Annotated in this window: 51 protein-coding genes (2 of these 51 running past the window's edge); 15 read left to right on the top strand and 36 right to left on the bottom strand. The window is 72.1% G+C overall.

Features of this window, described 5'->3' with window-relative positions:
• Both ACIP5O_RS17095 and ACIP5O_RS17090 read right to left on the bottom strand, forming a co-directional pair.
• Positions 1-515, bottom strand: the 5' portion of a protein-coding gene (locus tag ACIP5O_RS17095) for a TetR/AcrR family transcriptional regulator (protein ID WP_401293941.1). Its footprint begins 103 nt before the window's first position; 515 of the gene's 618 nt are visible here — the first part of the coding sequence; it begins with the start codon at positions 513-515; its stop codon lies beyond the left edge, outside the window.
• Positions 515-835: a DMT family transporter gene (locus ACIP5O_RS17090; protein ID WP_401293938.1), complete on the bottom strand. Its 321-nt coding sequence runs from the start codon at positions 833-835 to the stop codon at positions 515-517. Before ACIP5O_RS17090 ends, ACIP5O_RS17095 begins: the two co-directional genes overlap by 1 nt.
• 105 nt (positions 836-940) lie before the next feature.
• Here ACIP5O_RS17090 and ACIP5O_RS17085 point away from each other — a divergent pair, with 105 nt between their 5' ends.
• The gene (locus ACIP5O_RS17085) at positions 941-1,990 is read left to right on the top strand and encodes an oxidoreductase (RefSeq protein WP_401293936.1); all 1,050 of its coding nucleotides are present in this window, start codon (positions 941-943) and stop codon (positions 1,988-1,990) included.
• Between the two features lie 28 nt (positions 1,991-2,018).
• Here the strand turns inward: ACIP5O_RS17085 and ACIP5O_RS17080 are convergent, their stop codons facing one another.
• Genes ACIP5O_RS17080 through ACIP5O_RS17040 form a run of 9 tightly spaced genes read right to left on the bottom strand, consistent with a single transcriptional unit; the run spans position 2,019 to position 8,986 of the window.
• Entirely contained in the window at positions 2,019-2,384 is a 366-nt protein-coding gene (locus tag ACIP5O_RS17080; protein ID WP_401293934.1) for a VOC family protein, read from the bottom strand.
• A gap of 50 nt (positions 2,385-2,434) precedes the next feature.
• Positions 2,435-2,773 (bottom strand): metal-sulfur cluster assembly factor, encoded by a 339-nt coding sequence (locus ACIP5O_RS17075; protein ID WP_055644196.1) that lies wholly within the window; start codon positions 2,771-2,773, stop codon positions 2,435-2,437.
• Positions 2,770-3,243: a Fe-S cluster assembly sulfur transfer protein SufU gene (gene sufU / locus ACIP5O_RS17070; RefSeq protein WP_356546401.1), complete on the bottom strand. Its 474-nt coding sequence runs from the start codon at positions 3,241-3,243 to the stop codon at positions 2,770-2,772. The genes ACIP5O_RS17075 and sufU overlap by 4 nt, the downstream gene beginning before the upstream one ends.
• 9 nt (positions 3,244-3,252) lie before the next feature.
• Positions 3,253-4,521, bottom strand: coding sequence for a cysteine desulfurase (locus tag ACIP5O_RS17065; protein WP_388659541.1), 1,269 nt, complete (start codon positions 4,519-4,521; stop codon positions 3,253-3,255).
• Entirely contained in the window at positions 4,518-5,282 is a 765-nt protein-coding gene (sufC, locus tag ACIP5O_RS17060) for a Fe-S cluster assembly ATPase SufC (protein ID WP_017238623.1), read from the bottom strand. The genes ACIP5O_RS17065 and sufC overlap by 4 nt, the downstream gene beginning before the upstream one ends.
• A 7-nt stretch (positions 5,283-5,289) precedes the next feature.
• The gene (locus tag ACIP5O_RS17055) at positions 5,290-5,607 is read right to left on the bottom strand and encodes a bifunctional 3-phenylpropionate/cinnamic acid dioxygenase ferredoxin subunit (protein ID WP_401293929.1); all 318 of its coding nucleotides are present in this window, start codon (positions 5,605-5,607) and stop codon (positions 5,290-5,292) included.
• Positions 5,607-6,788, bottom strand: coding sequence for a Fe-S cluster assembly protein SufD (gene sufD / locus ACIP5O_RS17050; RefSeq protein ID WP_401293927.1), 1,182 nt, complete (start codon positions 6,786-6,788; stop codon positions 5,607-5,609). Before sufD ends, ACIP5O_RS17055 begins: the two co-directional genes overlap by 1 nt.
• Before the next feature lie 60 nt (positions 6,789-6,848).
• The gene (sufB, locus tag ACIP5O_RS17045) at positions 6,849-8,264 is read right to left on the bottom strand and encodes a Fe-S cluster assembly protein SufB (RefSeq protein ID WP_401293924.1); all 1,416 of its coding nucleotides are present in this window, start codon (positions 8,262-8,264) and stop codon (positions 6,849-6,851) included.
• Positions 8,261-8,986, bottom strand: coding sequence for a helix-turn-helix transcriptional regulator (locus ACIP5O_RS17040; RefSeq protein WP_401293922.1), 726 nt, complete (start codon positions 8,984-8,986; stop codon positions 8,261-8,263). Before ACIP5O_RS17040 ends, sufB begins: the two co-directional genes overlap by 4 nt.
• A 180-nt stretch (positions 8,987-9,166) precedes the next feature.
• Between ACIP5O_RS17040 and ACIP5O_RS17035 the strand changes: the two genes are divergently transcribed.
• The 3 genes from ACIP5O_RS17035 to ACIP5O_RS17025 all read left to right on the top strand — a co-directional run bounded on the left by ACIP5O_RS17035 (position 9,167) and on the right by ACIP5O_RS17025 (position 12,038).
• Complete coding sequence (locus ACIP5O_RS17035; protein ID WP_401293919.1) at positions 9,167-10,105, top strand: ABC transporter ATP-binding protein; 939 nt, start codon at positions 9,167-9,169, stop codon at positions 10,103-10,105.
• A gap of 88 nt (positions 10,106-10,193) precedes the next feature.
• A complete protein-coding gene (locus ACIP5O_RS17030) occupies positions 10,194-10,988 on the top strand; it encodes an ABC transporter permease (RefSeq protein ID WP_401293916.1) in 795 nt (264 codons plus the stop codon).
• Between the two features lie 81 nt (positions 10,989-11,069).
• The gene (locus ACIP5O_RS17025; RefSeq protein ID WP_356546564.1) at positions 11,070-12,038 is read left to right on the top strand and encodes a COX15/CtaA family protein; all 969 of its coding nucleotides are present in this window, start codon (positions 11,070-11,072) and stop codon (positions 12,036-12,038) included.
• Positions 12,039-12,154: 116 nt separating this feature from the next.
• Here ACIP5O_RS17025 and ACIP5O_RS17020 read toward each other — a convergent pair whose 3' ends face one another.
• Positions 12,155-12,499 carry a hypothetical protein gene (locus ACIP5O_RS17020; RefSeq protein WP_401293913.1) on the bottom strand — a complete coding sequence of 115 codons (345 nt, stop codon included), beginning with the start codon at positions 12,497-12,499 and terminating at the stop codon, positions 12,155-12,157.
• Positions 12,500-12,597: 98 nt separating this feature from the next.
• Entirely contained in the window at positions 12,598-13,545 is a 948-nt protein-coding gene (locus ACIP5O_RS17015) for a heme o synthase (RefSeq protein WP_401293910.1), read from the bottom strand.
• Positions 13,546-13,858: 313 nt separating this feature from the next.
• Between ACIP5O_RS17015 and tkt the strand changes: the two genes are divergently transcribed.
• The 5 genes from tkt to pgl are packed head-to-tail and all read left to right on the top strand — an operon-like array spanning position 13,859 to position 20,509.
• Positions 13,859-15,946 carry a transketolase gene (gene tkt, locus ACIP5O_RS17010; protein WP_401293907.1) on the top strand — a complete coding sequence of 696 codons (2,088 nt, stop codon included), beginning with the start codon at positions 13,859-13,861 and terminating at the stop codon, positions 15,944-15,946.
• A 36-nt stretch (positions 15,947-15,982) separates the two neighbouring features.
• Positions 15,983-17,101, top strand: coding sequence for a transaldolase (gene tal, locus ACIP5O_RS17005; RefSeq protein ID WP_401293904.1), 1,119 nt, complete (start codon positions 15,983-15,985; stop codon positions 17,099-17,101).
• A 5-nt stretch (positions 17,102-17,106) separates the two neighbouring features.
• Complete coding sequence (gene zwf, locus ACIP5O_RS17000; RefSeq protein ID WP_356546379.1) at positions 17,107-18,639, top strand: glucose-6-phosphate dehydrogenase; 1,533 nt, start codon at positions 17,107-17,109, stop codon at positions 18,637-18,639.
• Positions 18,636-19,730, top strand: a complete 1,095-nt coding sequence (gene opcA, locus ACIP5O_RS16995; protein ID WP_401293900.1) for a glucose-6-phosphate dehydrogenase assembly protein OpcA — start codon at positions 18,636-18,638, stop codon at positions 19,728-19,730. The genes zwf and opcA overlap by 4 nt, the downstream gene beginning before the upstream one ends.
• Positions 19,727-20,509, top strand: a complete 783-nt coding sequence (gene pgl, locus ACIP5O_RS16990; protein WP_401293897.1) for a 6-phosphogluconolactonase — start codon at positions 19,727-19,729, stop codon at positions 20,507-20,509. The genes opcA and pgl overlap by 4 nt, the downstream gene beginning before the upstream one ends.
• 34 nt (positions 20,510-20,543) lie before the next feature.
• Here pgl and ACIP5O_RS16985 read toward each other — a convergent pair whose 3' ends face one another.
• From ACIP5O_RS16985 to ACIP5O_RS16915, 15 genes are all read right to left on the bottom strand, one after another.
• Positions 20,544-22,118 (bottom strand): PH domain-containing protein, encoded by a 1,575-nt coding sequence (locus ACIP5O_RS16985; RefSeq protein ID WP_401294180.1) that lies wholly within the window; start codon positions 22,116-22,118, stop codon positions 20,544-20,546.
• Positions 22,119-22,144: 26 nt separating this feature from the next.
• Positions 22,145-22,645, bottom strand: a complete 501-nt coding sequence (locus ACIP5O_RS16980) for a PH domain-containing protein (protein ID WP_401293894.1) — start codon at positions 22,643-22,645, stop codon at positions 22,145-22,147.
• 4 nt (positions 22,646-22,649) lie between these two features.
• Positions 22,650-24,311, bottom strand: a complete 1,662-nt coding sequence (gene pgi / locus ACIP5O_RS16975) for a glucose-6-phosphate isomerase (RefSeq protein WP_401293892.1) — start codon at positions 24,309-24,311, stop codon at positions 22,650-22,652.
• Positions 24,312-24,501: 190 nt separating this feature from the next.
• Positions 24,502-24,837 (bottom strand): RNA polymerase-binding protein RbpA, encoded by a 336-nt coding sequence (locus ACIP5O_RS16970; protein WP_003957010.1) that lies wholly within the window; start codon positions 24,835-24,837, stop codon positions 24,502-24,504.
• A 77-nt stretch (positions 24,838-24,914) separates the two neighbouring features.
• Positions 24,915-25,145 (bottom strand): preprotein translocase subunit SecG, encoded by a 231-nt coding sequence (gene secG, locus ACIP5O_RS16965; protein WP_030205174.1) that lies wholly within the window; start codon positions 25,143-25,145, stop codon positions 24,915-24,917.
• Positions 25,146-25,242: 97 nt separating this feature from the next.
• On the bottom strand, positions 25,243-26,019 hold the full coding sequence (gene tpiA, locus ACIP5O_RS16960) for a triose-phosphate isomerase (RefSeq protein WP_365540825.1): 777 nt from the start codon (positions 26,017-26,019) through the stop codon (positions 25,243-25,245).
• Between the two features lie 7 nt (positions 26,020-26,026).
• Entirely contained in the window at positions 26,027-27,238 is a 1,212-nt protein-coding gene (locus tag ACIP5O_RS16955; RefSeq protein WP_401293888.1) for a phosphoglycerate kinase, read from the bottom strand.
• A 106-nt stretch (positions 27,239-27,344) separates the two neighbouring features.
• Positions 27,345-28,355 (bottom strand): type I glyceraldehyde-3-phosphate dehydrogenase, encoded by a 1,011-nt coding sequence (gap, locus tag ACIP5O_RS16950; protein WP_356546368.1) that lies wholly within the window; start codon positions 28,353-28,355, stop codon positions 27,345-27,347.
• 268 nt (positions 28,356-28,623) lie between these two features.
• A complete protein-coding gene (locus ACIP5O_RS16945; RefSeq protein WP_401293885.1) occupies positions 28,624-31,572 on the bottom strand; it encodes a M14 family zinc carboxypeptidase in 2,949 nt (982 codons plus the stop codon).
• Positions 31,573-31,827: 255 nt separating this feature from the next.
• Positions 31,828-32,817, bottom strand: coding sequence for a DNA-binding protein WhiA (gene whiA, locus ACIP5O_RS16940; protein ID WP_030205188.1), 990 nt, complete (start codon positions 32,815-32,817; stop codon positions 31,828-31,830).
• Entirely contained in the window at positions 32,808-33,833 is a 1,026-nt protein-coding gene (gene yvcK / locus ACIP5O_RS16935; protein ID WP_401293883.1) for a uridine diphosphate-N-acetylglucosamine-binding protein YvcK, read from the bottom strand. The genes whiA and yvcK overlap by 10 nt, the downstream gene beginning before the upstream one ends.
• Complete coding sequence (rapZ, locus tag ACIP5O_RS16930; protein WP_401293880.1) at positions 33,830-34,750, bottom strand: RNase adapter RapZ; 921 nt, start codon at positions 34,748-34,750, stop codon at positions 33,830-33,832. Before rapZ ends, yvcK begins: the two co-directional genes overlap by 4 nt.
• The gene (gene uvrC / locus ACIP5O_RS16925) at positions 34,747-36,852 is read right to left on the bottom strand and encodes an excinuclease ABC subunit UvrC (RefSeq protein ID WP_401293877.1); all 2,106 of its coding nucleotides are present in this window, start codon (positions 36,850-36,852) and stop codon (positions 34,747-34,749) included. Before uvrC ends, rapZ begins: the two co-directional genes overlap by 4 nt.
• A 305-nt stretch (positions 36,853-37,157) precedes the next feature.
• Entirely contained in the window at positions 37,158-38,093 is a 936-nt protein-coding gene (locus tag ACIP5O_RS16920; RefSeq protein ID WP_401293875.1) for a hypothetical protein, read from the bottom strand.
• Complete coding sequence (locus ACIP5O_RS16915; protein WP_401293872.1) at positions 38,090-38,692, bottom strand: papain-like cysteine protease family protein; 603 nt, start codon at positions 38,690-38,692, stop codon at positions 38,090-38,092. The genes ACIP5O_RS16920 and ACIP5O_RS16915 overlap by 4 nt, the downstream gene beginning before the upstream one ends.
• 226 nt (positions 38,693-38,918) lie before the next feature.
• Between ACIP5O_RS16915 and ACIP5O_RS16910 the strand changes: the two genes are divergently transcribed.
• A complete protein-coding gene (locus tag ACIP5O_RS16910) occupies positions 38,919-39,848 on the top strand; it encodes a hypothetical protein (RefSeq protein WP_356546355.1) in 930 nt (309 codons plus the stop codon).
• A 30-nt stretch (positions 39,849-39,878) separates the two neighbouring features.
• Here the strand turns inward: ACIP5O_RS16910 and ACIP5O_RS16905 are convergent, their stop codons facing one another.
• Positions 39,879-40,322 (bottom strand): Rieske (2Fe-2S) protein, encoded by a 444-nt coding sequence (locus ACIP5O_RS16905; RefSeq protein ID WP_401293869.1) that lies wholly within the window; start codon positions 40,320-40,322, stop codon positions 39,879-39,881.
• A 254-nt stretch (positions 40,323-40,576) separates the two neighbouring features.
• Positions 40,577-43,606 (bottom strand): excinuclease ABC subunit UvrA, encoded by a 3,030-nt coding sequence (gene uvrA / locus ACIP5O_RS16900; RefSeq protein WP_401293867.1) that lies wholly within the window; start codon positions 43,604-43,606, stop codon positions 40,577-40,579.
• 165 nt (positions 43,607-43,771) lie between these two features.
• Between uvrA and ACIP5O_RS16895 the strand changes: the two genes are divergently transcribed.
• The 3 genes from ACIP5O_RS16895 to ACIP5O_RS16885 all read left to right on the top strand — a co-directional run bounded on the left by ACIP5O_RS16895 (position 43,772) and on the right by ACIP5O_RS16885 (position 46,552).
• The gene (locus ACIP5O_RS16895) at positions 43,772-44,470 is read left to right on the top strand and encodes a maleylpyruvate isomerase family mycothiol-dependent enzyme (protein WP_401293864.1); all 699 of its coding nucleotides are present in this window, start codon (positions 43,772-43,774) and stop codon (positions 44,468-44,470) included.
• Positions 44,471-44,479: 9 nt separating this feature from the next.
• Positions 44,480-45,136, top strand: coding sequence for an MBL fold metallo-hydrolase (locus ACIP5O_RS16890; RefSeq protein ID WP_401293861.1), 657 nt, complete (start codon positions 44,480-44,482; stop codon positions 45,134-45,136).
• Between the two features lie 132 nt (positions 45,137-45,268).
• Positions 45,269-46,552, top strand: a complete 1,284-nt coding sequence (locus ACIP5O_RS16885; protein WP_401294177.1) for an MFS transporter — start codon at positions 45,269-45,271, stop codon at positions 46,550-46,552.
• A gap of 69 nt (positions 46,553-46,621) precedes the next feature.
• On the opposite strand, the gene ACIP5O_RS16880 is transcribed toward ACIP5O_RS16885, so the two are convergent.
• The 5 genes from ACIP5O_RS16880 to ACIP5O_RS16860 all read right to left on the bottom strand — a co-directional run bounded on the left by ACIP5O_RS16880 (position 46,622) and on the right by ACIP5O_RS16860 (position 53,913).
• Positions 46,622-47,629 (bottom strand): TerC/Alx family metal homeostasis membrane protein, encoded by a 1,008-nt coding sequence (locus ACIP5O_RS16880; protein ID WP_401293859.1) that lies wholly within the window; start codon positions 47,627-47,629, stop codon positions 46,622-46,624.
• A gap of 233 nt (positions 47,630-47,862) precedes the next feature.
• Positions 47,863-49,902, bottom strand: a complete 2,040-nt coding sequence (locus ACIP5O_RS16875; protein WP_401293856.1) for a TerD family protein — start codon at positions 49,900-49,902, stop codon at positions 47,863-47,865.
• A 164-nt stretch (positions 49,903-50,066) separates the two neighbouring features.
• Entirely contained in the window at positions 50,067-50,645 is a 579-nt protein-coding gene (locus ACIP5O_RS16870; RefSeq protein ID WP_121833958.1) for a TerD family protein, read from the bottom strand.
• 140 nt (positions 50,646-50,785) lie between these two features.
• The gene (gene uvrB, locus ACIP5O_RS16865; RefSeq protein ID WP_356546341.1) at positions 50,786-52,924 is read right to left on the bottom strand and encodes an excinuclease ABC subunit UvrB; all 2,139 of its coding nucleotides are present in this window, start codon (positions 52,922-52,924) and stop codon (positions 50,786-50,788) included.
• Positions 52,925-52,995: 71 nt separating this feature from the next.
• Positions 52,996-53,913 carry an MHYT domain-containing protein gene (locus ACIP5O_RS16860; protein WP_401293852.1) on the bottom strand — a complete coding sequence of 306 codons (918 nt, stop codon included), beginning with the start codon at positions 53,911-53,913 and terminating at the stop codon, positions 52,996-52,998.
• A gap of 240 nt (positions 53,914-54,153) precedes the next feature.
• On the opposite strand from ACIP5O_RS16860, the gene ACIP5O_RS16855 reads away from it, so the two are divergent.
• Positions 54,154-54,744 (top strand): methylated-DNA--[protein]-cysteine S-methyltransferase, encoded by a 591-nt coding sequence (locus ACIP5O_RS16855; protein WP_401293849.1) that lies wholly within the window; start codon positions 54,154-54,156, stop codon positions 54,742-54,744.
• Between the two features lie 129 nt (positions 54,745-54,873).
• Positions 54,874-56,139, top strand: coding sequence for an MFS transporter (locus tag ACIP5O_RS16850; RefSeq protein WP_401294175.1), 1,266 nt, complete (start codon positions 54,874-54,876; stop codon positions 56,137-56,139).
• 114 nt (positions 56,140-56,253) lie between these two features.
• Here ACIP5O_RS16850 and ACIP5O_RS16845 read toward each other — a convergent pair whose 3' ends face one another.
• Positions 56,254-56,260, bottom strand: partial view of a cupin domain-containing protein gene (locus ACIP5O_RS16845; RefSeq protein ID WP_125656381.1) — the 3' portion only. It continues 350 nt past the right edge of the window; 7 of the gene's 357 nt are visible here — the last part of the coding sequence; its start codon lies off the right edge, out of view; it ends in the stop codon at positions 56,254-56,256.

The raw sequence follows: 56,260 nt of genomic DNA, 5'->3' as shown, positions 1-56,260 counted from the left end.
CGCGCGTACTCCTCGTCGTACTCCCCGCCGGTGAGCAGGACCTGGAGGCAGACGCCGTCCATGAGGGCGACCAGGGCGCGGGCGGTGACGGGGTCGGTGCGGCGGGCCAGGACGGCGGTGGCGGCCCCGGTCCACTCGGCGGCGACCGGGCGCAGGGCGGGGCGGCGCAGGGCGGCGAGGTAGAGCTCGTACTCCAGCTCCACGCCGGTGCGTTCGCCGCCCAGCCACTCCCCCAGGAGGCGGGCGAGCACGGCGGCGAGGTCGGCGTCCGGCCCCAGGAGGGCGGACCGCTCGCGGAGTTGGCGCCCGAAGTTCTCGTTGGCCTTGCGGAGCGCGGCGACGAGGAGTTCGTCGAGGGAGGCGAAGTGGTAAGTGGTGGAGCCGAGCGGCACGTCCGCCTCGGCGGCCACCGTGCGGTGGCTCAGCCCGGCGATGCCGGACCGTCCGACGACCCGGAGGGCCGCGTCCACGATCCGCTCGCGGCGCCCGGGGTCGTGGCGGCGGGGCCGGGCCATCAGTGGGCGCCGCCGAGGTTGAGGACGGCGACCCCGGCGACGATGAGGAGGATCCCGGCGACCTTGGCGAGGCTGAGGGTCTCGCCGAGGAAGAGGACGCCGATGGTGGCGACGGCGGCGGTGCCGACGCCGGACCAGATGGCGTACGCGGTGCCGACCTGGAGGGTCTTGAGCGCCTGTGCCAGGAGCGCGAAGGCGATCAGATAGCCGGCTCCGGTGACGAGCGAGGGCCAGAGCCTGCTGAAGCCGTCGCTGTACTTCATCGAGGTGGTGGCGAGGATCTCCGCCGCGATGGCGCCCGCCAGCAGTCCGTAACCCATGCGTACGAGCGTACCCATGGATGCGTACGGGCGTACACACCTCTTCGCGCAGGTGCGCGCTTTTTTCGTACGGGTGTGCGCCACCCGACCGATACGGTGTCGCCCATGACCTATCCCACGGGGCCCCACGGCTACGGCCACTTCCCTCCGCCTCCGCCTCCGGCGCCGCAGCCCGGCGTGATACCCCTGCGGCCGCTCGGCTTCGGCGAGATCCTGACGGCCGCGTTCGCCACCTTCGGACGCCACTGGAAGCAGCTCGTCGGCGTCGCGGCCGTCGCCTACGGGCTCGGCCTCCTGCTGGTCGCGGCGGCGTTCGGCGTCGGTTACCTGGCCGTCGCGGACCACGTGTCCGGCGTGTTCGACCTGCCGGAGGGCGTGGACCCCTCGTGGGACGACGGCCTTCCGCTGCTGATCGCGTTCGGCTGCGTCTGGCTGGTCGCGATGGTCGTCATGCTGGTCGCGACCGCCGTGGTGTCGGCGGCGGTGCCCGTGGTCCTCCAGGAGGCGGTCCTGGGCGGCCGCCCCGCCTTCGGGACCGTGTGGGGGCGCGCGTGGGCGCGGATGCCCGCGGTCCTCGGCACGGTCCTCCTGACCGCGCTGACCATGCTGGTGCCCGTCCTGCTCTTCGTCGGCCTGTCCGTCGGCCTGATCGTCGCGGTGGTCGCCAACGACTCCGGCCCGGCCGTGACCCTGCTGCTCTTCCCCGTCGTCCTGCTGGTCGCCCCGCTCGCCACCTGGCTCTGGGTGAAGTTCGCCTTCGCCCCGACGGTCGCGGTGATGGAGCGCCAGGGCGCCCTGGCGTCCCTGCGGCGGTCCTGGCACCTGGTGACCGACGCGTGGTGGCGGACCTTCGGCGGCCTGCTGGTGGCCGCCGTGATCACGGGTGTCATCAGCTCGGTGTTCCAGCAGCTGCTCGGCGCGGTGGCGAGCGTGCCCCTGGCCGGTGGCCCGACGCCGGAGACGCCCGGGGAGCTCCTCTCCCTGGTCGGGCCGATCGTGGTCGTCGTGATCGTCGGATCGCTGATCGCCCAGGTGTTCTCCGCGCTCTTCCCGCCGCTGGTGTCCGGGCTGCTCTACGTCGACCGGCGGATCCGCCGGGAGAACCTGGCGCCGGTGCTCGCCCGGGCCGCGGAGGCGCGGTCGTACGGCTCCTGACGGGCCGGCAGGAGCCGGTCCCCGCCGCTCAGTCCGTGAGCGACCGCTTCGGCCGCAGCACGCAGAACTCGTTCCCCTCGGGGTCCGCGAGGGTGGCCCAGGTCGCGTCCGCGCCCTGGCCGACGTCGATCCGGGTCGCCCCGAGGGCGAGGATCCGCTCCACCTCGGCCTCCTGGTCGTCGGGCGCGAGGTCGACGTGCAGCCGGTTCTTGACCGTCTTGGACTCGGGCACGGGTAGGAAGCACATCCCGGGCAGGGCGTGCTCGTCGGCCCCGATCACGATCTCGTGCTCGTCCTCGTAGAGGATCTTCCAGTCCAGGACCGAGGCCCAGAAGCGGGCCTGTGCGGGCAGGTCGTGGGCGTCGACGGCGAGGTGGTACATGCGAACGGCCATGCTCCCCAGTCTGTCAGGGGAGCACGGCCGTTCGTGCGAAGCGGGACCGCTCAGACGTTGAAGCCGAGCGCGCGGAGCTGCTCGCGCCCGTCGTCCGTGATCTTGTCCGGACCCCACGGCGGCATCCAGACCCAGTTGATCTTCAGTTCGCTGACGATGCCGTCCGTGGCGGACTTCGCCTGGTCCTCGATCACGTCGGTCAGCGGGCAGGCCGCCGACGTCAGGGTCATGTCCAGCGTCGCGACGTTGGAGTCGTCGATGTGGATGCCGTAGATCAGGCCCAGGTTGACGACGTCGATGCCCAGCTCGGGGTCGACGACGTCGTACAGCGCCTCGCGGACTTCTTCCTCGGAGGCCGGCTTCATGGTGGCCCCGGCGTTCTCGGTCATGCCGACTTCCTCTCGGACTTCTGGTCGTCGTCCCCCAGTGCCTGGGCGGTCGCGTCCTTCCACGCCATCCAGCTCAGCAGGGCGCACTTCACGCGGGCGGGGTACTTGGAGACCCCGGCGAACGCGACCGCGTCCTCCAGGACCTCCTCCATCGCCTCGTCCGGCTCGATCCGGCCCTTGGACTGCATCAGCTCCAGGAAGGTGTCCTGGATCCTCCGCGCCTCGGCCAGCTCCTTGCCGACGAGCAGCTCGTTGAGGACGGAGGCCGAGGCCTGGCTGATGGAGCAGCCCTGTCCCTCGTACGACACGTCCTCGACGCGCGAGCCGTCGTACTTCACGCGGAGCGTGATCTCGTCGCCGCACGTCGGGTTGACGTGGTGCACCTCGGCGTCGCCGTCCCGCAGACCGCGCCCGTGCGGGTGCTTGTAGTGGTCCAGGATGACGTCCTGGTACATCGAATCCAGCTTCACGAGCGTCCCCTAGCCGAAGAAGTTCCGTACGTGCTCCAGTCCCTCGACCAGGGCGTCGACCTCGGCCGGAGTGGAGTACAGATAGAACGACGCCCGCGTGGTCGCGGGAATTCCGTAGCGGAGGCAGACCGGCCGCGCGCAGTGGTGGCCGACCCGGACCGCGATGCCCTGCTCGTCGAGGACCTGGCCCACGTCGTGCGGGTGGATGTCGCCGAGCGTGAAGGAGATCGCCGCGCCGCGGTCCTCGGCCGTGGTGGGGCCGATGATCCGCAGGTCCGGGACCTCCTGGAGGCGCCGGACGGCGTACTCGGTGATCGCGTGCTCGTGGCGCTGGATGTTCTCCATGCCGATCGCCGAGAGGTAGTCCACGGCCGCGCCGAGGCCGACGGCCTGCGCGATCGGGGGCGTGCCCGCCTCGAACTTGTGCGGGGCCGGCGCGTACGTCGAGGAGTGCATCGAGACGGTCTCGATCATCTCGCCGCCGCCGAGGAAGGGCGGCAGGTCCTCCAGGAGCTCCTGCCGTCCCCACAGCACGCCGATACCGGTCGGGCCGCACATCTTGTGGCCGGTGAAGGCCACGAAGTCGGCCTGGAGCGCCTGCACGTCCAGGACCATGTGCGGGGCCGCCTGGGAGGCGTCGATGCAGACGAGCGCACCGACCTCCTGGGCGCGGCGGATGATCGTCTCGACCGGGTTGAACGTGCCGAGCAGGTTCGAGACCAGGGTGAAGGAGACGATCTTCGTCTTCTCGGTGATGACTTCTTCGATGTTCGAGAGGTCGAGACGCCCGTCGTCGGTGAGGCCGAACCACTTCAGCTTCGCGCCCGTGCGCTGCGAGAGCAGCTGCCACGGCACGATGTTGGAGTGGTGCTCCATCTCCGTGATGGCGATCTCGGTCTCGTGGTCCACGCGGTAGGGCTCGTCGGCCCAGCCCAGCATGTTGGCCACGAGGTTGAGCGACTCGGAGGCGTTCTTGGTGAAGATCACCTCGTCGCGGCTCGGCGCGTTGATGAAGGCCGCGACCTTGTCACGGGCGCCCTCGTACAGCGCCGTCGCCTCCTCGGCGACCGTGTAGACGCCGCGGTGGACATTGGCGTTGTGGCGCTCGTAGTACGTGTTGAGCGCGTCGAGCACCTGCCGCGGCTTCTGCGAGGTCGCCGCGGAGTCGAGGTACACGATCTTCTTGCCGTCGTGGACCGTGCGATCCAGGAGGGGGAAGTCCTTGCGGATCGCCTCGGTGTCGAGGAGGCCGGAGAGCCCCTGATGGGCAGAAGTCACGCGGACGCGCCACCCTTCACGTACTTGTCGTAGCCCTCGTTCTCCAGCTGGTCGGCGAGCTCGGCGCCGCCGGACTCGGCGATGCGGCCGTTCGCGAACACGTGCACGAAGTCGGGCTTGATGTAGCGCAGGATGCGCGTGTAGTGGGTGATCAGCAGGGTGCCGACCTCACCGGTCTCGCGGACGCGGTTGACGCCCTCGGAGACGATCCGCAGGGCGTCGACGTCGAGGCCGGAGTCGGTCTCGTCGAGGATCGCGATCTTCGGCTTGAGGAGCTCCAGCTGGAGGATCTCGTGGCGCTTCTTCTCACCGCCGGAGAACCCCTCGTTGACGTTGCGCTCGGCGAAGGCCGGGTCCATCTGGAGCTGCTCCATCGCGGACTTGACCTCCTTCACCCAGGTGCGCAGCTTGGGCGCCTCGCCGCGGACGGCGGTGGCGGAGGTGCGCAGGAAGTTGGAGACCGAGACGCCGGGGACCTCGACCGGGTACTGCATGGCCAGGAAGACGCCGGCGCGGGCGCGCTCGTCGACCGACATCTCCAGGACGTCCTCGCCGTCGAGGGTGACGGTGCCGCCGGTGACCGTGTACTTCGGGTGGCCGGCCAGCGAGTACGCCAGGGTCGACTTGCCGGAGCCGTTGGGGCCCATGACGGCGTGGGTCTCGCCCTGCTTGATGGTCAGGTCGACGCCCTTGAGGATCTCGCGGGGGCCGTTCTCCGCCTCGACGGAGACGTGCAGGTCGTGGATTTCAAGCGTAGCCATGGGTGACTCAGGACTCCTGGGTGACGGAGACGAGCACATCGTCCCCTTCGATCTTTACGGGGTATACGGGGACGGGGCGCGTCGCGGGAAGGCCGGAGGGCTTGCCGGTGCGCAGGTCGAAGCTGGAGCCGTGCAGCCAGCACTCGATGGCGCAGTCCTCGACCTCGCCCTCCGAGAGGGAGACGTTCGCGTGCGAGCAGACGTCGTTGATCGCGAACACCTCGCCCTCGGTGTGCACGACCGACACCGGCGTGCCGTCGACCTCGACCCGCCTGGGGGTGTCGGTCTCGAGCTCGCTCAGCGCGCAGACTCGGACGAAGGCCATCAGACGGAGGCCTCCAGCTCGGCCTCGATCTTGGCGATCAGGCGCTCCTGGACGTCGGGCAGACCGATCTGCTGGACCAGCTCGGCGAAGAAGCCGCGGACGACGAGGCGGCGGGCCTCGATCTCCGGGATGCCGCGGGCCATCAGGTAGAAGAGCTGCTCGTCGTCGAAGCGGCCGGTGGCCGAGGCGTGACCGGCGCCGGCGATCTCGCCGGTCTCGATCTCCAGGTTCGGCACGGAGTCGACCCGGGCGCCGTCCGTGAGGACCAGGTTCCGGTTCAGCTCGTACGTGTCGGTGCCCTCGGCGGCGGCCTGGATGAGCACGTCGCCGATCCAGACGGCGTGCGCGTCCTGGCCCTGCAGCGCGCCCTTGTAGGCCACGTTGGACTTGCAGTGCGGGGTGTTGTGGTCCACCAGGAGGCGGTGCTCCTGGTGCTGGCCCGCGTCGGTGAAGTACAGGCCGAAGAGCTCGGCCTCGCCGCCGGGGGCCGCGTACGCCACGCGCGGGTGGATGCGGACGACGTCGCCGCCGAAGGTGACGACGACCGACTTGAAGGAGGCGTCGCGGCCGACGAGCGCGTTGTGCTGGGCGACGTGGACGGCCTTCTCGTCCCAGTCCTGGACGGAGACGACGGTGAGCTTCGCGCCGTCGCCGAGGACGTAGTCCACGTTGGCGGCGAGGACGGCGTCACCGGTGTGGTCGATGACCACGACGGCCTCGGCGAAGGCGCCGAGCTCGATCACCAGGTGGCCGAAGGCGGTCCCGCCCTGCCCGTGCACGGCGATGCGGACCGGCTCGGCGAGGACGGCGTCCTTGGCGACGGTGACGACCGAGGCCTTCTCGAACGAGGAGTACGCCTGGGCGGCGACCCGGTCGACGGGCTTGCCCGCCCGGCCGAGGCGCTCGTCGTCGCGGCCGACGGTCTCGACGGTGACGCCCTCGGGGGCCTCGATGTCGACCTTGACGCCCTCGCCGGAGGCGACAGCGGTGCCGTCGTGCAGGCCGCGCAGGCGCTCCAGCGGGGTGAACCGCCACTCCTCCTCGCGGCCGTGCGGGACGGGGAAGTCCGCGACGTCGAAGGACGGGGGCGCGCTCATGCGCGTGGCGACGGTGGACTCGGCGGCCACCGCGATCGAGCCGGCGGTGGTGGAGCCCGCCGGGATGTTCTGGGCCTCAGCCATGGCTGTCGTGTTGCTCTCTTCCTGCGTACGTGGAAACGGTCGCTGCTGGTGCGGAGGGACTTAGCCGACCGCGCCTTCCATCTGCAGCTCGATCAGCCGGTTGAGCTCCAGCGCGTACTCCATCGGGAGCTCCTTGGCGATGGGCTCGACGAAGCCGCGGACGATCATCGCCATGGCCTCGAACTCGGTGAGGCCGCGGCTCATCAGGTAGAAGAGCTGGTCCTCGGAGACCTTGGAGACGGTGGCCTCGTGGCCCATGGAGACGTCGTCCTCGCGCACGTCCACGTAGGGGTACGTGTCGGAGCGGGAGATGGTGTCGACGAGCAGCGCGTCGCAGAGCACGTTGGACTTGGCGCCCGGGGCACCCTCGCCGATCTCGATGAGACCGCGGTAGGAGGTGCGGCCGCCGCCCCGCGCCACCGACTTGGAGACGATGTTGGAGGAGGTGTTCGGGGCCATGTGGACCATCTTGGCGCCGGCGTCCTGGTGCTGGCCCTCGCCCGCGAAGGCGATGGACAGGGTCTCGCCCTTGGCGTGCTCGCCCATGAGGTAGACGGCCGGGTACTTCATGGTGACCTTGGAGCCGATGTTGCCGTCGACCCACTCCATGGTGGCGCCCTCGTAGGCGACGGCGCGCTTGGTCACCAGGTTGTAGACGTTGTTCGACCAGTTCTGGATGGTCGTGTAGCGGCAGCGGCCGCCCTTCTTGACGATGATCTCGACCACGGCGCTGTGCAGCGAGTCCGAGGAGTAGATCGGGGCGGTGCAGCCCTCGACGTAGTGGACGTAGGCGTCCTCGTCGACGACGATCAGCGTCCGCTCGAACTGGCCCATGTTCTCCGTGTTGATGCGGAAGTAGGCCTGGAGCGGGATCTCGACGTGCACGCCCTTCGGCACGTAGATGAAGGAGCCGCCGGACCACACGGCCGTGTTCAGGGAGGCGAACTTGTTGTCGCCGACCGGGATGACGGTGCCGAAGTACTCCTTGAAGAGCTCCTCGTGCTCCTTCAGGGCGGTGTCGGTGTCGACGAAGACGACGCCCTGCTCCTCCAGGTCCTCGCGGATCTGGTGGTAGACGACCTCGGACTCGTACTGGGCGGCGACGCCGGCGACGAGGCGCTGCTTCTCCGCCTCGGGGATGCCGAGCTTGTCGTACGTGTTCTTGATGTCCTCGGGCAGTTCCTCCCAGGAAGCGGCCTGCTTCTCGGTGGAGCGCACGAAGTACTTGATGTTGTCGAAGTCGATGCCGGAGAGGTCGGAGCCCCAGGTCGGCATGGGCTTCTTGCCGAAGAGCCGCAGACCCTTGAGACGCAGCTTCAGCATCCACTCGGGCTCGTTCTTCTTCGCGGAGATGTCGCGGACGACGTCTTCGTTCAGACCGCGCTTGGCGGTGGCGCCGGCCGCGTCCGAGTCGGCCCAGCCGTACTCGTACCGACCCAGGCCCTCAAGCTCGGGGTGGCTGATCTCGGTGGTCATGCGGGGTTCCTCCCGGCCGTACGTGCGGATGCTGTTTCGGTGGTCTGTGGGGCGCCGTGCGGGATGAACGTGGTGCAGACGCCGTCACCATGCGCGATGGTGGCCAGACGCTGGACGTGCGTTCCCAGGAGGCGGGAGAAGAACTCCGTCTCCGCCTCGCACAGCTGGGGGTACTGCTCGGCGACGTGGGCTACCGGGCAGTGGTGCTGGCAGAGCTGCTGGCCGACCGGCGCGTTCCGCGCAGTGGCAGCGTACCCGTCCGCCGTGAGGGCGCCGGCGAGCGCCTCGGTCCGCCGCGCGGGCTCGGCCGCCTCGACGGCCTCGCGGTACGCGCTTCCCTGGCTCTCGATCCGGTCCCGGGCGAAGGCGGCGACGGCCTCCTCGCCCCCGGCGTTGCGCTCGATCCAGCGGAGCGCCTCGACGGCGAGCGAGTCGTACGACTGGTCGAAGGCGTCCCGGCCGCAGTCGGTCAGCGCGAAGACCTTGGCGGGGCGGCCGCGGCCGCGGTTGCCGTAGACGCGCTTCTCGCGGGCCTCGACGACGTTCTCCGCCACCAGCGAGTCGAGGTGGCGGCGGACGGCGGCCTGGGTGAGGCCGAGCCGCTCCGCCAGGTCGGCGACGGTCGACGGCCCGTGGTCCAGGATCGACCGCGCGACCCGGTTGCGCGTGGAGCGCTCCCGGGTAGCGAGTTCCTCCACCGGAGCCGCTCCCACGTTTTTCACAACACCATTGTTGCGTAATTAATCGGGGAGTGACAAGCGGCACCCGCCGCGCGGACGGTGCCGTGCGTCACTCAGGTAAGCCTTACCTGACCTGCGGAAACGATCATTCGTGGGATGAATTCGACCACTCTTCGGGCCCCGCGCCCGGGGGACCCCCGGGCGCTCTCTAGACTTCCCGGCATGCACGGGAAGCCCACGACCGAGTCGGTCGTCCAGGTCCGCGGCCTGGTCAAGCGGTACGGAGACAGGACCGCCGTCGACGGCCTCGACCTCGACGTACGGGCCGGCACCGTCACCGCCGTCCTCGGCCCCAACGGGGCCGGCAAGACCACCACGATCGAGACCTGCGAGGGCTACCGCAGGCCCGACGGCGGCACCGTCCGGGTCCTCGGCCTGGACCCGGTCGCCGACGCGGCCGCCCTGCGCCCCCGGATCGGCGTCATGCTCCAGTCCGGCGGCGTCTACTCCGGCGCCCGCGCCGACGAGATGCTCCGCCACATGGCGAAGCTGCACGCCCACCCGCTGGACGTGGACGCCCTGATCGAGCGGCTCGGCCTCGGCTCCTGCGGCCGTACGGGTTACCGGCGGCTCTCCGGCGGCCAGCAGCAGCGCCTCGCGCTCGCCATGGCCGTCGTCGGCCGCCCCGAGCTGGTCTTCCTCGACGAGCCCACCGCCGGCCTCGACCCGCAGGCGCGGCGCGCCACCTGGGACCTGGTCCGCGAGCTGCGCGCCGACGGGGTGACCACCGTCCTCACCACGCACTTCATGCAGGAGGCCGAGGAGCTGGCCGACGACGTCGCCATCGTCGACGCCGGCCAGATCGCCGCCCAGGGCAGCCCCGAGGAGCTGTGCCGCGGCGGCGCCGAGAACACCCTGCGCTTCACCGGCCGCCCCGGGCTCGACCTGGGCTCCCTGCTCAAGGCGCTCCCGGACGGCACGGCCGCGGCGGAGACGCTCCCCGGCACGTACCGGATCACCGGCGGCGTCGACCCGCAGCTCCTCGCGACGGTCACCAGCTGGTGCGCCCAGCACGGCGTCATGCCGGACGGCATCGCGGTCGAGCGCCACACCCTCGAAGACGTCTTTCTGGAGCTCACGGGCAAGGAGCTGAGGTCATGAAGCCGGCCACCGACGAGATCCGCCGGGGGTCCGGGGGTCGCCCCCCGGGTCAGCACGGCCCGGAGCTCACGGGCAAGGAGCTGAGGTCATGAGCACGGGAACCCGCCTCCCGAAGCCCACCGGCACCGGGACCCACTCCCCCCGGCCCGGCGCCGCCCCCGTCGGGCGGATGATCGCCGCGCAGACGGCGCTGGAGACCAGGATGCTGCTGCGCAACGGCGAGCAGCTGCTCCTGACGGTGATCATCCCCTCGCTGCTCCTGGTGCTGTTCTCCACCGTCGACGTCGTCGACACCGGAGCCGGGAAGCCCGTCGACTTCCTCGCGCCCGGCGTCCTCGCGCTCGCCGTGATGTCCACCGCCTTCACCGGCCAGGCCATCGCGACCGGCTTCGAGCGCCGGTACGGGGTGCTCAAGCGCCTGGGGGCCTCGCCGCTCCCCCGCTGGGCCCTGATGACCGCCAAGACGCTCTCCGTCCTGGTCACCGAGGTCCTCCAGGTCGTGCTCCTGACCGCGATCGCGCTCGCGCTCGGCTGGTCCCCGCACGGGAACCCGCTCTCGGTGCTGCTGCTCCTGGTCCTCGGCACGGCCGCCTTCTCCGGCCTCGGCCTGCTGATGGCCGGGACGCTGCGGGCCGAGGCCACCCTGGCCGCCGCCAACCTGGTCTTCCTGCTGCTCCTGGTGGGCGGCGGGGTGATCGTGCCCCTGGAGAAGTTCGGCGCGGCGGGCGACGTGCTCGCCCTGCTGCCGATCGCGGCCCTCTCGGACGGCCTGCGGGACGTCCTCCAGGGCGGGGCGTCGATGCCGTGGGGCGACGCGCTGGTCCTCGCGGTGTGGGCGGTCCTGGGCCTCGGGGCGGCGGCGAAGTTCTTCCGCTGGGAGTGAGCCTCCCCGGGGAGTAACCGTAAGGTTCCGTTCGGCCACATACGCCCCCCTCGTGAAAGCGCGCACAAGCGCCGTCCTACGATAGGGCCCGTGCTGACCCCCCTCGCCCTCATCGCCCGGCGCTGGACCCCGTCCCCCAGGACGCTCCGGCGCGCCGCGCTCTCCGCCGTCGTGATGAGCGTGCTCATCATCGTCACGGGCGGCGCGGTCCGGCTGACCGGCTCCGGTCTCGGCTGCGACACCTGGCCCAAGTGCACGGACGACAGCCTCTTCGCCACGCCCGAGCAGGGCCTCCACGGCGCCATCGAGTTCGGCAACCGGATGCTGACGTACGTCCTGTCGGCGGCCGTCGGCTGGGCCATCATCGCCGTGCGCTCGGTCAAGCCGCGCCGGCGCGGCCTCACCCGGCTCGCCTGGGTCCAGTTCTGGATCGTGATGAGCAACGCCGTCCTCGGCGGCATCACGGTCTGGATGGGCCTCAACCCGTGGACGGTCGCCGGCCACTTCCTCGCCGCGAACGCGCTGCTCACGGTCGCCGTCGTCACCTGGCACCGGACCGGCGAGGGCGACACCGCCCCCCGCCCGCGCGTGCCGCGCCCGGTCCGCAGGCTGTCCTGGGCGATCACGGTCACCGCGGGCCTGCTGATCGCGCTCGGCACCACCGTGACCGGCGCCGGCAAGCACGCCGGCGACAGCAGCGACGTCCCGCGCATGCCCTGGGACTGGACGAACGCCGCGCACGCGCACGCGATCGCCGCCTGGATCGTCTGCGCGCTCGCGGTCGCGATGTGGCTGGTCCTGCGCGCGGTGGACGCCCCGGACGACACCCGGGCCCGCGCCCGCGACCTGCTGATCGTGCTCCTCGCGCAGGGCGGGATCGGCTACGTCCAGTACTTCACCGGGGTCCCCGAGCTCCTGGTCGCCGCCCACATGCTCGGCTCCTCGCTGATGTGGATCGCGGTCCTGCGGCTCGCCCTGAGCATGCGCGAGCGCCCGCTGAGCACGCCGGCGATCCCGGCCCAGGCCGACCCGGAGCTCGCCAAGGCCTGACGGCCCCGCCCGCTCCCGTACGCCTTCCGCCGCCTTCCACGCGCACAGAAGGGCCCACCGGTTCCCGCGAGCCGGTGGGCCCTTTCGTACGCGCGCGTACCCGCGCGTCCGCCGCTTCAGCGGTCGGAGGGGCCGCCGATCTGGATGCCCGCCATCCGGGTCCACTCGTACGGACCGGTGACGACCTTCGCGGCGAACTCGCCGTCGAACTCCTCGTGGAGCGTCAGCCCGGCCTTCTCGGCCGCCTGCTCCGCGGCCGCGTACGTCGGGGCGACCAGGTCGCCCCAGAGGCCGTCCGCGCCGACGAGGACGATCCGGGTGCCCGCCCGGCCGATGTGCTCCAGGTGGCCCTCGGAGCCGCCGTGCTCCTTGGAGAAGGCCTGGATCTGCCGGGCGAGCCGGGCGACCCTGCGCTCGTCCTTCTTCGTGCCTGCCGTCGTGTCTGCCGTCGTGTCTGCCATGGCAAGGATGCTACCGACGGGTAGATCGAACGGCGACGGCCGGGCCGCGTGGCGTTTCCCACGCGGCCCGGCCGTCGGCCGAGCGGTTCTGCCGGAGGTCAGCGGAGGAAGGGGTCCACCGCGACCGCCACGAAGAGCAGCGAGACGTAGGTGATGGACCAGTGGAAGAGGCGCATCTCCTTGAGCTTGGCGCCCGTCGCGCCGTCCTTGGCCCGGTTCAGCAGCCCGTGCGCCTCCCAGAGCCACCAGCCGCCGGTGAGCAGCGCCACGGCGGTGTAGAACCAGCCCGTGTAGCCCAGCGGGGTGAGCAGCAGCGAGACGACGACCATGACCCAGCTGTAGGCCACGATCTGCTTGGCGACGACCTTGTTGGAGGCGATCACCGGGAGCATGGGGACGCCCACGCGCGCGTAGTCCTCCTTGACCTTCATCGACAGCGGCCAGTAGTGCGGCGGCGTCCAGAAGAAGATGACCAGGAAGAGGATGACGGCGGCCCAGGACATCGAGTTCGTGACCGAGGACCAGCCGATGAGCACGGGCATGCAGCCCGCGATGCCGCCCCAGACGATGTTCTGCGCGGTCCGCCGCTTGAGGATCATCGTGTAGACGACCACGTAGAAGAGGAGCGCGCCGAGCGAGAGCCCGGCGGAGAGCCAGTTGACCAGCAGGCCGAACCAGAGGGTGGAGACCACCGCGAGGGTGAGGCCGAAGACCAGGCCCTCGCGCGGCGAGACCATGCCGGTGACCAGCGGACGCTGGGACGTGCGGTCCATCAGGGCGTCGATGTCGCGGTCGATGTACATGTTGAGCGCGTTCGCGCCGCCCGCCGACAGGTAGCCGCCGAAGCAGGTGGCGAGCACCAGCCAGAGGTTCGGCACGCCCTGCTCGGCGAGGAACATCACCGGGACGGTCGTGATGAGCAGAAGCTCGATGATCCGCGGCTTGGTCAGCGCCACGAATGCCTTGACGCGGGCCCCGAACGGCCGATGGCCCCCCGGGCTGGGAGTCAAGACGACCCCTGCGGGTCGGGACTCGACGGCCGTCACGCACACCCCTGACAGAGAAATCCCAGCAAGCTCCCCGGACGAGAGCGGGGTGAAGCTTGCGCGTACCACGCCACTCTAGACGTTGCCCAGACGCCGGTCTTCGCGGGGGTGGGGTCGTGTTGAAGGGGTACGTCCCCAGGGGTGGACCGTGCTCGGGAGGCGAAGTCGCACGGCCACCGGCAGTCTTGCCATGTGCGCTCATTTGAGGGGCATGAGCACGAAAAGAGGGCCGTCCGGCGGGGGTAGGCTCGACACCGCCGGTACACCCTCCGTCACCGGCTTCAAAACATGTGGAGAGGAGCCCTGACCCAGGGTGAGCACTAAGCCGACCACCACAGACCTCGAGTGGACCGAATTGGACCAGCGGGCCGTAGACACCGCCCGCGTCCTGGCCGCGGACGCCGTACAGAAGGTCGGCAACGGCCATCCCGGTACGGCGATGAGCCTGGCGCCCGTCGCGTACACCCTCTTCCAGAAGGTGATGCGCCACGACCCGGCCGACCCCCAGTGGGTCGGGCGCGACCGTTTCGTGCTCTCCGCCGGCCACTCGTCCCTGACCCTCTACACCCAGCTCTACCTGGGTGGCTTCGGTCTCGAACTGGACGACCTGAAGGCCTTCCGCACCTGGGGTTCGAAGACCCCCGGCCACCCGGAGTACGGCCACACCGCCGCCGTCGAGACGACCACGGGCCCGCTGGGCCAGGGCGTCGCCAACGCCGTGGGCATGGCGATGGCCGCCCGCTTCGAGCGCGGCCTGTTCGACCCGGAGGCGCCGGCCGGCACCTCGCCGTTCGACCACCACATCTACGCGATCGCCGGGGACGGCTGCCTCCAGGAGGGCATCTCCGCCGAGGCGTCCTCGATGGCCGGTCACCAGAAGCTCGGCAACCTGACCCTGCTGTGGGACGACAACCACATCTCGATCGAGGGCGACACCGAGACGGCCGTGTCCGAGGACACGATCAAGCGGTACGAGGCGTACGGCTGGCACGTGCAGCGCGTCGAGCCCCAGGAGAACGGCGACCTGGACCCGGCCGGGCTCTACGCGGCGATCCGCGCGGCCGAGGCCGAGACCGAGCGCCCGTCGTTCATCGCGATGCGCTCGATCATCGCCTGGCCCGCCCCGAACGCGCAGAACACCGAGGCCGCCCACGGCTCGGCGCTGGGCGACGAGGAGGTCGCGGCCACCAAGCGCGTCCTGGGCTTCGACCCGGAGAAGACCTTCGAGGTCTCCGACGAGGTCATCGCGCACACCCGCGCGCTGGGCGAGCGGGGCCGCGAGGCGCGCGTGGAGTGGGAGAAGCAGCTCGCGGAGTGGCGTACGGCCAACCCGGAGCGCGCGGCCGAGTTCGACCGCATCCAGGCCAACGAGCTGCCCGCCGGCTGGGCGGAGAAGCTCCCGGTCTTCGAGCCGGGCAAGGGCGTGGCCACCCGTGCCGCTTCGGGCCAGGTCCTCAAGGCGCTCGGCGCGGTCGTCCCCGAGCTGTGGGGCGGCTCGGCCGACCTCGCCGGCTCGAACAACACGACGATCGACAAGGACTCGTCGTTCCTGCCCGAGGGCAACCCGCTGCCGGAGGCCGACAAGTACGGCCGCACGATCCACTTCGGCATCCGCGAGCACTCGATGGCCGCCGAGATGAACGGCATCGCGCTGCACGGCAACACGCGGATCTACGGCGGCACCTTCCTGGTGTTCTCCGACTACATGCGCAACGCGGTGCGCCTGTCGGCCCTGATGCACCTGCCGGTGACCTACGTCTGGACCCACGACTCGATCGGTCTGGGCGAGGACGGCCCCACCCACCAGCCGGTGGAGCACCTGGCCTCGCTGCGCGCGATCCCGGGCCTGAACCTGGTCCGCCCGGCCGACGCCAACGAGACGGCCCTGGCCTGGCGAGAGATCATGCAGCGCCACACCAAGGTCTTCGGCAAGGGCGCCCCGCACGGCCTGGCGCTCACCCGCCAGGGCGTGCCGACGTACGCGCCGAACGAGGACACGGTCAAGGGCGGCTACGTGCTGTTCGACGCCGAGGGCGGCGAGCCGGAGGTGGTCCTGATCGCGACCGGCTCCGAGGTGCACCTGGCCGTCGAGGCCCGTGAGCAGCTCCAGGCCGCCGGCACGCCCACCCGCGTGGTGTCGATGCCGTCGGTGGAGTGGTTCGAGGAGCAGGACCGGGCGTACAAGGAATCCGTCCTGCCGCCGTCGGTCCGCGCCCGGGTCGCGGTCGAGGCGGGCATCGGCCTGACCTGGCACAAGTACGTCGGCGACGCCGGCCGGATCGTCTCCCTGGAGCACTTCGGCGCCTCGGCGGACGCGAAGGTCCTCTTCCGCGAGTTCGGCTTCACGCCCGAGGCGATCGTCGCCGCCGCGCGGGAATCGATCGACGCCGCCGCGCGCTGACGCCCATACGTACGACTTATTGGAGATGCAACTCTCATGACAGACGCACTCAAGCGCCTCTCCGACGAAGGCGTCGCGATCTGGCTGGACGACCTCTCGCGCCAGCGGATCACCTCCGGCAACCTGGCGGAGCTCATCGACCAGAGCCACGTGGTCGGTGTCACCACCAACCCGTCGATCTTCCAGAAGGCGATCTCCGAGGGCCACGGCTACGACCAGCAGGTCTCCGACCTCGCGGCCCGCCGGGTGACCGTCGAGGAGGCGATCCGGATGATCACGACGGCGGACGTCCGCGACGCCGCCGACATCCTGCGCCCGGTCTTCGACGCGACCGACGGCCAGGACGGCCGGGTCTCCATCGAGGTCGACCCCCGCCTCGCGCACGACACCAAGGCCACGGTCGCCGAGGCCAAGCAGCTCGCCTGGCTGGTGGACCGGCCCAACGCGCTGATCAAGATCCCGGCCACCGAGGCGGGCCTGCCGGCGATCACCGAGGTCATCGGCCTGGGCATCAGCGTCAACGTGACGCTGATCTTCTCGCTGGAGCGCTACCGCCTGGTCATGGACGCCTACCTGGCGGGTCTGGAGAAGGCCCGCGAGCGCGGCCTGGACCTCTCGAAGATCCACTCGGTGGCCTCCTTCTTCGTCTCCCGCGTGGACACGGAGATCGACAAGCGCCTGGACGGCATCGGCACCGACGAGGCCAAGGCGCTCAAGGGCAAGGCCGCCCTGGCCAACGCCCGTCTGGCCTACGAGGCGTACGAGGAGGTCTTCTCCGGCGAGCGCTGGGAGGCCCTCGACAAGGCGCACGCCAACAAGCAGCGTCCGCTGTGGGCCTCGACCGGCGTCAAGGACCCGGCGTACAAGGACACCCTGTACGTCGTGGACCTGGTCGCCCCCGGCACGGTCAACACCATGCCCGAGGCCACCCTGGAGGCCACCGCCGACCACGGCGAGGTCACCGGTGACACCATCCGGGGCACGTACGACGACTCCCGCGCGGTCCTGGAGGCCGTCGCGAAGCTGGGCATCGGCTACGACGAGGTCGTCCAGCTCCTGGAGGACGAGGGCGTCCAGAAGTTCGAGGCGTCCTGGAACGACCTGCTCAAGTCCACCGAGGCGGAGCTCCGGCGCCTCGCACCTTCGGAGGCGTAAACACCTTGAGCGCAGTCCACGGAGGCAATCCGCTCCGTGACGCCGCAGACCGACGGCTCCCGCGCATCGCGGGGCCGTCGGGTCTGGTGATCTTCGGCGTTACGGGCGATTTGTCCCGAAAGAAGCTGATGCCCGCCGTCTACGACCTGGCCAACCGCGGCCTGCTGCCGCCGGGCTTCTCGCTCGTCGGCTTCGCCCGGCGCGAATGGCAGGACGAGGACTTCGCGCAGGAGGTCTACGAGGCCGTCAAGCAGCACTCGCGCACCCCCTTCCGCGAGGAGGTGTGGCAGCAGCTCATCCAGGGCATGCGGTTCGTCCAGGGCGACTTCGACGACGACGAGGCCTTCGAGCAGCTGAAGACCACCGTCGAGGAGCTGGACAAGGCCCAGGGCACCGGCGGCAACTTCGCCTTCTACCTGTCGGTCCCGCCGAAGTTCTTCCCCAAGGTCGTCCAGCAGCTCAAGAAGCACGGGCTCGCCGACCAGAGGGACGGCTCCTGGCGCCGCGCGGTCATCGAGAAGCCCTTCGGGCACGACCTGGCCTCCGCCAAGGAGCTCAACGAGGTCGTCCACGAGGTCTTCCCGCCGCACGAGGTCTTCCGGATCGACCACTACCTCGGCAAGGAGACCGTCCAGAACATCCTGGCGCTCCGCTTCGCCAACACCCTCTTCGAGCCGATCTGGAACCGGTCGTACGTCGACCACGTGCAGATCACCATGGCCGAGGACATCGGCATCGGCGGCCGCGCCGGCTACTACGACGGCATCGGCGCCGCCCGTGACGTCATCCAGAACCACCTGCTCCAGCTGCTCGCGCTGACCGCGATGGAGGAGCCCGCCTCCTTCGACGCCGACGCGCTGGCCGCCGAGAAGACCAAGGTCCTCGGCGCGGTGAAGCTGCCCAGGGACCTGGGCGCGTCCACGGTCCGCGGCCAGTACGCGGCCGGGTGGCAGGGCGGCGAGAAGGCCGTCGGCTACCTCCAGGAAGACGGCATCGACCCCCGGTCGAAGACGGACACCTACGCGGCCGTCAAGCTGGAGATCGACAACCGCCGCTGGGCGGGCGTCCCCTTCTACCTGCGCACCGGCAAGCGCCTGGGCCGCCGCGTCACCGAGATCGCGGTCGTCTTCCAGCGCGCCCCGCACTCCCCCTTCGACCACACCGCGACCGAGGAGCTCGGCCGCAACGCCATCGTCATCCGGGTCCAGCCGGACGAGGGCGTGACGGTGCGGTTCGGCTCCAAGGTGCCCGGCACCCAGATGGAGATCCGGGACGTGTCGATGGACTTCGCGTACGGCGAGTCCTTCACGGAGTCCAGCCCGGAGGCGTACGAGCGGCTCATCCTCGACGTCCTGCTCGGCGACTCGAACCTCTTCCCGCGCGTGGAGGAGGTCGAGCTGTCCTGGAAGATCCTCGACCCGATCGAGAGGTTCTGGGACGAGCACGGCAAGCCCGCGCAGTACCAGTCCGGGACCTGGGGTCCGGTCGAGGCGGACGAGATGCTCGCACGAGACGGCAGGAGCTGGCGCCGGCCATGAAGACCGACCTGACGGACACCACGTCCTCCAAGATCAACAAGGCGCTGGTGCTCGGGCGGCGGGCGATCGGCGCGCCGGCCGTCGGCATGGTGCTCACCCTCGTCATCGTCACCGACGAGGAGAACGCCTACGACGCGCTGAAGGCGGCCAACGAGGCGTCCCGCGAGCACCCCTCGCGGACCCTCGTCGTCATCAAGAGGGTCTCGCGCTCGCCGCGGGACCGTGCCAAGGCACGGCTCGACGCCGAGGTCCGCCTCGGCGCCGACGCCAGCGCCGGCGAAACGGTGGTGCTCCGGCTGTACGGCGAGGTCGTCGACCACGCCCAGTCGGTGGTGCTGCCGCTGCTGCTCCCCGACGCCCCGGTCGTCGTCTGGTGGCCGGTGGACGCCCCGACCGACCCGGCGAAGGACCCGCTGGGCGCGCTCGCCCAGCGCCGGGTGACCGACACGTACGCCGCCGAGCAGCCCATCGAGGAGCTGACGGCGCGGGCGGAGACGTACACCCCCGGCGACACGGACCTCTCGTGGACCCGGATCACCCCGTGGCGTTCGATGCTGGCCGCCGCGCTCGACCAGGTCGTGTGCCAGGTCTCCGCCGCCGAGGTGGAGGGCGAGGAGTTCAACCCGAGCGTGGAACTGCTCGCGATGTGGGTGGCCGACCGGCTGAAGGTGCCGGTGCGGCGCTCGAAGTCGGCGGGCCCCGGCCTCACCTCCGTACGCCTGGAAACCGACTGCGGGCCGATCGTGCTCGACCGGCCGGACGGGTCGCTCGCCACGCTCTCCATCGAGGGCCAGCCGGACCGCGGGGTGGCGCTCAAGCGCCGCGACACGGCCGAGCTGATCGCGGAGGAGCTGCGCCGGCTCGACCCGGACGACACCTACGCGGCGGCGCTGAAGTTCGGCGTCGGGCGCCTCGACGAGCGGGCGGCGGTCACGGCGCCCGAGCCGGCGGAGGAGACCGGGGCCGCGGTGGAGACGGAGACCGCCGAAGCCGCCGCGGAGACCGCTCCTGACGCCTCTTCCGGGGAGAAGGGCGCTCCCGCCGCCAAGTCCGCGGCGAAGAGGGCCCCGGCCAGGAAGGCGGCCAAGTGAGCGCCCCGCAACTGGTCGTCCACCGCGACAAGGAGCTGATGGCGCAGGCCGCCGCGGCCCGGCTGATCACCCGGATCGTGGACGCCCAGGCCTCCCGGGGCTCCGCCTCGGTGGTGCTGACCGGCGGGCGCAACGGCAACGGGCTGCTCGCGGCCCTCGGTGCGGCGCCCGCGCGGGACGCGGTCGACTGGTCGCGGCTCGACCTGTGGTGGGGCGACGAGCGGTACCTGCCCGACGGGGACCCCGAGCGGAACGTCACCCAGGCCCGCGAGGCGCTGCTCGACCGGGTGCCGCTGGACCCCGCGCGGGTGCACGCCATGCCGGCCTCGGACGGGCCGTACGGCGACGACGTCGAGGCCGCCGCCGCTGCCTACGCGGAGGAGCTGGCCGCCGCGGCCGGTCCCGGTGACCATGGTGGCGTGCCGGCGTTCGACGTGCTGATGCTGGGCGTCGGCCCGGACACGCACGTGGCCTCGCTCTTCCCCGAGCTGCCCGCCGTGCGCGAGAGCGGGCGGACGGTGGTCGGGGTGCGCGGCGCGCCGAAGCCGCCGCCGGTCCGGATCTCGCTGACGCTCCCGGCGATCCGGGCGGCGCGGGAGGTCTGGCTGCTCGCGGCCGGTGAGGACAAGGCGAAGGCGGCGGCGATCGCGCTGTCGGGCGCGGGCGAGGTGCAGGCTCCGGCGGCCGGTGCCCGCGGGCGCTCGCGCACGCTGTGGCTGCTCGACGCGGCGGCGGCCTCGGAGCTGCCGCGGAGCCTGTACCCGCCGGCCACGGCCTGATCCTCACCGATCGGCACGGCCCCGGAGGCCCGGTTCACCCCTCGGTGGACCGGGCCTCCGGCGTGTCGGCGGGCTCCAGGAAGGGCGTGAGGAGCCCCGGTACGGCCCCGGCGGCGAAGGCCAGGCCCTGGCCCCGGCCCGCGTCGAGGATCTCGTACGCGCCCGATCCGGCCGCCGTCGTGGCGGTCAGGGTGACGAGGCCGGCGCGGCGCTGGAAGTACGACTGCTTGACGGTCCAGCCGATGACGCCGGAGCGCTGGAGGGCGACCGTGGTCCGCCGGACCGTACCCGAACGGGTGACCAGGTACGCCCCGCTGACGCCGTGTCCGAGGTTCCGGTGGGCGTCGCGGGCGAGGAGCAGGCCGAGCGGGGTGAGGACGGCGGTCCAGCCGGCCGCCGCGTACAGCAGGACCGGGGTGAGCAGGAGCCCGAGGAGGGCGAGGAGCGCGGCGGGCGTCAGGACGCTCCACAGGGCCCAGCGGATCCGCCGGTTCCGGGCGGCCCGGGGGTGGGCGGCGAGCGGCGCCCCGGTGGGCGGTTCGGACTCGCGCAGGACCCGGGCGGCGACCCGGTCGGCCAGCGGGCGCGGGACGGCCGGCATCAGGTTCTTGAGGTCGCCGTGCTTGTCCTCGTCCTTCTCGGCGAGGCCGGTGGCGACGGCGTCGACTCGGGCCGCCCCGAAGAGGCGCACGCCGAGCGGTTCGACGAGCTCGATCCCGCGCAGCCGCCGCTCCTCGATGGAGACCGAGCGGGCGGTGAGCAGGCCCCGGGTGACGCGCAGGGTGCCGCCGGGCTCGCGCTCCAGGCGGTGGCCCCACCACATCTCGACCCACAGGCCGAGGGAGCCGACGGCCCCGACCGCGAGGGCGACGAGGAACAGCCAGAGGATCATCCAGGGGATCGCGACGGAGCTGAAGCGCTCCCCTATCCAGTCGATGACCTCGCCCTGGACGCCGAACCACTCGCTGACCTGCATGACCGCCCCCGCGGCGGCGCCGCCGAGGGCGGGGGCGACGAAGGAGACGGGGGCGTAGCGGATCCAGCGGAGGTCGAGGGCGGCGAGGGCGCCGTCGTGGCGGGGGTCCCCGGGCGCGGCGGCGCGGGCGAGGAGTGCGCGGCGGAGCCGTTCGCCCTCGGCGCGGGCGACCAGTTCGAGTGCGAGCGCGGCGTCGCCGCCGCTGTGCTCGCCGGTTCCGATGCGGACCTCGACCAGGCCGAGGACGCGCTGGAGGGGGTTGGCGGTGAGGTCGACGCTGCGGATGCGCTCGCGGGCCAGGGACCGGCGCTTGAGGTGGAGCAGGCCGGTGTGGAGGTCGACGCGCTCGGGGCCGACGCGGTAGCGGGTGCGGCGCAGGCGGACGAAGTCGGCCCCGGTGCCGCCGAGGACGAGGAGGAGGGCGCCGGCGAGGACCCAGGCGACGGCCTGCCAGAGCGGCCGGGAACCGGCGAGGCCCAGGACGACCGGGAGCCCGGCGCCGCCGGCCACTCCGCACAGGAGGGCGGCGGTGGCGAGGAGGGTCAGCGGGTCGAGCCGCCGCCACTCCGCCTCGGGCGCGTCGGGATGCCGCTCCTCCCCGGGCGCGTCGCCCCTCGGCCCGTCGAGCCGCAGCCGTTCCTCCCCGGGCGCCGGCTCGTTCACGTCGCGTCCCCGGGCGTGGCCCGGGTGACGGCCGTCAGCCGCTCGGCCAGGCCGGCGGCCAGCTCGTGGTCGAGGCCCTCGATCCGGACCGCGCCCTCGGAGGAGGCCGTGGTCACGGTGACGGTGGCGAGCCGGAAGTACTGCTCCAGGGGGCCGCGCGAGGTGTCGACGGTCTGGATCCGGGACATCGGGGCGATCCGCCACTCCTGCCAGAGCGCCCCGGTGCGCACGTAGACGGCCTCGTCGGTGACCTCCCAGCGGTGCACCCGGAACCACCGGGCGGGGAGGAGCGCGGTGCAGGCCAGGCCCGCGGCCGCCACGGCCCCGGCCGCGATCAGCAGCCAGGACCGCGCGGGACCGATGAGCGCGCCGAGGACGGCCAGGACCGCCACCGGTACGGCGGTGGCGGCCAGGAGCCGGGTCCGCCACCAGGTGACGGCCCGCCCGTCCACGGCGTTCCTCGGCGGCCTCAGCCGCACCGCGTCCTCCCCCCTCACGCCGCTACCGGCCGCGCAGCGAGCGGTAGGCGGCGACGAGCCCCGCGGTCGAGCTGTCGAGCTCCTCCGCGCCCTCCCCGGTCGTCAGGACCGGCTCGATCCGCTTGGCGAGGACCTTGCCGAGCTCGACGCCCCACTGGTCGAAGGAGTCGATGTTCCAGATCGCGCCCTGGACGAAGACCTTGTGCTCGTAGAGCGCGATCAGCTGGCCGAGGACGGACGGGGTGAGCGTGTCGGCGAGGATCGTGGTGGTGGGGTGGTCGCCCCGGAAGGTCTTGTGCGGGACGAGTTCCTCGGGGACGCCCTCGGCCCGTACCTCCTCGGGCGTCTTGCCGAAGGCGAGCGCCTGCGTCTGGGCGAAGAAGTTGGCCATGAGCAGGTCGTGCTGGGCGACCAGGCCGGGCTCCAGGTCGTCGACGGGCCGGGCGAAGCCGATGAAGTCGGCCGGGATCAGCTTGGTGCCCTGGTGGATCAACTGGTAGTACGCGTGCTGGCCGTTGGTGCCGGGGGTGCCCCAGACCACGGGTCCGGTCTGCCAGTCGACCCGCTCGCCCCAGCGGTCCACCGACTTGCCGTTGGACTCCATGTCGAGCTGCTGGAGGTAGGCGGTGAACTTCGACAGGTAGTGGGAGTACGGCAGGACGGCGTGCGACTGGGCGTCGAAGAAGTTGCCGTACCAGACGCCGAGGAGGCCCAGGAGCAGCGGCGCGTTCTCCTCGGGCGGGGCGGTGCGGAAGTGCTCGTCGACGAGGTGGAAGCCGTCGAGCATCTCGCGGAAGCGCTCCGGGCCGATGGCGATCATCAGGGAGAGGCCGATGGCGGAGTCGTAGGAGTAGCGGCCGCCGACCCAGTCCCAGAACTCGAACATGTTCGCGGTGTCGATGCCGAACTCCTCGACCTTCTCGGCGTTGGTCGAGAGGGCGACGAAGTGCTTGGCCACGGCCTCCTGTCCGGCGTCGAGGCCGGCGAGGAGCCAGTCGCGGGCGGAGGTGGCGTTGGTGATGGTCTCGATGGTGGTGAAGGTCTTCGAGGCCACGATGAACAGCGTCTCGGCCGGGTCGAGGTCGTGGACGGCCTCGTGGAGGTCGGCACCGTCGACGTTGGAGACGAAACGGAGCGTCAGGTCCCGCCGCGTGTAGGAGCGCAGGACCTCGTAGGCCATGGCGGGACCGAGGTCGGAGCCGCCGATGCCGATGTTGACGACGTTCTTGATCGGCCTGCCGGTGTGGCCGGTCCACTCGCCCGCGCGGACCTTCTCGGCGAAGTCGCCCATCCGGTCGAGGACGGCGTGGACGCCGGGGACGACGTTCTCCCCGTCGACCTCGACCACGGCGTCGCGGGGGGCGCGCAGCGCGGTGTGGAGGACCGCCCGGTCCTCGGTGGTGTTGATCTTCTCGCCGCGGAACATGGCGTCGCGCAGCTCGGCCACGCCGGTGGCGGCGGCCAGCTCCCGCAGCAGGGTCAGCGTCTCGTCGGTGACGAGGTGCTTGGAGTAGTCCAGGTAGAGGTCGCCGACCCTCAGGGTGAGGTCGGTGCCGCGCGTCGGGTCGGCGGCGAACAGCTCGCGCAGCCGGGGCGTGCCCAGCTGCTCGCGGTGCTTGCCGAGGGCCGCCCACTCGGGCAGCCGGTTGAGCCTCGTGCGGCCTTCGTTCTTCATCTCGGACATCGCCCACTTCTCTCGTACGTGTCTGCCCCGCTGCCCCTCCAACCTAATTGATCAGAGGGGCCGGCGAGGCGACGGCGAGCGGGACGCCCCGGCGCGGTCCCGGTGGACACGGTCCCCGGGAACGGCGGACGGGCCCCGCCCGCGAATCGAGTTCGCGGGCGGGGCCCGTCCGTCACACCGTCACACCTGCTCAGATCTCGCCGCGCAGCTTGGCGAGGGCTTCGGCGAGGATCGCCTCGCCGTCCGCGTCGCTGCGCCGCTCGCGCACGTAGGCGAGGTGGGTCTTGTACGGCTCCGTGCGGGGCGGGTCCGGCGGGTTGTCGCGGTCCTGGCCGGCCGGGAAGCCGCAGCGCGGGCAGTCCCAGGTGTCGGGGACCTGCGCGTCGCTGGCGAAGCTCGGCTGTGTCTCGTGCCCGTTCGAGCACCAGAAGGAGATGCGGAGGCGCGGCGCCGACTCGCCCCGCTCGGCCTCGCCCATCGGCCCCGCTCCGACCCGGCTTCCCCGGATCGCGTTGCCACTTGCCACGGTCGTAACTCCCTGCGTGATGGTGCTCGAAGATGCCCCAGTCTACGTAAGGCCCAACGCGCGTCCAGTGATTGGAGTTACCCGTCCAACTTCATCAGCAGACCGAGGACCACAATGCAGGCGAACCAGAGCAGACCGACCACGACGGTGATGCGGTCCAGGTTGCGCTCGGCGACCGAGGAGCCGCCGACGGAGGACTGCATGCCGCCACCGAACATGTCGGAGAGGCCGCCACCCTTCCCCTTGTGCATCAGCACGAGCAGCATCAGCAGCGCGCTGAAGACGATCAGGGCGATCGAGAACCCCATAACCACGGCTGGACCAACTTCCTCGGACTTATACGGACGGGGGCCGGGCGCCTGCCCGACCCCCGCAAGGGTACGACGTAACTCCGCTACCGCATACTCACTGGTCGCGGAAGCGGACGATCTTGACGAACTCGTCGGCGTCCAGCGCGGCGCCGCCCACCAGGGCTCCGTCGACGTCCGGCTGGGCCATGATCGCGGCGACGTTCCCGGACTTGACCGAGCCGCCGTACTGGATGCGGACCTTGTCGGCCAGCTCCTGGGAGTACAGCTCGGCGAGGCGGCCGCGGATCGCCCCGCAGACCTCCTGGGCGTCCTCGGGGGTGGCGACCTCGCCGGTGCCGATGGCCCACACCGGCTCGTACGCGATCACGACCGTCTCGGCCTGCTCGGCCGGGACGTCCTTGAGGCCGCCGTCGAGCTGGGCGAGGGTGTGCTCGACCTGCTGTCCGGCCTTGCGGACGTCGAGGCCCTCGCCGACGCAGAGGATCGGGGTGATGCCGTGCTTGAAGGCGGCCTTCACCTTCGCGTTGCAGACCTCGTCGTCCTCGGCGTGGTACTGGCGGCGCTCGGAGTGGCCGACGGCCACGAAGGCGGTCTTCAGCTTGGAGAGCATCAGGCCGGAGATCTCGCCGGTGTAGGCGCCGGAGTCGTGCGCCGAGATGTCCTGGGCGCCGTACTTGATCTTCAGCTTGTCTCCGTCGACCAGGGTCTGGACGGACCGCAGGTCGGTGAAGGGGACCAGGACGGCGACCTCGACCGCGTCGTAGTCCTTGTCGGTCAGGGCGAAGGCGAGCTTCTGGACGTGGGCGATGGCCTCGAGGTGGTTGAGGTTCATCTTCCAGTTGCCCGCCATCAGCGGGGTGCGGGTGCTCATGGGTGGGTCAGTCCTCCAGTGCGGCGAGGCCGGGAAGCGTCTTGCCCTCGAGGTATTCGAGGGAGGCGCCGCCGCCGGTCGAGATGTGGCCGAACGCGTTCTCGTCGAAGCCCAGGATGCGGACCGCGGCGGCGGAGTCGCCGCCGCCGACCACGGTGAAGGCCGGGGAGTCGACGAGCGCCTGGGCGACGGCCTTGGTGCCCTCGGCGTAGTCGGGGTGCTCGAAGACGCCCATCGGGCCGTTCCAGAAGACGGTGGCCGCGTCGGCGAGCTTCGAGGCGTAGAGCTTGCGGGTCTCGGGGCCGATGTCGAGCCCCTCCTCGTCCGCGGGGATGGCGTCCGCGGCGACCGTGGTGGGGTTCGCCGGGGCCTTGGTCTTCAGGTCCGGGAACTCGGGCGAGACCAGGACGTCGACGGGGAGCACGAACTCCACGCCGCGCTCCTTCGCACGCGCCAGGTACTCCTGGACGGCCGGGATCTGGTCCTCCTGGAGGAGCGAGATGCCGACCTCGTGGCCCTGGGCCTTGAGGAAGGTGTACGCCATGCCGCCGCCGATGAGGATGCGGTCGGCCTTCTCCAGGAGGTGGTCGATCACGCCGAGCTTGTCGGAGACCTTGGCGCCGCCGAGGGCGACCACGTACGGCCGCCGCACGTCGTCCGTCAGCTTCTTCAGGACGCCGACCTCGGTGGCGATGAGGTAGCCGGCGGCGTGCGGGAGGCGCGCCGGGAGGTCGTAGACCGAGGCGTGCTTGCGGTGCACGGCGCCGAAGCCGTCGCCGACGTAGAGGTCGGCGAGGGCGGCGAGGCGGTCGGCGAAGGCGCCGCGCTCGGCGTCGTCCTTGGAGGTCTCGCCCGCGTTGAAGCGGAGGTTCTCCAGGACGGCGACCTGCCCGTTCCCGAGGCCCGCGACGGTCTCCGCGGCGGAGTCGCCGACCGTGTCGGTCGCGAACGCCACGTCGGCGCCGAGCAGTTCGCCGAGGCGCGCGGCGGCCGGGGCGAGCGAGAACGCCGGGTCCGGGGCGCCCTTGGGGCGGCCCAGGTGCGAGGCGACCACGACGCGGGCGCCCGCGTCGGCGAGCGCCTCGACCGTGGGGACGACGGCGCGGATGCGTCCGTCGTCGGTGATGGTGGTGCCGTCGAGCGGCACGTTGAGGTCGGCGCGGACGAACACGCGCTTGCCTTCGACGCCCTCGTGGAGAAGCTCGTCGATCGTCTTCATCTGTTAACTGACTCCTTGGTACGCGGTGGAGCACACGAACAGGGCTCGCGCAGCGCGGCGTTGCGCTGCCCGAGCCCTGCTCACCATCGAAAGCCCGCCCTGAAGGTCAGAGCTGACCGCCGACGAAGACGGTGAGGTCGACGAGACGGTTGGAGTAGCCCCACTCGTTGTCGTACCAGCCGAGGATCTTGACCGACGTGCCGTCCTGGACCATCGTCAGGGAGGCGTCGAAGGTGCAGGACGCCGGGTCGCCCACGATGTCCGAGGAGACGATCGGGTCCTCGGTGTAGAACAGGAAGCCCTTGAGGTCGCCGTCGTCGGCGGCCTTCTTGAACGCGGCGTTGACCTCGTCCTTGGTGACCTCGCGGTCCAGGGTGACGACCAGGTCCGTGGCGGAGCCGGTCGGGACCGGGACGCGCATGGCGATGCCGTCGAGCTTGCCCTTGAGCTGCGGGAGGACCAGGGCGGTGGCCTTGGCGGCACCGGTCGTGGTCGGGATGATGTTCTCCGCGGCGGCGCGGGCGCGGCGCAGGTCCTTGTGCGGGAAGTCCAGGATGCGCTGGTCGTTGGTGTAGGCGTGGACCGTGGTCATCAGGCCCTTGACGATGCCGAAGTTCTCGTCGAGGACCTTGGCCATCGGCGCCACGCAGTTGGTGGTGCAGGACGCGTTCGAGATGACGTGGTGGTTCGCCGGGTCGTACTTGTCCTGGTTGACGCCCATCACGATGGTGATGTCCTCGTCCTTGGCCGGAGCCGAGATCAGGACCTTCTTGGCGCCGCCGGCGATGTGCTTCTCGGCGTCGGCCTTCTTGGTGAAGATGCCGGTCGACTCGATGACGATGTCGACGCCGAGCTCCCCCCAGGGGAGGTCGGCCGGGTCGCGCTCGGACAGCACCTTGATGGTGTGGCCGTCGACGGTGATGGTGTCCTCGGTGTGGGTCACCTCGGCCTTGAGGCGGCCCAGGATGGTGTCGTACTTCAGCAGGTGGGCCGTGGTCGCGGTGTCACCCAGGTCGTTGACAGCCACGATCTCGATGTCGGCACCCTGCTCAAGGAGCGCGCGGAAGTAGTTCCGGCCGATGCGGCCAAAGCCGTTGATGCCTACGCGGATCGTCACGAACCGATCTCCTCGTTAGGTACGCCGGTGTGTTCGACGCCGGCGAGATTTTTGTTTTTGGGATGTCCCCGACCACTTACGACCCTACCTCTCCGGGACCGCCGGAGTGACATCGAGCGCATCCGCGCGAGCCCGGAAAGTGAGGAAGGGCGGTCGGCGGCCCGTACCTACCAACGGGTAAGGGCCGCCTTGGAACTTTTGTCCCGACTACTCTCCGTCAAACGGTCGGGGTGCCGCCCTCTGCGCGGAGGGCCGGGCGGTGGGGGCCTCAGCGGTGGAGGGCCTTGAGGGCGCGGCCGACGAGCCGGGCCCGTTCCGCCGTGCCGGGCACGTGCTCCAGGCCGAAGCCGAGGAGGACGGTGTCCCGGGTGGTGACCGCCGCCCGCGAGTGGAAGAGGGCGGCGGAGCGCGTCCAGTCGGAGCCGTTGCCGGGGCTGCCGGCCGGGGCGCCGGGCGTGGACCAGGCGCCGAGGGAGGTCTCGAAGCCCTCGGCCTCGGTGGTGGTCCCGGTGACGAGCCGGACGTCGTCGACGAAGGCGCCCGTCCCGCCCGTACCGGGGTCGGAGACGTACGAGAGGGAGAGCTCGACCTTCTTGCCCGCCCAGGCGCTCAGGTCGACGGAGGCCTGCCGCCAGCCGTTGGACGGGCCGGTGAAGGCGTTCCAGGAGCCGGTGGTGCCGGTGGGCGCGCAGCCGTCCTCGCCGACGGTGAGGTAGTGGGCGAGGAAGGGGTGGCCGCGGACGTAGTAGCCCTCGCCGCAGTCGGCCGGGGGCTCGGCGGAGGTGCCGCCGTTGGTGTCGGGCAGGGTGGTCCAGTCGTCCTGGCCGACGGTGTGGGCCTCGACGACGAGGTTGTCGTAGCCGGGCTCGGTGTCGTGGCTGACCTGGAAGTCCAGACGGGGCTTCGCACCCGCCGGAACGGCGGTGAGGTCGACGGTCCTGGCGAGCCGGGCCCAGGTGTCGTCGGCGTGCTTCACCGCCGCGAAGGTGGCGCCCTCGGCGGGCTCGAAGGGGGTGCGGACGCCCGGGTAGTCGCCGGCGGAGGCGCTGCTCGCGAACTGCGGGAAGTCCTTCGGCTTCAGGGTGTCGGAGGTGACGGTGTACGCGCCGGCGTCGTCCAGCGGGTTGCCGGGGGCCGCGCCGAGAGCGGCCCGTACGCCTCCGAAGGCGCCCGCGCCCGCGAAGGCGGACGGGTTCTTCAGCCCGGCCCGGTGGTAGGCGCCGAGGTAGTACTGGGCGAAGTCGTTGGTCTCGGCGAGGCCGACCCGGGTGAGTCCGCCGGACTTCTCCCCGGCGTTGATCAGCTTGCCGCCCTCGTTGAGGTAGGAGCGGACGGCGAGTTCGGCGTCCCCGGAGGGGCGCTCGGCGCCGGTGTACCAGACGACGGCGTCGAAGTGGGAGAGGACGCCGAGGGCGTCCGGAGCGCCCTGGACGGCGACGTCCCAGACGGCGGCCTTCCGGCCGTTGTCGGCGAGCGCCTTCACGTAGGCGGCGGTGTGGCGCCCGGCGGTGGTGCCGCCCTCGTCGGCGAGGACGAGGACGTCGCCGCGGGCCCGTTCGGCCACCTCGTAGGTGAAGGGGGCGGAGGCGGCGGCGCGGCCCTCGCGGGTGCGGGCGGTGAAGCGGACCTCGACGGAGTCGCCGGGCCGGGCGCCTTCGACCTCGGCGCGGTACTCGTCGAAGTAGAGGTTGTCCTCGCCGCCGTAGGTCTCGCCGCCCTTCCAGGCGCGGAGCTCCTCGCGGTGGACCCGGCCGCCGTTGATCCGGTATTCGAGCGTCTTGCCCCGCAGCGACTTACGGGCGGTGACGGCGACCTCCTGCTCCCCGCCCCGGGCGTAGGAGGTGGCGAAGGCCTTCGGGGTGAAGTCGGGGGCGTCGGCGCCGACCGGGGAGACGGGCCGGTCCGGGTGGGCGGAGGACTCGGCGACGGCGAGCGCGAAGGGCACGTTCTTGGCGAACTCGGCCTGAATCAGCTTCTCGTCGTCCGGGAAGGTGAAGACGGAGGCGCAGTCGGCCGGGTTCCAGGCGTCGTTCGGGTCGACCCGGGAGGCGGTGGCGCAGGTGGACATCTCCGGGGTGAACATCTGCATGCCGTTGACGTTGGCGGCGTGTCCGTCGGCCTCGCCGTTGGTGGTGTACAGCTCGGAGGAGACCTGCGGCCGGTAGCCGGGCACGGCGGAGTTCTCCGGGGTGCCGGCGAGCGCCTTGAGGGCCACGTCGTCGGGGGTGTCGGTGGCGACCTGCCAGCCGACGCCGTAGAGCAGGAGCTGGGCGGCGGAGTGGTAGTTGACGCCGTACGCGAAGCCGATGCGCTTCTGGAAGGCGTCGATGGCCCTGGTCTCGGGCTCCGACATGGGGCCCTTGCCGCGGAAGGTCTCGTCGGCCGGGTCGGGGGACGAGCCCTCGTTGTCGTAGCCCCACTTGTAGGCGAAGTTCCGGTTGAGGTCGACGCCGTCGCCGGGGCCGATCCGCCCGTCGCCGTCGTTGTCGCGGAGGTTCTTGCGCCACTGGCGGTCGGCGGGGTCGGCGTGGGTGTGGTCGTACCCGTCCGGGTTGGCGGAGAGCACGAACCACAGTTCGGTGGTGTCGACGATCCGGGTGATCCGCCCGTCCTTGCCGTAGCCGTCGAGGTAGTGGTGCATCAGCCGCCGGGTCATCTCGGGGGTGATCCACTCGCGCGCGTGCTGGTTGGACATGTAGAGCGTGGCGGGCTTCGACCCGTCCTTGCTCCGCCCGGCGCCCTTGCTGACCTTGAGGGCGAGGATGTCCTGTCCCTTGAGGGTCTTGCCGATCGAGACGACCTTGGTGAGGCCGGGGTGGGTCCGGGCGGTGTCCAGGATCTCCTGCTTGAGGCCGCCGGGGCCTCCGTACGGGCGGAAGACGCCGTCGCCGGCGGCGGCGACCCGCTTCTCGGCCCGGTCGGACAGGGCGTGTTCGGCGAGGTCGACGCCCTCGCCGCGCAACTGTCCGGCCTGGGCGCCGGTGAGGAAGAGCTCGACCGTGGCGGTGCCCTGCGCGGGCACCCGCTCGGTCAGTTCGTGGGCGTCGGCGCCGGCTTCGAGGAGGAGCGGAACCTGCTCCTGGGTGACCTCGGCGTGCCATACGGAGAGGGCGTCGGCGTCGCGGTCGTCCGGCCGCGCTCCGGCGGCGGGCGCCGCCGCCACTCCGGCGATCAGCAGTGAAGCCGCGGCGAGGATCGATCTCGCTCTGCGTCCCATGAGCTCCCCTTGTGTCGTCCGTCTCGAAGGTGAACCGGTCTCGCGGGTGGAACGGGTCTCTCGGGTGGAACGGGTGTCGCGGGTAGAACGGGTGTCGCGGGTGGAACAGGTCTCGCGGATGGACAGACGACAGACTCATGGGCGCCCCGGAGGGCGTCAAGGGTGCCTCCCGGCGCGTCGCGCCCACCGGGAAAAGAACTGCCGGTGCGTCAGAAACGCACCGGCAGGGAAGAGTTGACCGAAAAGCTACCGGCCTCAGCCGACCAGGCTGTCGTCCAGCTCCTCGGTGAGGTTGGACTCGGTCCCGGGGATGCCCAGGTCCTGCGCCCGCTTGTCGGCCATGGCGAGCAGCCGGCGGATCCGGCCGGCCACCGCGTCCTTGGTCAGCGGCGGGTCGGCGAGCGCGCCCAGCTCCTCCAGGGAGGCCTGCTTGTGCTCCATGCGCAGCCGGCCGGCGGCGGCGAGGTGCTCGGGCACCTCCTCGCCGAGGATCTCCAGGGCGCGCTGCACCCGGGCCCCGGCGGCGACCGCGGCGCGGGCCGAGCGGCGCAGGTTGGCGTCGTCGAAGTTGGCCAGGCGGTTGGCGGTGGCGCGGACCTCGCGCCGCATCCGGCGCTCCTCCCAGGCGAGCACCGACTCGTGGGCGCCGAGCCGGGTGAGCAGGGCGCCGATCGCGTCGCCGTCGCGGACGACGACCCGGTCCACGCCCCGTACCTCCCGGGCCTTCGCCGCGATGGAGAGCCGGCGGGCGGCGCCGACCAGGGCGAGGGCGGCCTCCGGGCCCGGGCAGGTGACCTCCAGGGAGGAGGACCGGCCGGGCTCGGTCAGCGAGCCGTGCGCGAGGAAGGCCCCGCGCCAGGCGGCCTCCGCGTCACAGGTGGCCCCGGAGACCACCTGCGGGGGGAGGCCCCGGATCGGGCGGCCCCGGCCGTCGACCAGACCCGTCTGGCGGGCCAGCTGGTCGCCTCCGGCCACCACCCGCACCACGAAGCGCGAGCCGCGCCGCAGACCGCCGGGGGCCATCACGATCAGTTCGGAACTGTGTCCGAAGATCTCCAGGATGTCCCGCTTGAGGCGGCGGGCCGCCATCGCGGTGTCGAGCTCCGCCTCGATCACGATGCGGCCGCTCACCAGGTGCAGCCCGCCCGCGAACCGCAGGATCGACGAGACCTCTGCCTTCCTGCAGCAGGTCCGGGTGACGGGAAGCCGGGAGATCTCGTCCTTCACCGCTGCCGTCATCGCCATGGGCCGATCCTTCCATGCATCCGAAAAATACGGTCGTACGCGGCGGCCAGCAGCTCCGGGTCGTGCTTCGCGGAGCCGTCGGACCGGGCGACCGGCGCCAGCTCGACCGCGGCGCCGAGCCGCTTGGCGGCGTCGGCGAGGGAGTCGCGGTCGGGCACGGCGGCCTCGTCGGCCAGCACCACGTCCAGGGCGAGTTTAGGGGCGTGTCGCCCCAAAACCTCCAAATGACGCTGCGGGGAGAAGCCCTCGGTTTCTCCGGGCTGCGGCGCGAGGTTCAGGGAGAGCACCTTCCGGGCCTTGGTCTCGGCCAGCGCGTCGAGGAGTTCGGGGACCAGGAGGTGCGGGATCACCGAGGAGAACCAGGAGCCGGGGCCCAGGACGACCCAGTCGGCGTCCAGGACCGCGGCGACCGCCTCGGGGACGGCCGGCGGGTCGTTCGGCACGAGGTGCACGGACTGCACCTCGCCGGGGGTGAGCGCCACGGTGGCCTGGCCGGCCACGGTGTCCACGTCGTCCGGGCGGGCCGGGTCGTGGCCCTTGACCAGGGCCTGGAGCTCCAGGGGCACGGCGGACATGGGCAGCACCCGGCCCTGGGCGCCGAGCAGCAGGCCGACCAGGTCCAGGGCCTGCACGGGGTCGCCGAGCTGCTCCCAGAGGGCGACGATCAGCAGGTTGCCGACGGCGTGCCCGTTGATCTCGCCCTTGGACTGGAAGCGGTGCTGGATGACCCGGGCCCAGGTCTGGCCCCAGTCGTCGTCGCCGCAGAGCGCCGCGAGCGCCTTGCGCAGGTCGCCCGGGGGCAGCACGCCGAGCTCCTCGCGGAGCCGGCCGCTGGAGCCGCCGTCGTCGGCGACGGTGACGACGGCGGTGAGGTCGCCGGTGATCCGGCGGAGCGCGGCGAGGGAGGCCGAGAGGCCCATGCCCCCGCCGAGCGCGACGACCTTGGGCTGGGCGCCGCGTCTGCGGAGCGTGCGCCGCACCGTGAGGGTGGAGGCACGCCGGCGGTACGGCTTCACTCGCGCCCCATGTCCCGGTGCACGACGACGGTCTCGACCCCTTCGGAGGCGAGGCGGGCGGCGAGGCGCTCGGCGGTGGCCACCGAGCGGTGCTTGCCGCCCGTGCAGCCGACGGCGATCGTCACGTACCGCTTGCCCTCGCGGCGGTAGCCCGCGGCGATCAGCTGGAGCAGCTCGGTGTAGCGGTCCAGGAACTCCTTGGCGCCGGGCTGGTTGTAGACGTAGTTCGACACCTCCTCGTTGAGACCGGTGAAGGGGCGCAGCTCGGGGACCCAGTGCGGGTTCGGCAGGAAGCGCATGTCCACGACGAGGTCGGCGTCGACGGGCAGGCCGTACTTGAAGCCGAAGGACATCACGGTGGCCCGCAGCTCGGGCTCCTCGTCGCCGGCGAACTGGGCGTCCATCTTGGCGCGCAGCTCGTGGACGTTGAGGCTGGAGGTGTCGATCACGAGGTCGGCGTCGCCGCGCAGCTCGCGCAGCAGGTCGCGCTCGGCGGCGATGCCGTCGGTGATGCGGCCGTCGCCCTGGAGGGGGTGGGGCCTGCGGACCGACTCGAAGCGCCGGACGAGGGCCTCGTCGGAGGACTCCAGGAAGACGATCCGGCGGGTGACCTGCTTGGCGTCGAGGTCGGCGAGGGACTCCCGCAGGTTGTCGAAGAACTGCCGGCCGCGGACGTCCACGACGACGGCGATCCGGGCGACGTTGCCCTGGGAGCGGGCGCCGAGCTCCACCATGGTGGGGATCAGCGCGGGCGGCAGGTTGTCCACGACGAACCAGCCGAGGTCCTCCAGACACTTCGCCGCGGTGGACCGGCCGGCCCCGGACATGCCGGAGATGATCACCAGCTCGGGAATGGCCGCCTCGGCGCCGTTGTCGCCGGGGGTCTCCTTGGTGCCCGTATTGGTGCCCGTACTCACGTGTCCTGCTCCGTCTTCTCGGTGGTGCTCGTCGTGCCGTTCGCGCGCGGCCGTGCCGTGCCGTCCGCGCCGTCCTCCATGATCTCGCCCGTCGCCGTGTTGACGGCGGGGGCGGCCGGGGCCGCCGGGGCGGGAGCCACGTCGTCCTCCAGGATCTCCCCCGTCGCCGTGTTGACGGCCGGGGCGGCGGGAGCCGCCCGGGCCAGGGCCACGACGACCGCCTCCGCGGTCTTCCGGCCCATGCCGGGGACCTCGCAGATCTGCTCGATTGTCGCCTGCCGGAGCCGTTTCACCGAGCCGAAATGCTTGATCAGGGCGTGCTTCCGGGTCTCCCCGAGGCCGGGGACGGCGTCGAGGGGCCCGGTCCTGAGGCGTTTCGTCCGCTTGGAGCGCTGGTAGCGGATGGCGAAGTCGTGAGCCGTGTCACGCACCCGCTGGAGAAGGTACAGGCCCTCGCTGGAGCGGGGCAGCACCACCGGGTCGTCGTCGCCGGGCAGCCAGACCTCCTCCAGGCGCTTGGCGAGGCCGCAGACCGCGACGTCGTCGATGCCGAGCTCGTCGAGGGCGCGCTGCGCGGCGGCGACCTGGGGCTGTCCGCCGTCGACCACGACGAGCTGCGGCGGGTACGCGAACCGCTTGGGGCGCCCGTCGTCCTCGGGGTCCTCGGGCGGGACCTCGCCGTCCCCCCACTCCCCCGTCCTCTCCTTCTCGGCGAGGTAGCGCTTGAAGCGCCGACCGATCACCTCGTGCATGGAGCGGACGTCGTCCTGGCCCTCGAAGCCCTTGATCTGGAAGCGGCGGTACTCGCTCTTGCGGGGCAGCCCGTCCTCGAAGACGACCATGGAGGCCACGACGTCCTCGCCCTGGAGGTGCGAGATGTCGAAGCACTCGATCCGCAGCGGCGCCGAGTCCAGGTCCAGGGCCTCGGCGATCTCCTCCAGGGCCCGGGAGCGGGTGGTGAGGTCGCTGGCCCGCTTGGTCTTGTGGAGCACGAGGCCCTGCTGGGCGTTGCGCGCGACGGTCTCCATCAGGGCCTTCTTGTCGCCGCGCTGGGGCACGCGCAGCGAGACGAGGGAGCCGCGACGGCCGGAGAGCCAGGCGGAGACGGCGTCGGCGTCCTCGGGGAGCGCCGGGACCAGGACCTCCTTGGGGACCGCCTCGCCGCTCTCCTCGCCGTAGAGCTGCTGGAGGGCGTGCTCGACGAGCCCGGCGGTGTCGACGGCCTCGACCTTGTCGGTGACCCAGCCGCGCTGGCCGCGGACGCGTCCGCCGCGCACGTGGAAGATCTGGACGGCGGCCTCCAGCTCGTCCTCGGCGAGGGCGATCAGGTCGGCGTCGGTGGCGTCGGCGAGGACGACCGCGTTCTTCTCCATGGCCCGGCGCAGGGCGGCGATGTCGTCGCGGAGCCGGGCGGCCTTCTCGTACTCCATGTCCTCGGCCGCGATCGTCATCTGCTTCTCCAGACGACGGATGTACGTGCCGGTGCGGCCGGCCATGAAGTCGCTGAACTCCTCGGCCAGTTCGCGGTGCTCCTCGGGACCGACCCGGCCGACGCAGGGCGCCGAGCACTTGCCGATGTAGCCGAGGAGGCAGGGGCGGCCGGCCGAGGCGGCGTTCCGGAAGACGCCGGCCGAGCAGGTGCGGACGGGGAAGACCCGCAGCATGAGGTCGACGGTCTCGCGGATCGCCCACGCGTGCGCGTACGGCCCGAAGTAGCGCACGCCCTTCTTCTTGTGGCCGCGCATGACCTGGACGCGGGGGAACTCCTCGTTCATGGTCACCGCGAGGTACGGGTAGCTCTTGTCGTCCCGGTACTTGACGTTGAACCGGGGGTCGAACTCCTTGATCCAGGAGTACTCCAGCTGGAGCGCCTCGACCTCGGTGGACACGACGGTCCACTCCACGGAGGCGGCCGTGGTCACCATGGTGGCCGTGCGCGGGTGCAGGCTCGTGAGCGGCTGGAAGTAGTTGGCGAGGCGCTGGCGCAGGGACTTCGCCTTGCCGACGTAGATCACCCGGCGGTGCTCGTCGCGGAACTTGTAGACCCCCGGGGAGTCGGGGATCTGACCCGGCTTGGGGCGGTAGCTGGAGGGGTCTGCCATGGTCCCCACCCTACTGGCGGGGACCGACACTCCGACGGGCGCGCGGCCGCGCCCGGCCCCGGTGCGGACGGGGTGGGGACCCGCCCGCACGGGGCCTGCGCGGGCCTGCGCGGGCCTGCGCGGGCCGGGGCGGGGCTGTACCAGGCAGGACCGGGCCGGGCGGGGCCGGGCGGGAGCCGAGGCGGGGCCGGGCCGGGCGCGGCTGGGGCGCGGCCAAGCCGGGATCAGGCCCGACGGGGCCGAAGCCGGGCCGGGACCGGCCGCCGGGTCGGGCCCGGGACCGGCCGCCGGCTCCGGCCGTCGGGTCAGGCCGTCGGGCCGTTCCCGGCCGCCCGGCGGCGGCGTATCGCGGCCCCGGCCGTCAGGGCGAGGGCCAGGGAGACGCCGGCGCCGGCCACGGTGGCGGCGGACGTCCCGGAGCCGTCCGTACGGGGTGCCGGGGCGGCCCGGGGCGCGGGAGCCGCTTGTGCCACGGCCTCCTGCGCTCCGGCCTCCTGTGCCGGGCCCGCCTGTGCGGCGGCCTCCCGCGGCCCGTACCCGCCCGCCGCGCCCTTCTTCGCGTAGGCGGAGCCGGGGAGCTTGTCGCCGTACGCCCGGGCGACCCGCTCCCGGTAGGCGGCGAGGCTCGTCCCGTTCCTCCCGACGGCCCGCACCGCGTCCTCGTCCAGCGGGAGCACCTTCGCGCCCTTCTGGACGTACCAGGCGTCGATCTGCGGCTCGCGGAAGACGAGCCCGCCGGGCAGCAGGCGCCCGCCCTGCTCCGCGTACCGGATCTCGTCGTCGCCGGTGGCGATGTTCACCACCTGCCAGCCGTCCGCCCCCTCGACCGTCCACAGGGAGGCCTTCCGCCCGTCCGGGGCGACGGCCCGGCTGGCGCGGAACTCGACGCGGGCGACCGGGGCGCCGGCCTTCCCGGCGACGAAGTCCGGGGAGAGGATCCGGACCGGGACGGAGGAGCCCTCGACGCGCGGGGCGCCCCCGGCGTCCGGGACGCCCGCCGTACGAGCGGTCCCGGCACCGTGCGCGGCCCCGGCCCCGTCACTGGCGAAGAACCGGGACAGGGTGTCCAGGGTCCCCGGCGCGGAGGCGGCCCGCTCGGGGGTGGGGGCGGACGGCAGGCTCTCGGCGGCGGCCGCCGGGAGGGTGCCGAGGGCGACGAGGGCCGCGGCGGTCAGGAGCCCGGCGGCGGTGGCACGCGCGCGTGTCGTGGTCGCGGTGATCACGGTGGTCACGGTGGTCACGCCCCGATCCGGTAGAGCGAGTGGGTCCAGGAGAAGGAGCCGTTGCTGACGTACCAGGAGTGCGAGGCCCAGTTGTAGCGGTCGCTGGAGGGCCAGGGGTCGCCCCAGTAGACCCAGCTGCTCGCGTCGTCGTAGCCGTAGACCACGTGCATGTGCCCGCCGCCGCTCGACCACTGGATGCGGGTCTCGATCGGCCGGTCGGCGTTGATCTCGGTCTGCACGGTGGGGTAGCGCAGCCAGCCGGTCACGTACGAGCCGGTGCTGATGCCCGCCCAGCTCAGTCCGGTCTGGACGTTGCCGAGGGTGGCCTGGTTGTTGGGGCAGTCGTAGCCCTGCTGGCGGTTGAAGGCGGCGTTGCAGAACTGGTTCTGGCTGTAGGAGCGGCCGAACCAGGTGGCGATGGTGTTGCCGGCCGCCGCCCAGCACCAGTTGGTCTTCTGCTGGGCCTGCATCGTGATGTTCAGCCGCTTGGCGGCGAGGGCCGCCAGGGCGGGGGCGGAGGCGTCCTCACCGGCCGGCGCGGCGGACGCCGAGGTGGTGGGGACGAGGAAGAGGGCGGCCGCGGCGAGCGCCGCGAGGTTCAGCTTTCTTCTGCGCATCGCGTTCCTCCCGGGTGGGGGCGGGGATGTGGAGGAGCGCGTCCGGACGCTGGTCAGGAGCATCTGCCGTTGTCCGGTCCGGGTCAACACGCTTCAATGCGGGATGACATCGGACTGTGAACGGTGTGGCCCGGGTGTGAACGGACGCCCCCGGCCCACCTGCCCGCCCGTCCCCGGCGGTACGACGGTCCGCTCCCCCACCGTGAACGTTCACCGAGGAGTCCTCGTGAGCCACACCGAGGCCGATCTTGCGCAGCTGCTGCACACCGGTCCCTTCCACCTGGCGCTGCGCACCGCGCTCGCCGTGCGCGGGCTGCCGCTCCAGCGGGTCCAGCACCATCTGGCGCACCGGGGGATCAGGGTCGGGGTGACGAGCCTGAGCTACTGGCAGCAGGGGGCCCGCCGCCCGCAGCGGCCGGAGTCCCTGAAGGCCGTCCGGGCCCTGGAGGAGGTGCTCCAGCTCCCGGGGAACTCACTGCTGCGGCTGCTCTCGGAGGACACGGCCGCCCGGTCCGAGGTGGAGCGCCCGGCGGGCCGCTCGTACCGCTCGCTGGTGGAGGCGTCCGGCTCGGTCGAGGAGCTGCTCGCGGAGATGGAGTGCCCGACGGACGGGGGGCTGCACACGGTGGGGCACCACGAGCGGGTGCGGATCGGGGCGGGGCGGGAGCTGGTGGGACGTGAGTCCCAGCACGTGGTGCGGGCGCACCGGGACGGGGTGGACCGCTATCTGGCCGTCCACCACGGGGATCCGGGCTGCGATCCGTCGCGGGTGGTGGTGCGGGCGGTGGAGAACTGCCGGACCGGGCGGGTGCGGTGGCACGCCGGGACGGGGGTGCTGGTCGCGGAGCTGCTCTTCGACGCGCGGCTGCGGGCCGGGGACACGTACCTCTTCTCGTACGGCTTCGAGGACGGTACGGCGGGGGCGAGCGGGGAGTACGTGCGCGGGTTCAGCTTCGCGGGCGGGCAGTACGTGCTCCAGGTGCGCTTCGACGAGGCGGCGCTTCCGGTGCGGTGCCGGAGGTTCGCACAGGTCTCGGCGGGGGCGCCGCGCGGCGGCCGCGCGGAGCTGACCCTGACCGGCCGCCACCGCACGGTGCACCTGCTGGAGCAGGGGGTGCGCCCGGGGATCCTGGGGATCGACTGGGACTGGTCCTGAGGGCCTGAGGTTTTTCGGGGAGCCGGGCCCTCAGACCTTGGGGGCCTCGGCGGTCTCCGGCCCGGCGACGAGTCGGCCGGCCTCGACGCGGATCGGGACCTCGGGGAGCGGGACGGTGGCCGGGCCGCGGAGCGCCTTGCCGGTCGTCACGTCGAAGCGGCTGCCGTGGCAGGGGCAGTTGCCCTCGTTCTCCTCGACCTTGTCGAGGACGCAGCCGGCGTGGGTGCACTGGGCGCTGAAGGCCTTGTACTGGCCCTTGGCGGGGCAGCTCACCACGAGGCGCTGCTCGCGGTAGAGCTTGGAGCCGCCGACGGGGACCTCGTCCGGGGCGCCGAGGGGGACCGGGGCGGTCGGGGTCGGGACCTCGGCGTGACCGAGCTTGGACTCGGTGGAGCAGGCGGCGACCCCCAGCCCGGCGGCACCGGCGAGGGCGGCGCCTTTCAGTACGGTGCGACGGCTGGACTGGCCGGACATGAGCACTCCACGGTGAGATCGGGGACAAGGCACCCAGCGGTGACCGAACCGACGATACCGGCGGGTCCCGCTCCGCGGTCGCGGGGGCCCGGGGCCACGCGCACGAGGACGCGCGGATACGGCGACGCCCCCGGCGCGGGCCCCGCCGGTGTGACGGCGGGGGCCCGTGCGCGGGGGCGCGGCGGTGCGGCAGGGCCCCGGGCGGGGGCCCTGCCGGAAGGCCGGACGGCGGGTCAGGCCCTGCGGGCCCGGGTTCAGGCCTTGCGGGCCCGGGTCGCCGTCTTCTTGGCGGCGGCCTTGGTCGCGGCCGTCTTCGCGGCGGCCGTCTTCTTCGCCGGGGCGGCCTTCTTCGCGGCCGTCGCCGTCTTCTTGGCCGGAGTCTTCTTGGCGGCCGTCTTCTTCGTGCCGCGCGCCGCCGGGATCGCCGCGTCGCTGATCCGGTCGGCGCCGAGGATCTCGCGGAGGAACTTGCCGGTGTGGCTCGCCGGGACCGAGGCGACCTCCTCCGGCGTGCCTTCGGCGACCACCACGCCGCCGCCGCTGCCGCCCTCCGGGCCCATGTCGATGACCCAGTCCGCGGTCTTGATGACGTCGAGGTTGTGCTCGATGACGATCACCGAGTTCCCCTTGTCGACCAGACCGGAGAGGACCTTGATCAGCTTCGAGATGTCCTCGAAGTGCAGACCGGTGGTCGGCTCGTCCAGGACGTAGACCGTGCGGCCCGTCGAGCGCTTCTGCAGCTCGGAGGCGAGCTTCACGCGCTGCGCCTCGCCGCCGGAGAGCGTCGGCGCCGGCTGCCCGAGGCGGACGTAGCCGAGGCCGACCTCGGTCAGGGTGCGCAGGTGGCGGGCGATGGTCGGGACGGCCTCGAAGAAGTCGAGGGCCTCCTCGATCGGCATGTTCAGGACTTCGGCGATGGACTTGCCCTTGTAGTGGACCTCCAGGGTCTCCCGGTTGTACCGGTCGCCGTGGCAGACCTCGCACGGGACGTAGACGTCCGGGAGGAAGTTCATCTCGATCTTGATCGTGCCGTCGCCGGAGCAGTTCTCGCAGCGGCCGCCCTTGACGTTGAAGGAGAAGCGGCCGGGCAGGTAGCCCCGGACCTTGGCCTCCATCGTCTCGGCGAAGAGCTTGCGGACGTGGTCGAAGACGCCGGTGTAGGTCGCCGGGTTCGACCGCGGGGTGCGGCCGATCGGGGACTGGTCGACGTGCACGACCTTGTCGACGAGGTCGTCGCCGTCCACGCGCGTGTGCCGTCCGGGCACCGACTTGGCGCCGTTCAGCTCGCGCGCCAGGTGGGTGTAGAGGATGTCGTTGACCAGGGTCGACTTGCCGGACCCTGAGACGCCGGTGACGGCGGTGAGGACGCCCAGCGGGAAGGAGACGTCGATGTCCCGCAGGTTGTTCTCGCGGGCCCCGTGCACGGTGAGCCGGCGCCCGGGGTCCACCGGCCGGCGGACGTCCGGGGTGGTGATCGCCCGGCGGCCGGACAGGTACTGCCCGGTCATCGACTCCTCGTTGGCGAGGAGCTCCTTCAGGGAGCCGGAGTGGACGACCTTGCCGCCGTGCTCGCCGGCGCCGGGACCGATGTCCACGACCCAGTCGGCCACCTTGATGGTGTCCTCGTCGTGCTCGACCACGATGAGCGTGTTGCCCATGTCCCGGAGCCGCACCAGGGTCTCGATCAGCCGGTGGTTGTCGCGCTGGTGGAGGCCGATGGAGGGCTCGTCGAGCACGTAGAGCACGCCGACCAGGCCGGAGCCGATCTGGGTGGCGAGCCGGATGCGCTGGGCCTCGCCGCCGGAGAGCGTCCCGGCGGCCCGGTTGAGCGAGAGGTAGTCGAGGCCGACGTCGACGAGGAAGCGCAGCCGCTCGTTGACCTCCTTGAGGACCCGCTCGGCGATCTTCTTGTCGCGGGCGCTCAGGGTGAGCCGGGAGAGGAACTCGGCGCAGTCGCTGATGGACATCGCGGAGACCTCGGCGATGGACTTGTCCATGACCGTGACCGCGAGCACGATCGGCTTGAGCCGGGTGCCCTCGCAGGTGGGGCAGGGCACCTCGCGCATGTAGCCCTCGAAGCGCTCGCGGCTGGAGTCGCTCTCGGCCTCGGTGTGGCGCCGCTTGACGAAGGAGACGGCACCCTCGAAGGCCGGGGTGGTGTACGCCCGCTCCCGTCCGTACCGGTTGCGGTAGCGGACCTCGACCTGGGTCTTGTGGCCGTGCATCAGGGCCTTCTTGGCGCGCTGCGGCAGCCCCGCGTACGGGATGTCCGTGCGGAAGCCGAGGGCCTGGGAGAGGCCGCCGATGAGCCGGCCGAAGTACTCCTTGGTGTGGCCGTGCGACCAGGGGTGGATGGCGCCCTCGTCGAGGGACTTGTCCTCGTCGGGGACGATCAGCTCCGGGTCGACCTCCATGCGGGTGCCGATGCCGGTGCAGTCCGGGCAGGCGCCGAAGGGCGAGTTGAAGGAGAAGGAGCGCGGCTCCAGCTCCTCGAAGGAGAGGTCGTCGTACGGGCAGTAGAGGTGCTCCGAGTACATCTTCTCGCGCTCGGGGTCGTCCTCGGGGAGGTCGACGAAGTCGAGCACGACCATGCCGCCGGAGAGTCCGAGCGCGGTCTCGACGGAGTCGGTGAGCCGGCGCTTGGCGCTGTCCTTGACGGTGAGGCGGTCGACGACCACCTCGATGGTGTGCTTCTCCTGCTTCTTGAGCGTCGGCGGCTCGCTGAGCTGCACGGTCGCGCCGTCGACCCGGGCGCGGCTGTAGCCCTTGGTCTGGAGGTCGGCGAAGAGGTCGACGAACTCGCCCTTGCGCTCGCGCACGAGCGGGGAGAGCACCTGGAAGCGGCTGCCCTCGGGCAGCTCCAGGACCCTGTCGACGATGGCCTGCGGCGACTGGCGCGAGATGGGGCGGTGGCACTCGGGACAGTGCGGCTTGCCGATGCGCGCGAAGAGCAGGCGGAGGTAGTCGTAGACCTCGGTGATGGTGCCGACCGTCGAGCGCGGGTTGCGCGAGGTCGACTTCTGGTCGATGGAGACGGCGGGCGACAGACCTTCGATGAAGTCGACGTCCGGCTTGTCCATCTGACCGAGGAACTGCCGGGCGTACGAGGAGAGCGACTCGACGTACCGGCGCTGCCCCTCGGCGAAGATCGTGTCGAACGCGAGGGAGGACTTGCCCGACCCCGAGAGCCCGGTGAAGACGATGAGGGAGTCACGCGGGAGATCGAGGGAGACGTTCTTGAGGTTGTGCTCGCGAGCGCCACGGACGATGAGACGGTCGGCCACGCCGGTCCGCACCTTTCTTGAGAGAGCGGATGTGCCTACACACCAACAACCGGGAGCGCCGGATGCTTCCATCGAGCGTATAGCACGTGCATTCGATTTCCGGTCGTCCGGAGACCGCTTCACCCGAACGAGTGGTCCGGCCCGGTCGGCGCTAAGGTCGGCGCCATGATCGACCACGAGCGTGACCTTGTTTCCGTGCGGGAGGCGACCGATCGGCTCCTGGACGCCGCCGCCTCCTGGGACAACGCCGCGACGGCCGAGCCGTCACGGCTTCCGGGCTGGACCCGCGGCCATGTCCTCGCCCATCTCGCCCGCAACGCCGACGCCCTGGTGAACGTCCTCGAAGGGCGCCCCATGTACCCGGACGCCGCGACCCGCGAGGCCGACATCGAGCGCGACGCGCACCGCCCGCTCGACGCGCAGCTCGCCGACGTGCGCGAGAGCGCCGACCGGCTGCGGGCCGTGGGCGAGAGGCCCGCCGACTGGAGCCGGACGGTCGAGCTGCGCAACGGCGTCACCGACAGCGCGGCCCGGGTCCCCTTCCGCCGCTGGGTGGAGGTGGCCCTGCACCACGTCGACCTGGGCGCCGGCTACGAGCTGGAGGACCTGCCGGAGGAGTTCGTGCTGCGGGAGGTCGAGTTCCTCGCCGACCGCTGGTCGGGACGACCGGGGGTGCCCCCGGTGACCCTCCGCCTCGATCCCGAGGAGGGCCCCGCCTGGCACACCGGCGGCACCGAGGGCACTCCCGTCGTCCTCGCCGGCACCGGTCCCGACCTGCTCGGCTGGCTGTCCGGCCGCGGCGACAAGGGCGCCCGTCTCGTCGTCCTCTCCGGCGACGGCCTCCCGGACCTGCCCCCGCTATAGGCTGAGCGCATGACGTACAGCGGAGTGGTGAGGGTCGGCGGCCCTGCGGACGTGCACGAGCTGGCGGACCTGATGATCTCGAAGGTCGCGGTCGGTCCGATGGACAACAACGCGTACCTGCTGCGCTGCCGGGCGACCGGCGAGCAGCTGCTGGTCGACGCGGCGAACGAGGCCGAGACCCTGCTCACGCTGATCGGTGACGACGGCATCACCGCCGTCGTCACCACCCACCGGCACGGCGACCACTGGCAGGCCCTGGCCGAGGTGGTCGCCGCGACCGGCGCGCGCACCTACGCGGGCGCGTACGACGCGGAGGGCATCCCGGTCACGACCGACGTGCCCGTCGAGGACGGCGACACGATCCGGGTGGGCCGGGTCGAGCTGACCGCGCGCCGGCTCGTCGGTCACACCCCGGGCTCGATCGCCCTCGTCTACGACGACCCGCACGGCCACCCGCACGTCTTCACCGGCGACTGCCTCTTCCCCGGCGGCGTGGGCAACACCCACAAGGACCCGGAGGCCTTCGCGAGCCTGCTCCACGACGTGGAGACCAAGCTCTTCGAGGCCCTCCCGGACGAGTCCTGGGTCTACCCGGGCCACGGCAAGGACACCACGCTCGGTGACGAGCGCCCCCACCTCTCGGAGTGGCGCGAGCGCGGCTGGTGACCGGACGGCGGACGGAGGGCGCGCGCCCCACCAGCGGCACGCTTCCGCACGCCCCCGTGGACGGGGCGGCCGACGGGTAGATCGCGGAACATGTACCGCCGTCACTCTCCGTCGTCCTCCCCCGGCCCGTCGATGGGCCGGATCGCCGCCGCCTCGCTCGTCGGCACCGCCGTCGAGTTCTTCGACTTCTACGTCTACGGGACCGCCGCCGCCCTCGTCCTGGGGCCGCTCTTCTTCCCGACCTTCTCCCCGCTCGCCGGGACCCTGGCCGCGTTCGGCACCTTCGCCGTCGGGTTCGTGGCCCGGCCGCTCGGCTCGGTCCTCTTCGGCCACGTCGGCGACCGGTACGGCCGACGTCCCGTCCTCTTCGCCTCGCTGCTCCTGACCGGCTGCGCCACGGTCGCGGTCGGCTGCGTCCCCACGTACGCGACGCTCGGCATCGCCGCCCCCGCGCTGCTGCTCCTGCTGCGCTTCCTCCAGGGGCTCGGTCTGGGCGGCGAGTGGGGCGGGGCGGTGCTGCTCACCGCCGAGCACGCCCCGGAGCACCGGCGCGCGCTGTGGGCGAGCTTCCCGCAGATCGGCCCGGCGGTCGGCTTCCTCCTGGCGAACGGGACGATGCTGGGGCTCACGGCCGGGCTGAGCGACGCGGAGTTCCGGTCCTGGGGCTGGCGGGTGCCGTTCTGGGCCGCGGGGCTGCTCGCGGCGGGCGGGCTGCTGCTGCGCTCCTCGCTCGCGGAGACCCCGCAGTTCGAGGAGCTGTCCGCGTCCGGGCGGCGGGCGGGCGCACCGCTGGCCGAGGTCGTCCGGAACCACTGGCGGCTCGTGCTGCTGACGGCGGGGGCCCTCGCGGTCGGGTACGCCGTCTTCTACGCGGTCTCCACCTGGGCCCTGGCCTACGGCACCGGGCGGCTCGGTCTGAGCGGTCCGGTGATGCTGGGCTGCGTCATGGCGGCGGTGGCGGTGATGGGCGCGGCCACCCCGTTCGTGGCGCTCCTCGCCGACCGCCGGGGCCGCCGGACGCTCTGTCTGGCCGGGTGCGCGGGCTGCGCGCTCTGGATGTTCCCGATGGTGGCGCTGCTGCACACCGCGCGGCCGCCGCTGATGTTCCTCGGTTTCCTGGGCGCGCTGCTGGCCTTCATCACGATGTTCGCGGTGGTCTCCGCGTACCTGCCGGAGCTGTACGAGCCCCGGGTCCGCTGTACGGGCGCGGCCGTCGGCTACAACCTCGCGGGCGTCCTCGGCGGCGCCCTGACCCCCCTCGCGGCCACCGCGCTCTCCGAGGGCGGTTCCGGCCCGCCGTGGGGCGTGGCGGCCTATCTGACCCTGGTGGCCCTGGTCAGCCTGGGCTGCTTCGCGCTGCTCCCGGAGACCCTGCCGGTACGCGCAGCCGTGGAGGAGCCCGTACCGGCCCGCTGAGGGGCGGAAGAACGGCGAGGGCCGGCCGGGGAGGGGGATCCCGGGCCGGCCGTCGCCGTGTGTGCCGCGTCAGGCGCCGATGCTGTCCTTCTCGGTGCCGTCGGCGTCGGCCACGCTCTGGGCTGCCTCCCGCTCGGCCTGCCGCTTGGAGGCGATCAGGCTGGTGATCGTGGTGATGATCAGAACACCGCAGATGACCGCGAGGGAGACCGGGATGGAGATCTCCGGGACGTGCACCCCGGACTCGTGCAGGGCGTGCAGCACCAGCTTGACGCCGATGAAGCCGAGGATCACCGACAGGCCGTAGCTGAGGTGGACCAGCTTCTTGAGCAGGCCGCCGATCAGGAAGTACAGCTGCCGCAGACCCATGAGGGCGAAGGCGTTGGCGGTGAAGACGATGTACGGGTCCTGGGTGAGGCCGAAGATCGCCGGGATCGAGTCGAGGGCGAAGAGGATGTCGGTGGTGCCGATGGCCAGCATGACCACCATCAGCGGGGTCAGCACCCGCTTGCCGTTGACACGGATGAAGAGCTTGGTGCCGTGGTACCGGTCGGCGACGCCGAACTTCTTCTCGACGCTCTTGAGGAGGCGGTTCTCCTCGAACTCGTCCTCCTCCTCGTCGGCCCGCGCCTCCTGGATGAGCTTCCAGGCGGTGTAGATCAGGAACGCGCCGAAGATGTAGAAGACCCAGGAGAAGCTCGCGATGATCGCGGCGCCGGCGGCGATGAAGATCGCGCGGAGCACCAGGGCGATCAGCACACCGATCAGGAGCACGCGCTGCTGGAGGTGCGAGGGGACCGAGAACTTCGCCATGATCAGGACGAAGACGAAGAGGTTGTCGACGCTGAGCGACTTCTCGGTGATGTATCCGGCGAAGAACTCGCCGGACGCCTGGGCGTTGCCGAAGAACAGCAGGCCGAGCCCGAAGAGCGCGGCGAGCACGATCCAGACGACCGTCCAGATTCCGGCTTCCTTGACCGACACGTCATGGGGCTTGCGCCCGATGAAGAAGTCGGCACCGATCAGGGCACCCAGACCGAGAATGGTCAGGACCCACATGGTCGTTGAAACGTCCATTGCGCCTCCGGCGTCGTACGGCTACTGATCAGCGTCGTCGCTGCCGGAGGTCTCTTCCACCCGGGCGGCGGGCTGACCAGCCGCCGGGCCGACGCCCCGGGATCGGATCATGGGGATCCGTCCGTACTGACGGGCACGCCGCGCTTGGGGAGTACTCCCCTCCGCGTGAAGAACACTACCCGAAACACCAAGAGAAGGTAAAGGGCAGGGTAAAGGATCATCAAAACGCCAGTTCAGAACCGCTTCCCCTGGCGAGCGGATGCCACGTGGGCGAGGACCTGCCGCAGGACCCCGCTGCCCGGCGGGAGGACCGGCGGCTCGTACGACCAGGCGTGTCCCACCCACGGGTCGGCGAGGTGGTCGTCGGGGACGGGGGTGAGCCGCAGCAGCGAGCGCCACAGGGGGTCGAGCAGCGGCCCGTACGCGGCCGCGTCCGCCCGGTCCGCCACCATCAGCAGGTGGACGCCGACCGAGGGCCCCTCGTCGGCGAGGTACCGGAGCCGGGTGACCGCCCGGTCGTCGAAGCCGTGCGGGAAGTCGTGCACGATCAGCAGTTGCCGGGCCGTGTCCAGGCCGGGCGGCAGCGCGTCGGCCGCACCGCCCCGCAGCGCCATCTGGAGCAGGTCGACCCGCTCGGTGAGCTGTTCCAGGACCGCCGAGACGCCGACCGCGCCCCGGGCCGGCGGGGCCGCGAGGACGCCCGACTCCACGAGCGGGGCGAGGGACGCGGCGCCCGCTCCGGCCGCGTCGAGGACGTGGACGGCGAAGCCGCCCGCCGGGTGCGCCGCGAGCAGCCGGGCGGCGTGCGCGACCGCGCTGTCCAGGGCGAGCCGCCGCAGCTCGGCCTCGTCGAGGAGACCGGCCGCCTCCGAGTGCCCGCGCCCGCTGTCCACCCACAGCCCCCGCTCCAGCGGCAGCCGGACCAGCATGGGGATCCGCAGGTCGGTCCGCTCGGGCAGGTGGAGGTCGCCGAGCCGGACGGCGAGCGGCTCCTCGGCCGGGACCCGGTAGGCGTGCCAGACGGGATTGTCCCAGCGGGCGTAGGCGGGCGGCAGGGCCGGTTCGACGACCTCGGACTCGGCCGCGAGCTGGGCGAGGTCCCGGTCCAGGACCGCCCGGGCCCGCTCCACCAGCTCGTCGTGCCGGGCCCGTGCGGCCGCCCGGGCGGCGTCGTTCGCGCCCCCGTTCCGGTCGCGGTAGTCGGAGAGGGTCCGGTCGAGCTCCCGGTCGAGCCGGGACTCGGCGAAGTCGCAGGCGCTGCGGTAGGCGGCGGCGGTGCGGGCCAGGTCCTCGAACATCCCCCACACCTGGTTGTACAGGCGCTCGTCCATGGACCAGCCGGAGGCGTCCCCGGCGACCGGCACGGGCGGCGCCTGGGGCGGGGCCTGCGGCGGCTCCGGCGCGGCGGCGGGCCCGCGGCGGGGGTGGGAGTAGTCGATGGGACCGCCCGTGGCCCGCGCGTCCGTGCCCTGCGGCGGGGTCACCGGCACGGTCGGCGTCGGGTCGGAGACGACCGGCGGGAGGGGCGGGGGCGGAGGCGTGGGGTCCGACGCCGCCGGGGCGGCGGGGGCCGGGACGACCGGGGTGGCCAGGGGCGTGGGGTGATCCGAGCCGGTCGGAAGCACCGGGGCCGGGAGGGCGGGGTCCGGGGTCGCCGGAGGCGTCGACCGCGGCACCCGCTCCGGTTCGGGGACGCGCGCCTGCGGGGCGGTCGCCGCGGGGGCGGGCTCCGGGGCGACGGCGGCCAGGATCGCCGCGGCCACGTCGGCGGACCGCTCCAGGCCCTGGTCGCCCAGGAGGGCGGCGAGCCCTCCCTCGTACCCCTGGCCCATGGCGCGGACCTTCCAGGCGCCCTGGCGGCGGTACAGCTCCAGGGCGACGACGGCGGACTCGCTGTCGAGCCCGGTGACGGTGTAGTTGGCGATCTCGGTGCCGTCGGATCCGGCGACGGAGACGAAGGGGGCGGCGATCGCTCCGAAGCGGGCCGCTCCGCCGTGTCCGGTCAGCGCCAGGAGGACCGAGATCCGGTGGACGGTCCCGGGCATGGCCCCCAGGTCGACGGAGAGCCGGTGGTCGGCGGCCGCCGCCCTGGGGACGTCGACGCCGGGGAGCGAGGGCGCGCCGGGGTGGGCGATCCACTCCGCGCCGGGGACCCGGCCCGCCTCGTCGGCGAGGGTGGCTCCGGCGAGGACCGGATGACCGGCCGACACCCGGATCTCAAGGCGGGTGTCGGGCAGGGGGTGGTTCTGTCCCCGGACCAGCTCGGCCGTCATCGGCTCTGTCCCCTCGGTTCTTCCCGTCGTGGTGCCGACGGATCGGTCGCGGATCGAACGGATCGTACGCGCCCGGGCCGTGCGGCCGGTCCGGGCGGATCATGCGGGACAGCTCCCGGCGGCGGCTGCCTCCGGGAGCTGTGGGTGCGTGGTGCGCGGGCCGCCTACAGGTGCGGCAGGATCGCCGGCATCAGGTCCTGGAAGGTGCGGCCGTTGGCCGGGTTGCCCAGGGCGGTCATCTGCCAGCCGGAGCCGGCCCGGTGCACCTTCGCCATGATCTGCGCGGTGTAGCGGCCGCCGCCGTCGAGGGTGTAGCGCGCCAGCTCCTGCCCGTTCGTCTCGTCGACGAGCCGGCAGAAGGCGTTCTGCACCTCCTGGAACGTCTGGCCGGTGAAGGAGTTCACCGTGAAGACGATCTGGTCGATGTGGACCGGGACCCGCTCCAGGTCGACGAGGATCGCCTCGTCGTCGCCGCCCTGCCCCGCGCCGCCCACCAGGTTGTCGCCGGTGTGCTTGACCGAGCCGTCGTCGCTGACCAGGTGCCGGAAGAAGACCACGTCGACCGGCTGCTTGTCGGCGAAGAGGACGGCCGAGGCGTCCAGGTCGATCTCGCGGGTGCGCGAGCCGAAGAGACCGCGGCGCGGCGCCGCCTGCCAGCCGAGCCCCATCCGCACCTGGGTGAGGCTGCCCCCGCCCTTCTTCTCCAGGCTGATGGCCTGACCCTTGGTCATGTTCACGGTCACGCGCGTGCCCCTCTCGTTGCGTTCCCCCGCGCCCGCTGTCCGGTGCGTGCGGTTGGTCAGCACCCTACGCAGGGTCACTGACGGCGCGGAGGGGCGGTCCGGTTTCGTGTCGGTCTTGCAACACACCGGACCGCCTCCGGTCAGGCGAGGCCCGCCTCCTTCATCTGGCGCAACTCCTTCTTCAGTTCTCCCACCTCGTCGCGGAGCCGGGCCGCCACCTCGAACTGGAGCTCCGCGGCGGCGGCGCGCATTCGGTCCGTCATCTCCTCGATGATCGAGGCCAGTTCGGTGGCGGGCCGGTCGCCGAGCTCGACCGTGGAGCCCGCCCCGCCGCCCTTGCCCCGGCCCTTGGGGGCGTGCGCGGCGAGCGCGGGGACGGGGGCCTTGGCGCCCTTGCCCTCCTTCGCCTGCCGGTAGCCGGTGCCGAGCAGCTCCTCGGTGTCGATCTCCTCGCGCGCGATGGTCGCCACGATGTCGTTGATCTTCTTGCGGAGCGGCTGCGGGTCGATGCCGTGCTCCGTGTTGTACGCGATCTGCTTCTCGCGGCGCCGGTTGGTCTCGTCGATGGCCTGCTCCATCGCCGGGGTGATCCGGTCCGCGTACATGTGGACCTGGCCCGAGACGTTCCGCGCGGCGCGGCCGATCGTCTGGATCAGGGAGGTGCCGGAGCGCAGGAAGCCCTGCTTGTCGGCGTCGAGGATGGCGACCAGGGACACCTCGGGGAGGTCGAGGCCCTCCCGGAGGAGGTTGATGCCGACGAGGACGTCGTACTCGCCGGCGCGCAGCTCGCGCAGCAGTTCGATGCGGCGCAGGGTGTCGACGTCGCTGTGCAGGTAGCGCACCTGGATGCCGAGCTCCAGGAAGTAGTCGGTGAGGTCCTCGGCCATCTTCTTGGTGAGGGTGGTGACGAGGACCCGCTCGTCCCGCTCGGTGCGCAGCCGGATCTCGTGGACCAGGTCGTCGATCTGGCCCTCGGTGGGCTTGACGACGACCTCGGGGTCGACGAGGCCGGTGGGGCGGATGATCTGTTCGACGAAGCCGTCGCCGCGCGAGAGCTCGTACGTCCCGGGGGTCGCGGAGAGGTAGACGGTCTGGCCGATCCGCTCCTGGAACTCCTCCCACTTCAGCGGGCGGTTGTCGAGGGCCGAGGGCAGCCGGAAGCCGTGGTCGACCAGGGTCCGCTTGCGGGAGGCGTCGCCCTCGTACATGGCGCCGATCTGCGGCACGGTGACGTGGGACTCGTCGATGACGAGCAGGAAGTCCTCGGGGAAGTAGTCGAGGAGGGTGTTGGGCGCGGAGCCGGGCTCGCGTCCGTCGAAGTGCATCGAGTAGTTCTCGATGCCGGAGCAGGAGCCGATCTGGCGCATCATCTCGATGTCGTACGTGGTCCGCATGCGCAGCCGCTGGGACTCCAGGTGCTTGCCCTGCTTGTCCAGCTCGGCGAGGCGGCCCTCCAGCTCGCGCTCGATGTCGTTGACGGCCCGCTCCATGCGCTCGGGCCCCGCCACGTAGTGGCTGGCGGGGAAGACGTAGAGCTGCCGGTCCTCGCTGATGACCTCGCCGGTGAGCGGGTGGAGGGTGGAGAGCGCCTCGATCTCGTCGCCGAACATCTCGATGCGGACGGCGAGCTCCTCGTACACCGGGAAGATCTCGATGGTGTCGCCGCGGACGCGGAAGGTGCCGCGGGTGAACGCCAGGTCGTTCCGGGTGTACTGGATGTCGACGAAACGGCGGAGGAGCTGGTCGCGGTCGATCTCCTCGCCGACCTTGAGCGGGACCATCCGGTCCACGTACTCCTGGGGCGTGCCGAGGCCGTAGATGCAGGAGACGGAGGCGACGACGATCACGTCCCGGCGGGTGAGCAGGGAGTTCGTCGCGGAGTGGCGGAGCCGCTCCACCTCCTCGTTGACGGAGGAGTCCTTCTCGATGTAGGTGTCCGACTGCGGGACGTACGCCTCGGGCTGGTAGTAGTCGTAGTACGAGACGAAGTACTCGACGGCGTTGTGGGGCAGGAGCTCGCGGAACTCGTTCGCCAGCTGCGCGGCCAGCGTCTTGTTCGGCGCCATCACCAGGGTGGGGCGCTGGAGCTTCTCGATCATCCACGCGGTGGTCGCCGACTTGCCGGTGCCGGTGGCGCCGAGGAGCACGACGTCCTTCTCGCCCGCGCGGATCCGGCGCTCGAGGTCGGCGATGGCCGTCGGCTGGTCGCCGCTGGGCTGGTAGGAGCTGACGACCTCGAAGGGCGCCACCGTACGTTCGATCTTGGAAACGGGCCGCATGCAACCACCGTACGACCCGGCACTGACACTCGGGCGGCGATCGGCTCATCGCCGGGCCTCCGGGCGGCCTCTCACCAGTCCTGGGAGCGGTGCACTCCGTGGATCGCGGCGGCCCTGCGGGTGGCGCGGCCGGACGTGCGGCGGGCGGGGCGGGCGGACCGGCCGGCGGGCTCGCCGTAGTGGGTCGGCACGTGGCGCGGGGCGGGCACGCCGGGGCGGTGCACGGCCCGGGCCGGGGCCCGCCGCCACTCGGGGTCCCCCATCACGAGCAGCGGGTCGAACATGACGACGACGGCGGCCAGGATGAGGAAGACCGCCGGGCCGATCAGCATCGGCAGGAGGAGCGAGGCGGCGGGGGCGGTGGCGGCCGCGGGGGTGCCGGCGCCGTTCAGGTGGACGCTGACGGCCGCCATGGCGGTGTAGTGCATACCACTGACGGCGACACCCATCACCAGGCTCGCGCCGAGACTGGCCAGAAATCCATGCACGGAGACGGCCGCCCAGAGGGCCGTGGTGGCGGCCACGACGGCGATGACCACGGAGAGGGCGACGGTCGCGGTGTCGTACTCGACGCGCCCGTGGAGGCGCATGCCGGCCATGCCGAGGTAGTGCATGGTGGCGATGCCGAGACCGGTGATGGTGCCGCCGGTGACCAGTGTCAGGGCGGTCGCCCCGCGGTATCCGACGATGAGGATGCCGATGCCGACCATGAGGATGGCGACGCCCAGGCTGGCGAAGGTGATGGGCCGGTCGTAGTCGACCGGGGCCTGCTGGACCGAGAAGCCCATCATGGCGATGAAGTGCATGGTCCAGATGCCGGTGCCGATCGAGGTGGCGCCGAGGACGAGCCAGCCCGCCTTGAAGGTGTCGCGGTGGCGCAGGGATCTGGTGGTGCACCTCAGGCCGAGGGCGCCGCCGAGGCAGGCCATGAGAAAGGAGGCCACCGGCGTGACGAGCCCGTAGCTGAATCCGTCGACCGTGCCCTGCATGAGCTGTGCCCTCCACCCCTGGTGCGACGTCGGCCGAAAACAGTCGGTCCCGTCGGCTCCTACTCCCCCGGGGCGAGATTATGGCGCGCGGAAGTCGCGGCGACCATGTGACCGGGGATTTTCCCTGCGCGAGGCCGGAGCGAGACCGGGTCGTGATCTTGGGACCGCCCCCGGTGGTCCTCCACGGCCGCTCCCGCGCTCGGGTCCGGGTTGTCGGTGGGGGGTCGTAGCGTGGTCGGCATGGACATCGAAGCGGTGCCGGAGAGCGGTCCGGCGACGGGGCCCGCGGTCGGGGAGCGGGCCGTCCCGGTGGAGTGGGCGGTCGTGGAGAGCGACGTCGGGCCGCTCTTCCTGGCCGCGACCGGGCGGGGGCTCGTGCGGGTCGAGTTCCACGCGGACACGGCGCGGCGGGAGCAGCTGCCCGACCGGCTGGCGGCCCGGCTCGGCGCGGAGCCGGTGGAGCGCGCCTCGGGGCTGCTCGCGGAGCCGATACGCCGGCTCGGCCGGTACTTCGCGGGCGACCCGGACGAGCTCGACCTGCCCCTGGACTGGAGCCTGACGAGCGGATTCAACCGGCAGGTGCTGCGCGAGCTGGCGACCGGCGTCCCGTACGGGACGGTCGTCGGGTACGGGGAGCTGGCGCGGCGCGTGGGGCAGCCGGGCGCCGCGCAGGCGGTGGGGGCGGCGATGGGCTCCAATCCGCTGCCGGTGGTGGTGCCGTGCCACCGCGTGGTGGAGAGCGACGGCGGGCTCGGCGGCTTCGGGGGCGGCCTGGAGACCAAGCGGCGGCTGCTGGCCCTGGAGGGGGTGCTGCCGGCGCCGCTGTTCTGACGGGGGTCGTTCGGAGGGCTGCTGTCGGCAGAAAGGACGTTCCCATCAGGTGGGACGGCTGGCACACTCTCGTCGGTGACCCAGACCCCCGGTACCCCCGGTACCCCCGACTCCACTCTGCCCGGCCACATATCCGCCTCCGTCCGCGCCCCCGTCACCGCCGCCGAGCTGCCGGCGTTGCGCCGGCGCGTGCGGGCCGTGTTGATCGCCACCCAGATCCTCGGCGGCCTCGGCATCGCCATCGGGGTCGCGCTCGCCGCCGTCCTGGCCACGGAGGTCGGCGGCACCGAGGCGCTGGCCGGTCTGGCGTCGACGGCGACGGTGGCCGGTCCCGCGCTGCTCGCGATGCCGCTGGCCGCCCTGATGGCCTCGCGGGGGCGCCGGGCGGGGCTCGTCCTCGCGTACCTGCTGGGGGCGGTGGGCGCCGGTGTGGTGGTGCTCGGGGCGGTCGTCGGGAGCTTCCCCCTGCTGCTCGTGGGGCTCGTCGGCTTCGGCGCCGGTTCCTCGGCGAACCTGGCGGCCCGCTTCGCCGCCGCCGACCTGGCCGAGCCGGACCACCGGGCCCGGGCCATCTCCACGGTGGTGTGGGCGACCACGATCGGGGCGGTGCTCGGGCCGAACGTCGCGGCGCCCGCCGGGAAGAGCGTCGCGGGCCTGGGCGTACCGGCCGCGGCGGGTCCCTTCGTCTGGGCCGCCGGCGTCTTCGTGCTCGCCGCGGCCGTGGTGGCCCTGCTGCTGCGCCCGGACCCGCTCCTCACCGCCCGCGCGCTGGCCGACGGGGAACCGGGTGGGAAGGAGGCGGTCGGGGGCCGCTCCCTGCGGGCCGGGATGCGGGCGGTGCGGGAGTCCCCGAAGGCCCGTCTCGCCCTGGTCACCGTCACGGGCTCGCACACCGCCATGGTCTCGATCATGTCGATGACCCCGGTGGCGCTCACCCACCACGGCGCGGACATCCGGCTGATCGGCCTCGTCATCAGCGGGCACATCGCGGGCATGTACGCCTTCTCCCCCGTGATGGGCTGGCTGTCCGACCGGCTGGGGCGGCTCTCGGTGATCGGGCTCGCGGTCGGGCTCCTGGGCACGGCGGCGCTCGTCGCGGGCACGGCGGGGGCGAGCCACGGCCGGGTCGCCCTGGGACTCTTCGTCCTCGGTCTGGGCTGGTCGGCGGGGCTCGTGTCCGGTTCGGCGCTGCTCACGGACTCGGTGCCGCAGGCCGCCCGGGCCGCCGTCCAGGGGCTCTCCGACTTCCTCATGAACACGACCGCCGGGGTCGGCGGTCTCGCGGCGGGCCTGATCGTCTCGCAGGCGGGCTACGGACCCCTGAACGCGATCGCCGCCTGTCTGCTCCTTCCGATGGCGACGCTCGTCCTGCGGGGCGTCCTCCGGAAGGCCTGAGCGGGCCCGCGGAGGGCGCTTCGTCAGCGCGGCGCCGCCGGGGAGGAGGCTCCGGAGGTCCTGGAGGTTCCGGAGGCCGGGGAGATACCGGAGGTCCCGGAGGTTCCGGAGACCTCAGAGG

Origin of the sequence: Streptomyces sp. NPDC088915 (assembly GCF_044749825.1) — a bacterium.
GTDB lineage: Bacteria > Actinomycetota > Actinomycetes > Streptomycetales > Streptomycetaceae > Streptomyces.
Note: the sequence above shows the minus strand (reverse complement) of the source record. Positions and strands in the feature narration are given on the sequence as shown.

Excerpts from the sequence above, each read along its gene's own strand:
- ACIP5O_RS17020 (WP_401293913.1), bottom strand. The coding sequence starts at position 12,499 with ATGGCAGACACGACGGCAGACACGACGGCAGGCACGAAGAAGGACGAG.
- ACIP5O_RS16855 (WP_401293849.1), top strand. The coding sequence starts at position 54,154 with ATGGACATCGAAGCGGTGCCGGAGAGCGGTCCGGCGACGGGGCCCGCG.
- ACIP5O_RS16875 (WP_401293856.1), bottom strand. The coding sequence starts at position 49,902 with ATGACGGCCGAGCTGGTCCGGGGACAGAACCACCCCCTGCCCGACACC.
- ACIP5O_RS17075 (WP_055644196.1), bottom strand. The coding sequence starts at position 2,773 with ATGACCGAGAACGCCGGGGCCACCATGAAGCCGGCCTCCGAGGAAGAA.
- ACIP5O_RS16895 (WP_401293864.1), top strand. The coding sequence starts at position 43,772 with ATGATCGACCACGAGCGTGACCTTGTTTCCGTGCGGGAGGCGACCGAT.
- ACIP5O_RS17055 (WP_401293929.1), bottom strand. The coding sequence starts at position 5,607 with ATGGCCTTCGTCCGAGTCTGCGCGCTGAGCGAGCTCGAGACCGACACC.
- ACIP5O_RS17035 (WP_401293919.1), top strand. The coding sequence starts at position 9,167 with ATGCACGGGAAGCCCACGACCGAGTCGGTCGTCCAGGTCCGCGGCCTG.
- sufB (WP_401293924.1), bottom strand. The coding sequence starts at position 8,264 with ATGACCACCGAGATCAGCCACCCCGAGCTTGAGGGCCTGGGTCGGTAC.
- secG (WP_030205174.1), bottom strand. The coding sequence starts at position 25,145 with ATGGGGTTCTCGATCGCCCTGATCGTCTTCAGCGCGCTGCTGATGCTG.
- opcA (WP_401293900.1), top strand. The coding sequence starts at position 18,636 with ATGAAGACCGACCTGACGGACACCACGTCCTCCAAGATCAACAAGGCG.
- whiA (WP_030205188.1), bottom strand. The coding sequence starts at position 32,817 with ATGGCGATGACGGCAGCGGTGAAGGACGAGATCTCCCGGCTTCCCGTC.
- ACIP5O_RS16905 (WP_401293869.1), bottom strand. The coding sequence starts at position 40,322 with ATGTCCGGCCAGTCCAGCCGTCGCACCGTACTGAAAGGCGCCGCCCTC.
- ACIP5O_RS16945 (WP_401293885.1), bottom strand. The coding sequence starts at position 31,572 with ATGGGACGCAGAGCGAGATCGATCCTCGCCGCGGCTTCACTGCTGATC.
- ACIP5O_RS16885 (WP_401294177.1), top strand. The coding sequence starts at position 45,269 with ATGGGCCGGATCGCCGCCGCCTCGCTCGTCGGCACCGCCGTCGAGTTC.
- ACIP5O_RS16890 (WP_401293861.1), top strand. The coding sequence starts at position 44,480 with ATGACGTACAGCGGAGTGGTGAGGGTCGGCGGCCCTGCGGACGTGCAC.
- uvrC (WP_401293877.1), bottom strand. The coding sequence starts at position 36,852 with ATGGCAGACCCCTCCAGCTACCGCCCCAAGCCGGGTCAGATCCCCGAC.
- pgi (WP_401293892.1), bottom strand. The coding sequence starts at position 24,311 with ATGTCCGAGATGAAGAACGAAGGCCGCACGAGGCTCAACCGGCTGCCC.
- ACIP5O_RS16955 (WP_401293888.1), bottom strand. The coding sequence starts at position 27,238 with ATGAAGACGATCGACGAGCTTCTCCACGAGGGCGTCGAAGGCAAGCGC.
- sufD (WP_401293927.1), bottom strand. The coding sequence starts at position 6,788 with ATGGCTGAGGCCCAGAACATCCCGGCGGGCTCCACCACCGCCGGCTCG.
- tpiA (WP_365540825.1), bottom strand. The coding sequence starts at position 26,019 with ATGAGCACCCGCACCCCGCTGATGGCGGGCAACTGGAAGATGAACCTC.
- ACIP5O_RS17030 (WP_401293916.1), top strand. The coding sequence starts at position 10,194 with ATGAGCACGGGAACCCGCCTCCCGAAGCCCACCGGCACCGGGACCCAC.
- sufC (WP_017238623.1), bottom strand. The coding sequence starts at position 5,282 with ATGGCTACGCTTGAAATCCACGACCTGCACGTCTCCGTCGAGGCGGAG.
- ACIP5O_RS16880 (WP_401293859.1), bottom strand. The coding sequence starts at position 47,629 with ATGGACGTTTCAACGACCATGTGGGTCCTGACCATTCTCGGTCTGGGT.
- ACIP5O_RS16860 (WP_401293852.1), bottom strand. The coding sequence starts at position 53,913 with ATGCAGGGCACGGTCGACGGATTCAGCTACGGGCTCGTCACGCCGGTG.
- ACIP5O_RS17085 (WP_401293936.1), top strand. The coding sequence starts at position 941 with ATGACCTATCCCACGGGGCCCCACGGCTACGGCCACTTCCCTCCGCCT.
- tal (WP_401293904.1), top strand. The coding sequence starts at position 15,983 with ATGACAGACGCACTCAAGCGCCTCTCCGACGAAGGCGTCGCGATCTGG.
- ACIP5O_RS17090 (WP_401293938.1), bottom strand. The coding sequence starts at position 835 with ATGGGTTACGGACTGCTGGCGGGCGCCATCGCGGCGGAGATCCTCGCC.
- uvrB (WP_356546341.1), bottom strand. The coding sequence starts at position 52,924 with ATGCGGCCCGTTTCCAAGATCGAACGTACGGTGGCGCCCTTCGAGGTC.
- ACIP5O_RS17080 (WP_401293934.1), bottom strand. The coding sequence starts at position 2,384 with ATGGCCGTTCGCATGTACCACCTCGCCGTCGACGCCCACGACCTGCCC.
- ACIP5O_RS16915 (WP_401293872.1), bottom strand. The coding sequence starts at position 38,692 with ATGCGCAGAAGAAAGCTGAACCTCGCGGCGCTCGCCGCGGCCGCCCTC.